General features: G+C 62.4%; 44 protein-coding genes and 1 riboswitch. Of the genes, 19 read left to right on the top strand and 25 right to left on the bottom strand.

Translation table 11 applies throughout. From position 1 onward, the window contains the following. Positions 1-662: apolipoprotein N-acyltransferase (lnt, locus tag VCB98_RS09760; protein WP_346052108.1), on the top strand; the 662-nt coding region annotated here is incomplete at its 5' end. Here the strand turns inward: lnt and VCB98_RS09755 are convergent. The 4 genes from VCB98_RS09755 to VCB98_RS09740 form a co-directional block, all read right to left on the bottom strand. Beyond that, on the bottom strand, positions 608-1,117 hold the full coding sequence (locus VCB98_RS09755; RefSeq protein ID WP_346052106.1) for an LPS-assembly lipoprotein LptE: 510 nt from the start codon (positions 1,115-1,117) through the stop codon (positions 608-610). The genes lnt and VCB98_RS09755 overlap by 55 nt on opposite strands. Positions 1,118-1,298: 181 nt before the next feature. Further along, entirely contained in the window at positions 1,299-3,890 is a 2,592-nt protein-coding gene (gene leuS, locus VCB98_RS09750) for a leucine--tRNA ligase (protein ID WP_346052104.1), read from the bottom strand. 207 nt (positions 3,891-4,097) lie between these two features. Further along, entirely contained in the window at positions 4,098-5,288 is a 1,191-nt protein-coding gene (locus VCB98_RS09745; RefSeq protein WP_346052102.1) for a DesA family fatty acid desaturase, read from the bottom strand. Between the two features lie 88 nt (positions 5,289-5,376). After that, positions 5,377-7,404, bottom strand: a complete 2,028-nt coding sequence (locus tag VCB98_RS09740) for a hydantoinase/oxoprolinase family protein (protein WP_346052100.1) — start codon at positions 7,402-7,404, stop codon at positions 5,377-5,379. A gap of 60 nt (positions 7,405-7,464) precedes the next feature. On the opposite strand from VCB98_RS09740, the gene VCB98_RS09735 reads away from it, so the two are divergent. Genes VCB98_RS09735 through VCB98_RS09725 form a run of 3 tightly spaced genes read left to right on the top strand, consistent with a single transcriptional unit; the run spans position 7,465 to position 10,468 of the window. Further along, a complete protein-coding gene (locus tag VCB98_RS09735) occupies positions 7,465-8,403 on the top strand; it encodes an ABC transporter ATP-binding protein (RefSeq protein WP_346052096.1) in 939 nt (312 codons plus the stop codon). Next, positions 8,400-9,152, top strand: coding sequence for an ABC transporter permease (locus VCB98_RS09730; protein ID WP_346052094.1), 753 nt, complete (start codon positions 8,400-8,402; stop codon positions 9,150-9,152). Before VCB98_RS09735 ends, VCB98_RS09730 begins: the two co-directional genes overlap by 4 nt. Next, positions 9,149-10,468 carry a GldG family protein gene (locus tag VCB98_RS09725; RefSeq protein ID WP_346052092.1) on the top strand — a complete coding sequence of 440 codons (1,320 nt, stop codon included), beginning with the start codon at positions 9,149-9,151 and terminating at the stop codon, positions 10,466-10,468. The genes VCB98_RS09730 and VCB98_RS09725 overlap by 4 nt, the downstream gene beginning before the upstream one ends. Positions 10,469-10,475: 7 nt before the next feature. Here the strand turns inward: VCB98_RS09725 and mutM are convergent, their stop codons facing one another. The 3 genes from mutM to VCB98_RS09710 are packed head-to-tail and all read right to left on the bottom strand — an operon-like array spanning position 10,476 to position 12,749. Then, positions 10,476-11,291, bottom strand: coding sequence for a bifunctional DNA-formamidopyrimidine glycosylase/DNA-(apurinic or apyrimidinic site) lyase (mutM, locus tag VCB98_RS09720; protein WP_346052090.1), 816 nt, complete (start codon positions 11,289-11,291; stop codon positions 10,476-10,478). Positions 11,292-11,297: 6 nt separating this feature from the next. Continuing rightward, entirely contained in the window at positions 11,298-12,140 is an 843-nt protein-coding gene (locus tag VCB98_RS09715; protein ID WP_346052088.1) for a DUF4340 domain-containing protein, read from the bottom strand. Between the two features lie 30 nt (positions 12,141-12,170). After that, positions 12,171-12,749: an SRPBCC family protein gene (locus VCB98_RS09710; RefSeq protein WP_346052086.1), complete on the bottom strand. Its 579-nt coding sequence runs from the start codon at positions 12,747-12,749 to the stop codon at positions 12,171-12,173. 108 nt (positions 12,750-12,857) lie between these two features. On the opposite strand from VCB98_RS09710, the gene VCB98_RS09705 reads away from it, so the two are divergent. Continuing rightward, positions 12,858-14,744 (top strand): M1 family metallopeptidase, encoded by a 1,887-nt coding sequence (locus VCB98_RS09705; RefSeq protein WP_346052084.1) that lies wholly within the window; start codon positions 12,858-12,860, stop codon positions 14,742-14,744. A 253-nt stretch (positions 14,745-14,997) separates the two neighbouring features. Here the strand turns inward: VCB98_RS09705 and VCB98_RS09700 are convergent, their stop codons facing one another. The 3 genes from VCB98_RS09700 to VCB98_RS09690 all read right to left on the bottom strand — a co-directional run bounded on the left by VCB98_RS09700 (position 14,998) and on the right by VCB98_RS09690 (position 18,949). After that, positions 14,998-16,575, bottom strand: coding sequence for a putative bifunctional diguanylate cyclase/phosphodiesterase (locus VCB98_RS09700; RefSeq protein ID WP_346052082.1), 1,578 nt, complete (start codon positions 16,573-16,575; stop codon positions 14,998-15,000). Between the two features lie 205 nt (positions 16,576-16,780). Further along, on the bottom strand, positions 16,781-17,449 hold the full coding sequence (locus VCB98_RS09695; RefSeq protein ID WP_346052110.1) for a VWA domain-containing protein: 669 nt from the start codon (positions 17,447-17,449) through the stop codon (positions 16,781-16,783). 3 nt (positions 17,450-17,452) lie between these two features. Beyond that, positions 17,453-18,949: a hypothetical protein gene (locus tag VCB98_RS09690; RefSeq protein WP_346052080.1), complete on the bottom strand. Its 1,497-nt coding sequence runs from the start codon at positions 18,947-18,949 to the stop codon at positions 17,453-17,455. Between the two features lie 225 nt (positions 18,950-19,174). Between VCB98_RS09690 and VCB98_RS09685 the strand changes: the two genes are divergently transcribed. The 3 genes from VCB98_RS09685 to VCB98_RS09675 are packed head-to-tail and all read left to right on the top strand — an operon-like array spanning position 19,175 to position 21,928. Continuing rightward, positions 19,175-19,981: a response regulator transcription factor gene (locus tag VCB98_RS09685; protein ID WP_346052078.1), complete on the top strand. Its 807-nt coding sequence runs from the start codon at positions 19,175-19,177 to the stop codon at positions 19,979-19,981. Further along, positions 19,978-21,684 (top strand): ATP-binding protein, encoded by a 1,707-nt coding sequence (locus VCB98_RS09680; RefSeq protein ID WP_346052076.1) that lies wholly within the window; start codon positions 19,978-19,980, stop codon positions 21,682-21,684. Before VCB98_RS09685 ends, VCB98_RS09680 begins: the two co-directional genes overlap by 4 nt. 16 nt (positions 21,685-21,700) lie before the next feature. After that, complete coding sequence (locus VCB98_RS09675; RefSeq protein ID WP_346052074.1) at positions 21,701-21,928, top strand: hypothetical protein; 228 nt, start codon at positions 21,701-21,703, stop codon at positions 21,926-21,928. Positions 21,929-22,010: 82 nt separating this feature from the next. On the opposite strand, the gene VCB98_RS09670 is transcribed toward VCB98_RS09675, so the two are convergent. Beyond that, positions 22,011-22,361 (bottom strand): SdpI family protein, encoded by a 351-nt coding sequence (locus VCB98_RS09670; RefSeq protein ID WP_346052072.1) that lies wholly within the window; start codon positions 22,359-22,361, stop codon positions 22,011-22,013. Positions 22,362-22,493: 132 nt separating this feature from the next. Here VCB98_RS09670 and VCB98_RS09665 point away from each other — a divergent pair, with 132 nt between their 5' ends. The 3 genes from VCB98_RS09665 to VCB98_RS09655 all read left to right on the top strand — a co-directional run bounded on the left by VCB98_RS09665 (position 22,494) and on the right by VCB98_RS09655 (position 27,340). After that, positions 22,494-23,099, top strand: coding sequence for a TetR/AcrR family transcriptional regulator (locus VCB98_RS09665; protein WP_346052070.1), 606 nt, complete (start codon positions 22,494-22,496; stop codon positions 23,097-23,099). Positions 23,100-23,210: 111 nt separating this feature from the next. After that, positions 23,211-24,311, top strand: a complete 1,101-nt coding sequence (locus VCB98_RS09660) for an efflux RND transporter periplasmic adaptor subunit (protein ID WP_346052068.1) — start codon at positions 23,211-23,213, stop codon at positions 24,309-24,311. Then, complete coding sequence (locus tag VCB98_RS09655; RefSeq protein ID WP_346052066.1) at positions 24,308-27,340, top strand: efflux RND transporter permease subunit; 3,033 nt, start codon at positions 24,308-24,310, stop codon at positions 27,338-27,340. The genes VCB98_RS09660 and VCB98_RS09655 overlap by 4 nt, the downstream gene beginning before the upstream one ends. Here VCB98_RS09655 and VCB98_RS09650 read toward each other — a convergent pair whose 3' ends face one another. Further along, positions 27,341-27,976 carry a class I SAM-dependent methyltransferase gene (locus VCB98_RS09650; protein WP_346052064.1) on the bottom strand — a complete coding sequence of 212 codons (636 nt, stop codon included), beginning with the start codon at positions 27,974-27,976 and terminating at the stop codon, positions 27,341-27,343. It abuts the gene before it with no gap. A gap of 125 nt (positions 27,977-28,101) precedes the next feature. Here VCB98_RS09650 and VCB98_RS09645 point away from each other — a divergent pair, with 125 nt between their 5' ends. Beyond that, positions 28,102-28,947 carry an alpha/beta hydrolase gene (locus VCB98_RS09645; RefSeq protein WP_346052062.1) on the top strand — a complete coding sequence of 282 codons (846 nt, stop codon included), beginning with the start codon at positions 28,102-28,104 and terminating at the stop codon, positions 28,945-28,947. 11 nt (positions 28,948-28,958) lie between these two features. On the opposite strand, the gene VCB98_RS09640 is transcribed toward VCB98_RS09645, so the two are convergent. Beyond that, positions 28,959-29,855, bottom strand: a complete 897-nt coding sequence (locus VCB98_RS09640) for a LysR substrate-binding domain-containing protein (RefSeq protein WP_346052060.1) — start codon at positions 29,853-29,855, stop codon at positions 28,959-28,961. A 113-nt stretch (positions 29,856-29,968) separates the two neighbouring features. Between VCB98_RS09640 and VCB98_RS09635 the strand changes: the two genes are divergently transcribed. After that, the gene (locus tag VCB98_RS09635) at positions 29,969-30,652 is read left to right on the top strand and encodes an FMN-dependent NADH-azoreductase (protein WP_346052058.1); all 684 of its coding nucleotides are present in this window, start codon (positions 29,969-29,971) and stop codon (positions 30,650-30,652) included. Between the two features lie 13 nt (positions 30,653-30,665). Here VCB98_RS09635 and VCB98_RS09630 read toward each other — a convergent pair whose 3' ends face one another. From VCB98_RS09630 to metX, 3 genes are read right to left on the bottom strand one after another with little or no spacing between them, the layout of a single operon-like run. Then, complete coding sequence (locus tag VCB98_RS09630; RefSeq protein ID WP_346052056.1) at positions 30,666-31,757, bottom strand: homoserine dehydrogenase family protein; 1,092 nt, start codon at positions 31,755-31,757, stop codon at positions 30,666-30,668. Continuing rightward, positions 31,754-32,950: a cystathionine gamma-synthase gene (gene metB, locus VCB98_RS09625; RefSeq protein ID WP_346052054.1), complete on the bottom strand. Its 1,197-nt coding sequence runs from the start codon at positions 32,948-32,950 to the stop codon at positions 31,754-31,756. Before metB ends, VCB98_RS09630 begins: the two co-directional genes overlap by 4 nt. Next, positions 32,937-33,929 carry a homoserine O-succinyltransferase MetX gene (metX, locus tag VCB98_RS09620; RefSeq protein WP_346052052.1) on the bottom strand — a complete coding sequence of 331 codons (993 nt, stop codon included), beginning with the start codon at positions 33,927-33,929 and terminating at the stop codon, positions 32,937-32,939. The genes metB and metX overlap by 14 nt, the downstream gene beginning before the upstream one ends. A 93-nt stretch (positions 33,930-34,022) precedes the next feature. Continuing rightward, positions 34,023-34,137: riboswitch (SAM riboswitch) on the bottom strand. Positions 34,138-34,933: 796 nt separating this feature from the next. Here metX and VCB98_RS09615 point away from each other — a divergent pair. Further along, positions 34,934-35,944, top strand: coding sequence for a LysR substrate-binding domain-containing protein (locus VCB98_RS09615; RefSeq protein ID WP_346052050.1), 1,011 nt, complete (start codon positions 34,934-34,936; stop codon positions 35,942-35,944). Positions 35,945-36,130: 186 nt separating this feature from the next. Here the strand turns inward: VCB98_RS09615 and VCB98_RS09610 are convergent, their stop codons facing one another. The 6 genes from VCB98_RS09610 to VCB98_RS09585 all read right to left on the bottom strand — a co-directional run bounded on the left by VCB98_RS09610 (position 36,131) and on the right by VCB98_RS09585 (position 44,854). Then, a complete protein-coding gene (locus VCB98_RS09610) occupies positions 36,131-38,443 on the bottom strand; it encodes a PQQ-binding-like beta-propeller repeat protein (protein ID WP_346052048.1) in 2,313 nt (770 codons plus the stop codon). A 377-nt stretch (positions 38,444-38,820) separates the two neighbouring features. After that, complete coding sequence (locus VCB98_RS09605; protein ID WP_346052046.1) at positions 38,821-39,447, bottom strand: hypothetical protein; 627 nt, start codon at positions 39,445-39,447, stop codon at positions 38,821-38,823. A 190-nt stretch (positions 39,448-39,637) separates the two neighbouring features. Further along, positions 39,638-40,273: a S8/S53 family peptidase gene (locus VCB98_RS09600; protein WP_346052044.1), complete on the bottom strand. Its 636-nt coding sequence runs from the start codon at positions 40,271-40,273 to the stop codon at positions 39,638-39,640. Positions 40,274-40,639: 366 nt separating this feature from the next. Continuing rightward, positions 40,640-41,356 carry a phosphoadenylyl-sulfate reductase gene (locus VCB98_RS09595; RefSeq protein WP_346052043.1) on the bottom strand — a complete coding sequence of 239 codons (717 nt, stop codon included), beginning with the start codon at positions 41,354-41,356 and terminating at the stop codon, positions 40,640-40,642. Further along, on the bottom strand, positions 41,328-43,043 hold the full coding sequence (gene cysI, locus VCB98_RS09590) for an assimilatory sulfite reductase (NADPH) hemoprotein subunit (protein WP_346052041.1): 1,716 nt from the start codon (positions 43,041-43,043) through the stop codon (positions 41,328-41,330). The genes VCB98_RS09595 and cysI overlap by 29 nt, the downstream gene beginning before the upstream one ends. A gap of 2 nt (positions 43,044-43,045) precedes the next feature. Beyond that, positions 43,046-44,854 carry an assimilatory sulfite reductase (NADPH) flavoprotein subunit gene (locus VCB98_RS09585; RefSeq protein ID WP_346052039.1) on the bottom strand — a complete coding sequence of 603 codons (1,809 nt, stop codon included), beginning with the start codon at positions 44,852-44,854 and terminating at the stop codon, positions 43,046-43,048. Between the two features lie 418 nt (positions 44,855-45,272). Here VCB98_RS09585 and cysG point away from each other — a divergent pair, with 418 nt between their 5' ends. Next, positions 45,273-46,700, top strand: a complete 1,428-nt coding sequence (gene cysG, locus VCB98_RS09580) for a siroheme synthase CysG (protein WP_346052037.1) — start codon at positions 45,273-45,275, stop codon at positions 46,698-46,700. Positions 46,701-47,057: 357 nt separating this feature from the next. After that, the gene (gene cysK, locus VCB98_RS09575) at positions 47,058-48,032 is read left to right on the top strand and encodes a cysteine synthase A (RefSeq protein WP_346052035.1); all 975 of its coding nucleotides are present in this window, start codon (positions 47,058-47,060) and stop codon (positions 48,030-48,032) included. Between the two features lie 117 nt (positions 48,033-48,149). Here cysK and VCB98_RS09570 read toward each other — a convergent pair whose 3' ends face one another. Both VCB98_RS09570 and VCB98_RS09565 read right to left on the bottom strand, forming a co-directional pair. Next, the gene (locus VCB98_RS09570; protein WP_346052033.1) at positions 48,150-48,719 is read right to left on the bottom strand and encodes a hypothetical protein; all 570 of its coding nucleotides are present in this window, start codon (positions 48,717-48,719) and stop codon (positions 48,150-48,152) included. 86 nt (positions 48,720-48,805) lie between these two features. Next, positions 48,806-50,260, bottom strand: coding sequence for a S8 family serine peptidase (locus VCB98_RS09565; protein ID WP_346052031.1), 1,455 nt, complete (start codon positions 50,258-50,260; stop codon positions 48,806-48,808). Between the two features lie 210 nt (positions 50,261-50,470). Between VCB98_RS09565 and VCB98_RS09560 the strand changes: the two genes are divergently transcribed. The 3 genes from VCB98_RS09560 (at position 50,471) to VCB98_RS09550 (ending at position 52,518) form a co-directional block, all read left to right on the top strand. After that, positions 50,471-51,256 carry a hypothetical protein gene (locus tag VCB98_RS09560; protein ID WP_346052030.1) on the top strand — a complete coding sequence of 262 codons (786 nt, stop codon included), beginning with the start codon at positions 50,471-50,473 and terminating at the stop codon, positions 51,254-51,256. A gap of 414 nt (positions 51,257-51,670) precedes the next feature. Then, positions 51,671-51,973 carry a chorismate mutase gene (locus VCB98_RS09555; RefSeq protein ID WP_346052028.1) on the top strand — a complete coding sequence of 101 codons (303 nt, stop codon included), beginning with the start codon at positions 51,671-51,673 and terminating at the stop codon, positions 51,971-51,973. Next, the gene (locus VCB98_RS09550) at positions 51,970-52,518 is read left to right on the top strand and encodes a prephenate dehydratase domain-containing protein (RefSeq protein WP_346052026.1); all 549 of its coding nucleotides are present in this window, start codon (positions 51,970-51,972) and stop codon (positions 52,516-52,518) included. Before VCB98_RS09555 ends, VCB98_RS09550 begins: the two co-directional genes overlap by 4 nt. A 69-nt stretch (positions 52,519-52,587) precedes the next feature. On the opposite strand, the gene VCB98_RS09545 is transcribed toward VCB98_RS09550, so the two are convergent. After that, the gene (locus VCB98_RS09545) at positions 52,588-53,919 is read right to left on the bottom strand and encodes a dicarboxylate/amino acid:cation symporter (protein ID WP_346052024.1); all 1,332 of its coding nucleotides are present in this window, start codon (positions 53,917-53,919) and stop codon (positions 52,588-52,590) included. Positions 53,920-54,005: the final 86 nt, after the last annotated feature.

Here is a 54,005-nt window from a genome sequence, read left to right as displayed (position 1 = left end):
TGGTGCCCTTCGGGGAATTCTTCCCGGTGCCGGATTTCGTGCGCAACTGGATGCGGATGATGAACCTGCCCTACTCGGATTTCGAGCGAGGCGGTCTGGACCAGGAGCCCCTGACCATCGGCGGCCATCCGGTGGGGGCCTCCATCTGCTATGAAGATGTCTTTCCCCGGGTCATTCGACCACCGCTGCCGGAGGCCACCCTGCTGGTCAATGTCAGTAACGATGCCTGGTTTGGTGAGTCCATCGCCCCCCATCAGCATCTTGAGATCGCCCGCATGCGTAGTCTCGAAAGCGGCCGCGAGATGCTCCGGGCCACCAACACCGGTGTTTCGGCCATCATTGATCACCAGGGCCGGGTGCGGGAGCGCCTGCCCCAGTTCGAGACCGATGCCCTGGTGGGGGAATTCCAGCACCGGGAAGGGGCAACACCGTTTGTGCTGACCGGCAACTGGATCAATGTGCCGGTGTTCTTGCTGTTGATTGGCTTGGGGGTTTGGCTTGGGAGGGTTAGGGGTAAGGGGCAATCCTTCTGCTGTAGGAGCGGATTCATCCGCGATAGGGGCTCGGTCAAAGCCTTGATCGCGGATGAATCCGCCCCTACGACTGCCTACTCCCGCGCATCCGCGCGGGCCAGCGCTTCGATGCGCAGGACCACGGACTGAACGATTTCCTCTTCCAGGGAGCGGGCGACGCGGCGGGTTTCCTGGGAGATGCCAAGGGGGTCTTCGGCGTCGGTGCTGATGTCGCGGTTGAGGACCATGCGCTGGCGTTCCACCAGGGTGTTGCCGTCCCGATCTCGGACGTCGAACTCGATGTGGTAAATGACCCGCAGTTCTTCGGGGCGGCCACGGAGGTTGACCGAGAGCACTTCCCGGCTCGAACCCGACTCCAGGACCCGCAGGATGGCGGTGGCCTCCTCCCGGTCCCAGCTGACTCTTGAATCACCACTGTCGAGCAGGCGGCGGAGCTCCCGCGCCAGGGGGCCGTGGGGATCACCGCTGTCGATATAGATGACCGCCATCTCTTCCGGCAACTGAGGCGCACCGCGCAACTGCCAGCCACAGGCGGTGAGGGCCAGGCTCAGAGCCAGGAGGCAGATTGTCAGGGTCTTTTGCACGGTGTCAGTCTCGTTCGAAAGATGTAGCAGCCCGGGTTGCATACCGCCGTAGGAGCGGATTCATCCGCGATCATGGCTTCGGCCGCCCCCTATCGCGGATGAATCCACTCCTACGGTGGGGCCACACCCTCTTGGGTTATTTCTCTCTGCGCTCTTGGCGCCCTCTGCGCGAGGCCGCTCTTCACACGACAATATTCACCAGCTTGCCGGGCACGACGATGACCTTGCGCAGGTCTTTGCCCTCGGTATGGCGCTGGACGTTGTCGTCGGCCAGGGCCATGTCCTGGATGGCCTGCTTGTCGGCATCGGCAGGGACCTGGATGCGGGCGCGGAGTTTGCCGTTGACCTGCACGGCGATCTCGAGCTCGTCTTTCTCGAGTGCGTCCGGATCGTGCTTGGGCCAGGCCGCGTCCACCACCATGCCCTCGTGGCCCAGGTCTTCCCAGAGCTGCTGAGTGATATGGGGGACGATGGGCGAGAGAACCAGCACGGCCGATTCCAGGGCCTCGTGCACCACGGCGCGGCCCTGCTCCGATCCGTCCTTGAAGCGGGCCACGGCGTTCATCAGTTCCATCACCGCGGCGATGGCGGTGTTGAAGGTATAGCGGCGCCCGATGTCATCGTCCGCCTTGGCCAGCATTTCATGGGTCTGGCGGCGAAGGTCTTTCTGGGCCCCATTGAGGGCCGAAACATCCAACGTGGGGGCCGGTCCGGCAGCCACATGTTCCTGCACGGAGCGCCAGAAACGTTTCAGAAAGCGTTGCGCGCCTTCCACCCCGGCATCGGACCATTCCAGGCTCTGTTCGGGCGGCGCGGCAAACATGGAAAACAGACGGGCGGTATCGGCACCGTACTGATCCACCATGGCCTGGGGATCCACACCGTTGTTCTTTGACTTGGACATCTTCTCGACGCCGCCGATTTCCACCGGCTGACCGTCCTGCTTGAGTCGCGCAGCAGTCACCCGACCCTTGTCGTCGCGCTCCACTTCCACATCGGCGGGATTGAACCACTGCTTGCGGCCGCCCTCGCCTTGCCGATAGAAGGTCTCGGCCACCACCATGCCCTGGGTGAGGAGATTGGCGAAGGGCTCATTGCCCTCCACCAGGCCCATGTCGCGCATGGCCTTGTGGAAGAAGCGGGCGTAGAGCAGGTGCATGACGGCGTGTTCCACGCCGCCGATGTACTGGTCCACCGGCAGCCAGTACTTGGCGCGCTCGTCCAGCATGCTGCTGTCGGCATCCGGGCTGGCGAAGCGGGCGTAGTACCAGGAGGACTCGAAGAAGGTATCGAAGGTGTCGGTTTCACGCTCGGCCTTGCCACCACACTGGGGACAGGTGGTTTCATGGAACTCGGGCATTTTCTTGAGCGGCGAGCCGGAGCCGTCAAATTCCACCTCTTCCGGCAGCACCACCGGCAGGTCCTTTTCCGGGACCGGCACCGCGCCGCAGTCGGAGCAGTTGATCACCGGGATGGGCGCGCCCCAATAACGCTGACGGGAGATGCCCCAGTCACGCAGGCGGTAATTGACTTGGCGGCGACCCAGGCCCTTGGCCTCCAGCCAGTCGGCGATTTTGTCGAAAGCCTGTTCGGAAGTGAGACCGTCATAGTCGCCGGAATTGACCAGCACGCCGTAGTCGGTGAAGGCCTCGGCCTGGATATCGATCTGCTCACCACTGCTGGGGGCAATGACCTGGCGGATGGGCAGATCATACTTCTGGGCGAACAGGTGATCACGCTCGTCATGGCCGGGCACGGCCATGAGGGCGCCGGTGCCGTAACCCATGAGCACGAAGTTGGCCGCGAACACGGGGATCTCGTCACCGGTGACCGGATGAAGGGCCTTGATGCCCAGATCCATGCCCCGCTTCTCCATGGTTTCCATGGCGGCCTCGGAGACCTGGGCCTTGCGGCACTCCTCAATGAAGTCGGCCAGTCCGGGGTTGTTTTGGGCCGCGGCCTGGGCCATGGGATGCTCGGCAGCCACCGCCATATAGGTGGCCCCCATCAGGGTGTCGGGGCGCGTAGTGTATACAGTGAGCTGCTCGTCACTGTCCTTGATCTGAAAGCTCAGCTCGACGCCCTCGGAACGGCCGATCCAGTTGCGCTGCATGGTGCGCACCGCTTCCGGCCAGCCGTCGCCCAGGGTCTCGTCCAGATCCTTGAGAAGCTCGTCGGCATAGGCGGTGGTCTTCACGAACCACTGGGGAATCTCGCGACGCTCCACCGGCGCGCCGGAGCGCCAGCCCTTGCCATCCACCACCTGTTCATTGGCGAGCACGGTCTGATCCACCGGGTCCCAGTTGACCACGGCGTTCTTTTTATAGACCAGGCCCTTTTCCAAAAGCCTGGTGAAGAACCACTGTTCCCAGCGATAGTAGTCGGGATCGCAGGTGGCGAACTCCCGTGACCAATCGAAACCGAAACCCAGGGTCTTGAACTGCTCGCGCATGGCGGTGATGTTCTTCCGCGTCCAACGCGCGGGGGGCACCTGACGTTCAATCGCCGCGTTCTCCGCCGGCAGGCCGAAGGCATCCCAGCCCATGGGCTGAAGCACATTCTTGCCGCGCATGCGCTGGGAGCGGCTGATCACATCCCCGATGGTGTAGTTGCGAACGTGGCCCATGTGCAGGCGGCCGCTGGGATAGGGGAACATGCACAGGCAATAGAACTTGTCCTTGCTGCTGTCCTCCACGACCTCGAAGGTCTTTTCCGTTTCCCAGCGCTGCTGGACCCGGGCTTCAATCTCCTTGGGGGAATAGTCTCGGCTCATTGCTCGGTCTTTTTCTGGTGGTCTTGGACTTGAGATCGGGGCAAGAGGGGGATTTTAACAGCTTGGCGGCGGGATTGCGGGGGTGGTCGGCGCAGCACGCGGGCGGCAGAAAAATGCCGTAGGAGCGGATTCATCCGCGATCCGGGCTTCGATGAGCCATTGATCGCGGATGAATCCGCTCCCACGGCGGGGTGAGGAGGATCCTTCTCAGCTCGCCTGGGGTAGCTGGTAGCTGCGCAGACGGCGGGCGAAGTCCTGGAGGTAGCGGATGCCGGATTGCTCGGCTTCGATACACCACTCCCTGAAGCGGGCCAGAAGCTGGTCGTTCTGGGCGGTGGTCTCCCAGATCTCACGCAGACGCTCACGGTAGCTGTACACCGTCTCCAGCTCGTCGTGTTCCTTGAGCAGATTGATCAGGTGGCGACGCTCGCGGGTATCAAGCAGTTCGGGGTCACGGACCAGCAGCTTGCGGGCCCGGCGCATGAAACGCCGGCCACGGTCGTTGAGCGACTCGCGCAGCATGGGGATGGTGACCATGCTGCTGTAATGTCGCAGCACATGCAGGCGGTTCTGGATCACGGCCCGCACGGTTTCCAGGTCCATGTGATGAGGCTCCACCACCTTCTCGCCCAGAATGGGCTTGGGGGCAACCCGGCGGATCTTCGCCAGGCCCACGGCACTCAGGGCCTTGAGCCAGACCCAGCCGATGTCGAACTCCCAGGGGCGCAGATTGAACTTGGCGGAGCTGGGGAAGGCATGGTGGTTGTTGTGCAGTTCTTCGCCACCCAGGAACAGTCCCACCGGCGACACGTTGGTGGCCGCATCCCGGCATTCGAAATTGCGGTAGCCCCAGTAATGACCAATACCGTTGACCACACCGGCGGCCAGCAGGGGGATGGTCATCATCTGAATGGCCCAGATGGTCAGCCCCAGGGCCCCGAAGATGGCGATATTGATGACCAGCAGGGAGGCCACGCCAAGATAGGAGAAGCGGTTATAGACATTGCGCTCGATCCAGTCGTCGACGGTCCCGCGGCCGTATTTCTGGACCGTTTCCGCCTGTTCGGCTTCCTGCTGATAGAGCTCGGCGCCCTGGAAGAACACCTTGCGCAGCCCCAGGACCTGGGGGCTGTGGGGGTCGTCCTCGGTCTCGCAGCGAGCATGGTGCTTGCGATGCACCGCGACCCATTCCTTGGTGACGATGCCAGTGGTCAGCCACAGCCAGAAACGAAATACATGCCGCACGGCCGGGTGCAGATCCACTCCCCGGTGAGTCTGATCACGGTGGAGAAAGAGGGTCACGGCCATGACGGTGAGGTGGGTCGCCAGCAGGGCGTAGAGAACATAGGCCCAGCCGGGCAGGCCCAGCAGACCGTTGGAAAGCAGATCAAGGAACATTACGAGCAACGACTCCCAAAAAAATCATTCATCAATTGACCATTGTACGCGACCGCGCCCCCTGGGCCAGGCCGCTGGTCAGCAAACCCTAGACCTTCCGCGCCAGTCGAATGTTACCGATCTCATCCAGCCAGGCGGACCAACCGGGGGCCACCCAGGTGGTTCCCACCGGGTCGATGATGCGCAGGGGACCGGACTGGGCCGGCGAGCGCGGCAACTGCTTTCGCTCCAGGGTGACAATACTGGGACCGTCCTCACCCCGCCCCGGTTCCTCCCCGGCGACCGATTCCGTTGCCGCCAGTTGCAGGCCGGGTGCCGGACCGGTGGCGGACAGGCGCAGGCTAACCAATTCCACCGGCATATCCAGGGCATGACCATAGGCCGCCCGATGGGCCTGGTGAAAGTCCTCCGGGCCAAGACCCTCTTCGCCCCAGTCCAGGGTCAGGGCGTGGGACTGGCCCTGGTAGCGAAGATCGGCCCGGCGCTGGAAATCAATTTCCGAGGCGGCCACGCCGTCCTGCTCCAGCGCCGCACGGGCCTGGGCTTCCAGCTCGCCATAGACATCCCGCATGGCTTCGGGGGCCAGTCGGTCCAGGCGCTCAAGAATGGAGCGGGACAGCTCTCGTGCTGGGGCGGTGACCGTCATGCCCAGGGCCGAGAGGACCCCGGCATGGACCGGCACCAGGGCCCGGTCCATGCCCAGACGCTCGGCCAGGGCACAGACATGGAGGCCGCCGGCACCGCCGAAGGAAACCAGCACGAAATCCCGGGGATCGCGGCCCCGCTCGATGCTTATCACCCGCAGGGCCCCCGCCATGGCCTCTTCCACCACGGTGAGCACGCCCTGGGCGGCCGCCTCCAGGTCCTTGCCCAGAGCCTCGGCCAATGGCTGAAAGGCCCGACGGGCGGCATCGTGATCCAGGGAGAGACCGCCACCGAAGCCGGTCGCCGGGATCCGCCCCAGCAGCAGATTGGCATCGGTCACCGTGGGTGCCGTACCGCCACGCCCGTAGCAGGCCGGACCCGGGTCGGCACCGGCGGAGGCCGGCCCCACCCGCAGCACCCCGCCCTCGTCGAGGCGGGCAATGGAGCCGCCACCGGCCCCGATGGTGTGCAGATCGACCATGGGGACCGGGACCGGCAGATGCCCGTCCCCGGCGGTGATCTGACCGCTGTCCGTGAGCCGAATGTGGCCGTCGATCATGCTGACATCACTGGAGGTCCCGCCCATGTCGAAACTCATCAGACGCTGTTCACCGATACGCCGTCCAAGTTCCTCGGCGCCCCGCAGGCCGCCGGCCGGGCCGGACAGCAAGAGATGGACGGCGCGGGCGGCGGCGGCTGACGCGTCCATCAAGCCGCCCCCGCTTTGCATGATCTGCAGGCGGGCGCCGGGCAGCCCCTCGGCCAGGCGGGCAATATAGTCCGCGACCCGTGGCCCCACATAGGCATTGAGCCAGGTGGCCATGCCGCGCTCGTATTCCTTGTACTCGGGAAGCACCTCGGAGGACAGGGAGATGAAGAGATCCCCGGGCAGGGCCTCGCGGATGCGCTGTTCGTGCTCCTCATTGCGAAAGGAAAAGAGCAGATTGACGGCCACCGCTTCCACATCCTGCTCGCGCAGCCATTCCCTGAGCGCGCCCAGATCCGACTCGCCCAGTGGGGACAGCTCGCGACCCTCGGCATCCACCCTTGCCGAGACGCCAAAACGGGGCAGGCCCTGCAGCGGCCCCCGATTTACCGGCGGGGTCAGGTCATAAAGCCGGGGCCGATTCTGCCGGCCGATCAGCAGTACATCCTCCAGGCCGGCGTTGGCCACATAGGCCGTGCGCGCGCCCTTGCCTTCCAGCACCGCGTTGGTGGCCACGGTGGAACCATGGGCAATGCGAAGCCCGGCCGGGTCCAGGCCCATCTCCCGAATCCCCTGAAGAATGGCCTCCTCGGGGGCATGGGGCGTGGACAGGACCTTGTGTACACGGACCTCGTCGCCGTCGAGAAGGACGAAATCGGTGAAGGTACCGCCAGTGTCGATGCCGAGAATCATGCCGGGGAGTTTAATGGGGTAAGAAGGTAAGGGGTAAGGGGTGAGGAGAAAGTACATTGAATTGGCAGGCATGGGCGCCTCTGCTATACACTCGCCCGAGCCTTTCTTCTTGCGCGCTGACGACGAGGTGCCATGAGCAGCGACTTGCTGGTGGAATGTCGGGGGCTGGGTCGTGATTACGGCCAGCACAAGGCGGTGGACAATGTCGACTTCTCCCTGGAACGGGGGCAGGTGCTGGCCTTTCTGGGGCCCAATGGCGCCGGCAAGTCCACCACCATGAACATGCTGACCGGCTGCCTGGCCCCCAGCCGGGGCGAGGTAGGAATCTGCGGCATTGATCTGCTGGAGCAGCCGGCCGCGGCCAAGGCGCGACTGGGCTATCTGCCCGAGCATCCGCCCCTCTACCCCGAGCTGACGGTGGACGAGTACCTGCGTTTTACCGCCCGCCTGCGAGGCCTGCCCCGCAAACAACTGGGTGGCGCCGTGGCCCGGGCCAAGCAACGCTGCGGCCTCACTCGCGAGGCCGGCCAGCTGATCGGGCGCCTGTCACGCGGCTACCAGCAACGGGTGGGCATTGCCCAGGCGATCATCCACGAACCCGACCTGGTGATCCTGGATGAACCCACGGTGGGCCTGGACCCCAACCAGGTCCGGGAAATCCGGGAGCTGGTAGGCGAGCTGGCGAGCGATCACGGCATCATTCTGTCCACCCATATACTTCCCGAAGTCACCGCCACCTGCAGTCATGTACAGATCATGGTGGGCGGTCGTCTGGTCCATGCCGGCAGCCTGGCGGAACTGGAGCACCGTCCGGTCACCGGCCTGCGCGTGGGCTTCGTGCATGCAGTGGATCCCCAGGCCCTGTGGGAGCTGCCGGGTGTGGAGAGCGTGGAAAAGCGTGGTGACAATGAAGTCTTCATTCGCCACAAGGGGCGCGAGGATCTGGCCCCGGCCTGTGCGGAGCTGGCCATCAAGCGTCAGTGGGGACTGCGCTTCCTGGAGCCGGAGCGAACCAGTCTGGAGCAGCTTTTCGTCAATCTGACCAGCGGGGAACAGGAGGCGGCCGCATGACACTGACCATTGCCGCCCGGGAATTGCGCAGTCTGTTCCTGTCACCGCTGGCCTGGATCGTGCTGGCAGTGACCACCTTCATTCACGCCTGGATCTTTCTGGTCCAGGTCGATCTGTGGACCGATCAGTTGCAGCCGGCCTTTGCCGGCCAGGCGGAGGCGCCCGGCGTCACCGACATGATCGCCACGCCCCTGTTCGGCAGCGCGGCCATGATCCTGCTGATGGTGGTGCCCTTGCTGACCATGCGTCTGATCAGCGAGGAGAAACGCAGCGGCAGCCTGCGCCTGTTGCAGTCCTCGCCGGTGGGCAGCCGCCATGTCGTGCTTGGCAAGTTTCTGGCAGTGGGTGCCCTGCTCGCCATCATGGTGACCCTGGTGGCCCTGATGCCATTGAGTCTGTCGGTGGGCACGCAACTGGACCTGGGCAAGTGGGCGGCCGGCGCCCTGGGTCTGCTTTTGATGACCGGTGCCTTTGCCTCGGCGGGCCTGTATTTCTCCAGCCTCACCCGCCAGCCGGTGGTGGCCGCCATTGCCAGCTTCGGTCTGCTCATTCTGCTGTGGATGATCGACTGGGCCGCGGATGCCGAGGCCGGTGCCGGTGTGGTGGAGTATCTGTCTGTCATCGGCCATTTCCAGAACATGGCCCGGGGCCAGGTTGCCACGTCCGAACTGGCCTACTACGGCCTGTTCATGCTCACCTTCCTGGGCCTTGCCATTCATCGACTGGATAGTGAGCGTTTGCGGCCATGAAGATCGATCGGCGAACCCGTTGGAGCAATCGAGTCCAGCAGTGGACAACCGTGGTGCTGTTGCTGGCGGTGGTGATCGGCCTGGCGCTGTTGAGCCATCGCTATTCCACCAGCTTCGATTGGACCCATGGCGCCCGCGGCAGTCTCTCCGAGCCCAGCCGGGAACTGCTCCAGACCCTGGAAGAGCCGCTGCGTTTCACGGTTTTCCTGGGCGAGGACACCGCCCTGCGGGATCGGGTGCGCACAGTGGTGGATCGTTATCGTCGGGCCGAGGACAGCATTGAGCTGCGTTTTGTGGATCCGGACCGGGAGCCGGCGATCAGCCGCGAATACGGGGTGACCCAGCCGGGACAGGTCTTTGTGGAAGTGGGCGACCAGCGCGAGGAAGTGGACCGCTTCACCGAGGCCGGCATTACCAATGCCATTGCCCGTGCGGCCCGAGCCAGTGAGCGTTATCTGGTCTTTACCCGCGGCCATGGCGAAGCCGACCCCCTGGGTGAGGGCGGCAGCGACCTGGGACAACTGGGCAATCATCTCAAGGAACGGGGCCTGAGTGTGCAGCGGGTCAACATTGCCCGCGACGGCATCCCCGACAATACCGCGGTTCTGGTGATTGCCGGCAGCCAGGGCAACTGGATGGACGGGGAGATCGATCACCTGCGGGATTATCTTGACCAGGGCGGCAATCTGGTCTGGCTGGTGGACCCCCACGGCAGCCCGCCCATGGCCCTGGCCGATCATCTGGGACTGGGGCTGGCCGAAGGGCTGGTCAAGGATCCCTCGGGCCGGGTACTGGGCATCGAAGACCCCGGCATGATTCTGGTCTTTCAGTATGAAGACAACCCGATCACCGGCGAGATTGATGCGGTGACCCTGATTCCCCACGCCACCATGGTGGATGCCTCCGGCATGGACGATTGGGAGCGCCAGTCCATGCTGCGCAGCAGCGGGGAATCCTGGCTGGAGACCCTGGATGGCGACCGCCTTAGCAGTGGCCCCATGCACCTGGGGCAGTTGCTGACACGGGAGCTGGAAACGGAGGGGGCCACCCTTGAGCAGCGAGTGGCGGTACTGGGCAGCCAGGCCGCGCTCAGCAATGCCTACATCGGCAACGGCGCCAACCTGGAACTGGGCCTGCGTCTATTCAACTGGGCGAGTGCGGACCCGGTCAGCCTCAACGTCCCCGTCCGCAGCGCCCCCGATCGGACCCTGGAACTCAGCTCCACCGCCTACACCGTCATCGGCGGTTTCTTCCTGCTCCTGCTCCCCGGCCTGTTGCTGCTTGCCGGTGGCCTGATCTGGTGGCGGCGGGGCTAGTAAGGCACTAGCGCTGACAGCGCGGGCAGAAATAGGTGGCCCGCTGAGCGATGACCGCCCGGCGGATGGCTGCGGCGCATTGCGGACAGGGTTCCCCGGCCCGGTCGTAGACATTGAGCGACTGGCTGAAGTAGCCAGGCATTCCGTCCGAATCCCGAAAATCCCGCAAGGTGGTCCCGCCCTGTTCGATGGCGGCGGCCAGGACCTGCTTGATGCGCGCTGCCAGTTGCCGATAACGGGCAAGGGCAATTCGACCGGCCGGCCGCCGGGGATGGATGCCGGCCAGGAAAAGGGCCTCGGAGGCATAGATATTGCCGACCCCCACCACCGTGGCCGAATCCATGATGAAGCTTTTCACCGGCGCCCGGCGGCCCCGGGACCGGGCATAAAGCCGCTCGGCGCTGAAATCCTCCGACAGGGGCTCGGGGCCGAGCGCAGCCAGGCGGGGATGTTCGGCGAGGGGGGCCTCGGTCCAGAGCAGGAAACCGAAGCGACGGGGGTCGTTGAAACGCAGGCAGTGGCCGTTCTCCAGGACCAGATCCACGTGGTCATGTTTTTCCGGGGCGCGGCCATCGGTGATGATACGCAGGCTGCCGGACATACCCAGATGCCAAAGCAGGCAGCCCCGGTCGGTTTCCACCAGCAGGTACTTGGCCCGACGGTTCACGGCCGTTACCCGCGCGCCCCCCAGACGCCGATCCAGACCGGGATCCACCGGCCAGCGCAGGCGGCTTTCACGCAGCACCAGACCCCGGATGATCTGCTCGCTGAGAAAGGGGGCGACGCCCCGCCGGGTGGTTTCGACCTCGGGTAGCTCGGGCATGGTTACTCAGTCGTCGTTGCCGGGCGGCAGAAGGGCGTCGGCCTCGCGAGCCGGGAATCGGTAGCGCAGGCCGGTGTCGGGGCTGGCCAGGACCAGACCCTCCTCGTCTTCCAATACAAGGAAACGTCGCTCACGACCGTCCACCAGGCGAACCGCCACAGCCGCTCCGTCTGCCTCGCCATCAAAGCCACTCAGCTTCCGGGCCCGGGCCGCCTGCCAGTTCTCGATCAGGCGTTCATTGTCCTCGGCCTGATAGGCCTCGGGCATGGGCTCGAGCCGCCAGCGCCCCTCGTCATCCCGGGTCAGTTCGTGTCCTGAAAAGGTAATGGCCTCGACGGCAGCGCCCGCGGGCAGCAGGCGATGGTCGAGAAACTCCCGGCCAGGCCGGTCAAACTGGAAGTAGACGATCTCATCCACCAGGACGATGTCATCATTGCCGCGCTGCACATAGCGGCGGCGATTGACCGGCTCGCCATCGCCCACGGCCAGACGCTCACCATCCACCTGAATCACCAGCACCGGTTCATCCAGGCCGAATTGTGCCGGCTCCACTTCTTCCAGGGGGTAACGGGCATGCACCGGGGCTCGCAGCAGGGGCAGTAACTGCCCCACCCGCTCCCGATCCGCCGGACCGCTTTCCGGTTCCTCCAGCCACCAGCCCTCATCGCGTCGTGCCATGCGCCAGCGCAGCTCGCCCTCGGCCTCGACAGAAACCTGGGACACCGCCGAGGGGTCCCGATCCAGCAAGGGGGCCTGGCCGGCCTGTTCCCGGCCCGCCAGCCAGAACAGCAGGCCGATCACCACAAGCCCGCCCACCAGGGCAATGTTCAACCGCGTTCTCGTCTGCATGGCAGGAACCTCTGAATACGCCCTGTCCGATCACTCATCCGGAAACGGTGAGCGCTGGGTCTCCACATAGACCTTGAGATAGGTCAGACCGCTCAACAGGTCCGACCCCAGGCGGTCTTCGAACATGATCGCCTGATAGCGACGCAGGGGGTTGAGGCCCACATCGCGGGTCACCCGCCAGGTCACGCGGTAGCGACCCCGTTCCGGCTCGATCTCAAACCGGCCGCGGGCCTCCACATGTGTTCCGAGTTGCAGACGATGAATGATAAAGGCACCCCGTTCGGTCCGATCGATTTCCAGCCGGCCCTCCGACTGCCGACCCTGTCCGCCCTCCCAGACGAACACCGCGCCCTCGCCTTGCTCGGCCCCTTCCTGGCGGGTATTGAAGGTCGGATCCCGCTGTAACCAGGGCAGCCAGCGGGAATAGCGTTTGGGCTGGGTAAGCGTCTGGTAGATCACCAGTTCCGGGGCCTGCATGGCCAATGAGCGCTTGACCGTCTGCTCGGCGGGCAGGAGCATGCCGATGCCCAGTACCAGCACGATCAGGCCGCTGACGACAGCCACGGTAAGCCAGCGCTTTTTTGCCTTGTTGTCCGCTTCCTGGTTCATGTGCCCTGCCTGTGTGGAGAATTTAGCATGAAGGATTGTACGCCAGACTGTAAACTTTCCCATCAGCCAATGGCACGTCCATCGAATCACCACGGGAGAGTGATTGCCATGTACCGTTTGAGCAGTATCTTCATCATCATTGCCCTGTTCGCCCTCACCGCCTGCGCGCCGGACCGGAGCGAACACCCCGAAGCGGTGGAAGATCCCCACTCCTTCGCCAATCCGGCCGAGGTGCGGGTGCGCCATGTCCACATGGACCTGGACGTGGATTTCGAGCGCCGGGTCCTGGACGGCTGGGCCCGACTGGATCTGGACTGGATGGATCGGCGCAGCCGCCGGGTGGTCCTGGATACCCGAGACCTGGAGATTCACCAGGTGGAGTATCGACAGGGGGATGAATGGCGTGAGGTGGATTTCGAGCTGGGCGAGGCCCATCGCCACAACGGCCGCCCGCTGGAAATCATTCTGCCCGCCCAGCTTGAGCAGATTCGCGTGCACTACACCACCAGCCCGGATGCGTCCGGCCTGCAATGGCTGACCCCGGAGCAGACCGCCGGCGGTGAACATCCCTTCCTGTTCAGTCAGGGCCAGCCCACCCACGCCCGCAGCTACGTGCCCCTTCAGGATGCCCCCCAGGTACGGATCACCTACAGTGCCGAGCTGCGTCCGCCGGAGGGCCTGTTCGCGGTCATGAGTGCCGAGAATGATCCCCATGCGGAACGGGACGGGGTCTTCCAGTTCAACATGCCGGAGGCAGTTCCGCCCTACCTCATCGCCCTGGCGGTGGGGGATCTGCATTTCGAGGAGATCAGCGACCGGGTGGGCGTCTATTCCGAGCCCCGTTACCTGGACGCAGCGGTTGAAGAATTCGCCGTCACCCAGCGCATGCTGGAGGAAGCCGAGGCCCGCTTCGGTGACTATGACTGGGGCCGTTACGACCTTCTGGTGCTGCCGCCCAGCTTTCCCTATGGCGGCATGGAAAACCCGCGGGTGTCCTTCGTCACCCCCACCATCATCGCCGGCGATGAAAGCCTGGTGTCCCTCATCTCCCATGAGCTGGTCCACTCCTGGGCTGGCAATCTGGTCAACAACGCCGCCTGGCGTGACCTGTGGCTGAATGAGGGCGTAACCGTCTACATGGAATACCGCAACATGGAAGACGTCTATGACCGGGAGCGGGCCGACATGCAGTCGGTGATCGGCTACCAGGGTTTGCAGTCGGCACTGGCAAGCCTGCCCCCGGAACGCCAGATACTGGCCATTGACCTCACCGGTCAGTCAGCGGATGAAGTCTTCAGCCTGATTCCCTATCAGAAGGGCCGGCTGTTCATCACCGAGATCGAGGAACGGTTTGGCCGCGAGAAGACCGACGACTTCCTGCGTGGCTATTTCCAGCGTTTCGCCTTCCAGGCCATCACCACCGAGCAGTTCCGCGACCATCTGCTGGAGAACCTGATCAAGGGTAATGAAGACATCATGTCGGTGGAACGGGTGGATGAGTGGATCTACGAGCCCGGCATGCCGGAGGGCTATCCGGAACCCCGCTCGAAAGCCTTTGAGCGGGTCGATGCCATGAAGGCCAAATGGCTGGACGACGAGATCGGCATCAGCGACCTCCGTAACGATGACTGGCATGCCCTGCAGTGGGTGTACTTCCTCAACAACCTGCCAGAGGAACTCTCCCGGGCCCGCATGGATGCCCTGGACGAGGCCTTCGACCTCACCCATTCGCCCAACTATGAAATCGCCGCCGCCTGGCTGGAGATCGCCATTCGCAATGACTATGGCCCGGCCATGGAACGGGTGCGCGAATTCCTGCTGGAAGTGGGCCGCATGAAGTTCCTGCGCCCCCTCTACAGCGCCCTGGTGGAAGCCGACCGGGAAAAAGCCGAGGCCATCTACGAAGAAGCCCGCCCCGGCTACCACCCCCTCGGCCGCGCCACCGTGGAAGCCCTGCTCTATCCCGAGGGAGAGAGCGACGACGAAGCCTACTGAACCGACTGGCTTCTAATGACGAAAACGGGGCCGGCTTCTGCCGGCCCCGTTTCTTTGAGAGACATATCTAGCTGAACAGTGCGATTGCGCTCACCGCCATTGCATTGATATGAGATCATGACGGGACTGAATTGATCAGAGGTTCCTTAGTAAATCGAAAAAATTCAACCATGAAGTAATGAGCCTGCCACCTGCTTACCTCAGGTGGCAGGCTCTTTTCTTTTACCTGGGAGCTACCGCTGGAAAAAAGCCCTCAATGAGAAGTCTTGGAAGCCTCACCATAGACAGGATACTCATGTTTCTTGACCAACAGCTCGCCAAAGTCGTCGGCGGGCATCGGGCGATCAAATAGATAGCCTTGAACACCCCGAAAGCCGAGCTGCTTGAGCCGCCTGGCCTCTTCGGGGGTCTCGACCCCTTCGGCAACCGTTCTCTTGCCGAGCCGACTGGTCATGTCGCGCATGGTCTGGACGAGAAGATCGTTTTCCACATCATCGGGTATACCACGGACAAAGGCACGATCTATCTTGATGTAGTCAAAGGGGAAGCGTTTGAGGTAGGCGAGACTGGAGTAACCGGTGCCAAAATCATCCATGGCCATGTCATGACCATGAGTCTTGAGTTCTCGAAGGCGAGAAATTATTACCTCCGGATCCCGCATGGCCATGCTTTCGGTCATTTCAAGAATCAAGCTGCCTGCCTGGCCGTTCGCTCGGTCCATCAACTGGGCACTGTAATCCAGGAAATCCGGGGTCTCCAGCTGAATCCGGGATACATTCACACCGATTTGGAGGCCATCACTGTCTGGCCATTGATGCAGGCCCCGGATCGCTTCTTCCAAGACCCAGGCCCCCACATCATGAATGCCCCCATTGTGCTCCAGCATGGGAATGAAGTGCCCTGGAGAGACGAGGCCCAATCGAGGGTGCTCCCAGCGAATCAGGGCCTCCGCACCAAGGATGGCGCCCGTATCCAGGTCAACCACCGGCTGCATGAACAGGCGAAACTGCTTCTTCTCCAGGGCATGGTTAAGGGCATTCTCGATATTGAACAGTTGCCGCGCCTTCTCATCCGCCCGCTTGAAGAACACGATATCATTTCCAGGCTCAGCCGCCGAGACGGCCTTGTCCGCGGCCAGCACCAGCTCATCGACGGTTTGACCATCCCGGGGATAACAGGCGATGCCGGCGCAAACTCCGATCTGAACTGTCTCACCCGCCAATCTATATGGCCGATTCACCCGGCTCAGAATATCGCGCACAAGCTCTTCGGCAGCCTCGGGGGTGCAAGGCGGTGCCACCATGATCAGGAACTCATCCGATCCGGGACGGACCAGGGTGAGATCCGCCCGGCCCAGTCGCTGCAGGCGCCGTGCGATGCCCATGAGGATGGCATTGCCGGCACCTACCCCAAACGCATCATTGACACGATTGAGGCGGTCCACATCGAGCATGATGAAGGCGGCAGGCTCCCCCATGCACTCAGCGCGCGCCAATACGGCCGGCCCCAGATCACGGATGGCGGCCCGACCGGCCAGACCCGTCAATTCATCACGGGTGGCATTCACCGCCGCCCGATAGCCTCTCAACAAACCACGGGTGGCGCGGTGTACCAGGATGAACAGCAGGCTGGCTGTGACCAGCACGAAAAACCAGCCCTTCAGCGTCTGCGCCCAGGCCATGGTCGCTGAATCATCAATGATTCTTGCGAGCGCCTGATCGGAGAAGGCTATCCACAAGCCCGCCAGGAACGCATACAGGGTGGCAACTTGCAGCGCGCGCTTTGAGGGCGTGTCGCGGCGCAACCAGTGACCGGCTCTTGGCATACTCATGTCCTCCCATCCATTGGGTGTTCCCCCCATCCCTGGCAATGGAACCTGCCCTATCCCCTGGGCAGCTTATCCCGAAGTATAGTAGACATTACGCAAATTTCTGCCAATTGGCGGAGTTTTCCTAGCTGACTACTGCCGCATGAAACGAAACACCGCCGGGATGGAAACATCCCGGCGGTGTTGGGTGTGGGCAACGGAATGCCCACTAGCGCAGGACGGCCAGCTCCTGCAGGCGGGAGAGGTCGTTGGCGACACGCCAGGTGCCGCCGCTGTCCTCCACCCGGGCCTCCCACTGGGCCAGACGACGCTGATAGGCGCGGGGGTCGAAGTTATCGGTAGCGCGGCGGGTGACGTTGACCGCGACCACTTCCACCCCCTCCAGACCCAGGGGCATGTCCCGGTCCATGCCGGGCATGAGGTCCTCCTCCAGGTCCGAAACCATGAAGAGGGTCTTGCGTCCCGCCCCGCTTTCCCGGAGGAAATCACTTGCCAAAAGGACGCCGCCGGTGATGTCGCTGTGGGCGCTGGGCACGCTGAAACGCTCCATGAAGGCATCCAGTTCCGAACGCACGATGCGTTTTTGCTGGGTGGCCACGCTGGGACGGTGATCAAACTTCGTCCGGGCGATGTAGTTGCGCTCGGTGAAGCTGGAGTTGTCGATAAAGGCAATGGCGATGGAATCACCACTGGTCAACTGTCCCAGCACATAGTTGGTCAGATCCCTCGCCCGCTCCATCTCGGCGGCATAGTCACCATGGATGTCGATGAGAATGAAGACCGCCTGATTTCGGTTCTGTGCCTCGCCGCAGCCCGCCAGAGACAGAGCGGCGACCAGGGTTACAGCCATCGTCATTGATTGCAGGATTCGTTTCATCACTCATACCTCCCGCGGCTTGAGTCCAGGCTCGGTCTGGGCGCCCTTGCTCTTGCGACCGCCCTTGCCTGAATCCCGTTGTTGACGGCGGGCGCTGACCTGCTCCTTGACGCCATTGCTGCCCTGACGAATCAGGCGCTCGATACCCAGCGGCACCATCACGAACAGGTCATAAAGACTCACCATGACCTTGCTGGCGTGATTGGCGACACTGCCCACCGTGCGCACCACCAGGCGCAGCAGGCGCAACAAACCCAGGGCCACCAGACCCAGCACCGTGCGCATGGAGTTCATGAAGGCCTCCAGGGGGATGGCCACGAAGGCCAATGCGAATGGCAGGAAGAAGCCCAGCATCAACTGCGCCACCGAGGGAATCCAGCGAAACTGGGCCTCGGCCACCTCGGCCCCGGCCAGGGTCTGGGTCAGGGCTTCCCGGTCCTGGGCCAGCAGATCGCGCATATAGGCCAGTGAGGATTCGATGGCCGCGAAGATGAACAGGAGCGTGAAGGCGGCAATGGCCATGCGCTTGCGCATGCGATCATCCATGCGCCCGATCATGGGGAACAGGCGGGTGACCCTCAGCGATTCCAGCAGAAAGATCCCCATGGAAATCTCCAGCAGAATGATCACCAACGCGGCAATATCCGAGACCCGCACCGCGCCCACGTAGCTGGCGCCGCCCACCATCTCCGACATGGGCAGAGCAATCAGGTGAAAATTGATCAGGCCCCCAAAGGCGGCAATGATCAGCACGATGGTGGCGATGAAGAACTGGGTCAGGGACGAGGAAGCCAGGGCATGCACGGCCCGGTTCTCACCCTTGCGGATGCTCTCGTAGTTGGCCATGTGGCGATCAATGGCCCTGGACTGCTCTTCCAGGCTGGCCACCGACTTTTCCACTTTCGCCATGCTGGCATTGAGCTTGCGAAGTTCCGGCTGCATGGCATGCAGGATCCGGTGACGCTCGGCCACATTCTTCTGGTGGGCCTTGAGGGTTTCTCGGTGGGAGTTGGCCACCGTGGACCGGATGTTCTCCAGCACCTTGGCCACTGAAGGATCCGCCGTCTTGGGCAGGGCCTCAATGGTCTGGGTCACCTCGGCCCAGGCCGGCGGCAGGGGCGCCTCGGCGGTGGAGGCATGGTAATCGGCCTCCACTTTCTGCAATACATCGGAGAGCTTGCGGTGCAGATTGGGGTATTCCCCCAGGTCCCGCTCCACCACGGCATTGACCCGGGCGAACTCCCGTTCAATGGCCTTTTCGGTCTCTTCCCGGCCCTGGGCCAACAAGACATCCCGGTTGCGCTCGGATACCCGCTCCTCCAGCTGACGAATACTCTTCGCCGCCAGGCGCATGGCGCCATTCACTGCGCGCCCGGTATTGCGCAGCAGTTGATGGGCATGGGGCCGCCCGAAATACAGCAGCACCATGGCAATCACCAGCCAGACCCCCACCGACACTGCCGGCGAGTCTGACCAGACATACAAGATATCGGTCAACATAGTCGTCACCCCGTCTTTCCGGTTTCACACACGGCGGCTCCCGGTGGAACCGCTTCACCGACAGTCTCGGGGGCACTGGTGAAAAATCTGTGAACGGGTCCGTGTTAGCCCGGATTTCTCACCAGCCTCCTGCTGGCGGACCCCGATATGCCCGCGTCCTCGCCACGGAGCCTGCTGAGAAGTCCGTGCTAGACTCGAAGGCACCCTGATAACCCCGGATTGGTCATGGCGAGAATCTTCTGGGTGGAAGACAGGACCCACTGGGTGGACAAGTTCGGTCCGGTACTGGAGGCCGAGTCTTTTGACGAGGCGCCGACCGAGCTTGAAGTGTTCAAGTTCGCTGAGGCCGCCTGCCAGCACATCAAACGGGCTGATGACGCGGCACGGCCAGACGTGGCCCTGATCGACGCCCACATGAACGGCAATGACGCGGCCGGTTTTTCCGTCTCCCGGGCCCTGCAGCGCAAGTGGCCGGATGTGCCCCTGATCTTTCTTTCCGAGCACGCCGGCACCGGCATCGAACAAGAAGCCTTCGAAGGCACCGGGGCCCGGGATTTCATCGCCAAGCACCAACGCAATGTGGAATCGGTCCTGGTCTGGCGGATTCGCGCCGTGCTGAGGGAGGCGGGCATGCGACAGACCGTGCCCCGCCAGGCGGGCGAGCGCCTGGAAAGCGGGGATCTGGCCATCGATACGGTGAGCTGGGAAGTCTACTGGCGGGGCATCAAGCTCATGAACCCGACCAACCCCAAGCGCCCGCTTGCGCCCATGCCCAGAAAGATTTTGCGCTTTCTGGTCGAGGCTTCGCCCCGGCCCCTGCCCACGGCCGTGATGGCGGACAAGCTGGATGTGGACAGCGAGCGTTTTTCCTATGCCAGCTACCGCCAACATATCCGCACCCTGCGTCTGGCCTTCGACCAGGCCATGGGGGGCCAAGGTGCGTTTCTCGATATCTGCAAGGCGGGCGAAGGGATCGTGACCTTCGGTGATAAAGGGGCCTACTGCTGGAAAAAGGTCAGCCGCGCATCATGAGTGAGCACAAGCCACAGCCGGCTCGGCCCCATCCGGACACCCGCGCACCGCGGGTGCGTATCCGCTGGGCCCGCTTTCCCTGGCCCAGCGCCCTGGGGGCGCTGTTCACCGTGGCCTACTTCCTTTTCTATGCCAGCCCCGAACTGGTCGCCGGCTACGCCCTGCCCACGGACTGGTTTGGCGAGACCATGGCCCTGACCGTGGCGGGGATCTTTGCGCTGCTTCTGGTCTTTGATCTTCGCCGCTTTCAGCACCGCTTCGCCCTGCAGAAACAGGACGTGGCACGGCTCAACGAGCAACTGGATACCGCCTGGCAACGAATCCGGGAACTTCAGCTCAAGGCACACACCTATTCCGGTCACGCCGACAAGCTCAAGCTTTTCATCAGTGACAAGCTGCTCGAATACATCGAGTACGACGAGAAATTCCTGCATTTCAAAAGCATCGCCCGGGAAGTACGTCACAATGGGGTGATCAGTTTCGACAAGGTCCAAACCGCCCTTCAGCAGGCGGCCGAACAGGCCCGTCGGCAACAGGGGGAGACCAACACGGCCGGCAAGCAAGACACTGCAGGCCCGCAAGACCCGGCCGCCGACTACCAGGCCGCCCTGGATGCCATGCGTTATCTCTGGGACCTGCTCGATCTGTCCACCGCCGATAATCTTGCCCTGCATATCGGCAATCTCCTGTGCGAGTGCGAGGAACACTATTACCAGCAGGAACTGGACGCCGAGGCCGCCGACGTCCTGCCCTTTGAACCCACCTATGACCCACGCCTGGCCGCCTGGCGGGCAATGAGCCTGGTCCGGCCCGATCCACCCCCGCGACCCGAGGGCAACGAAGTCTATCGACTGGAGGACGGCGACTGGTACGTAGCGCTGGAGCCCGTCGGAGTGCTGTTGGGCAATGAGAACCATCTGGTGCTGTTGCTGGACAATCTTTTGAAAAACGCCCAGTACTTTTCCCGGAAACGACGGGGCAAGTCCGGCGCTCCGACGATCGCCTTTCAGCTCGAGGAGATTGACGACCAGGCCGTGTTCCGTGTCTATAACCGTGGCCCGCAGATCAGCGAAGACGACCACGCCCGGCTGTTCCAGCTTGGCTATTCCACCCGCCGCAGCCGCGAGCATCACGGTCGGGGCCTGGGCCTTTATTTCGTCAATGAGATCGTCAAGGGCTATGAGGGCCGTATCGAGGTCAACAACATCCATACCCCGGAGACCGAGTACGAACTGCGCCTTCACCTTGATAATGACGAGGTGCTGACGAAAGCGGTCACTGTTGAATGCAGCGAGGGTGGCCGGCCTCGTTGTTTGCCGCAGTCCGAATCAGAACAAGGAACGGAGGCGGAGACCGAGTCGGCTCCGAAGCAGCAATGGACCCTGCCGGCACCGATCCAGCGCATTGAGATCGCCGGCAGCCGGGACGGGGAAACCCAAGTGCTGGAAGGCTTCGAAAACCGGGGCAAGCAGACCCGCCAGGATCCACAACACCCCGACCGCCCCCACTGGTGGATCACTTACCAGGCCAAGCGCAAGCAGCCCACCCTCAGCTTCGAGCCCCTGGACCTCACCGGCGTCGAGTTCCGCATCCAGCTACCCACCGCCTACCACCGGCTGGAAAGCAGCCAGGCGGAAGTAGATGAGAACCTGGATGCGGAGATGGAACAGCTGGGTGAGCGCTTCAGTCGTCCCCTGGACTGAAGGAAGCTCCACTTGCATGCTCTATCAGCCGTCAGTCAGCGAACTGATCAGTAGCCTCGGCATGCTGTTCGATGCCATCCGCAAACGCCCGGCCAGCACAAGCATGGAAATAACGGCGGGGCAAGCCAACGAGCCTGGATTCGAGATGAACAAGGGCAAGGCAAGCTTCCTGCGGCTGATGAATACTGGCCTGTCCATAGCGGGCTTGCTGGTGATCGCCTATGGCATCTGGCCAATGGAATGACTCCAGGGCAACATTCCATTGCCCTGCACTCGGCACGTTCCAGACGCTGACACTTGCCCTGCCCGCGCGCCAGCAATCACCCTCAGGTGCGGTCCCTGTCTTCCTGCAGACGATTCAGATACCGAAATGAGCGAACAACGGCCACCAACAAGGTCACCGTGAGCAGGACAAGCCCGGCGAGCAGAATCACCGGCTCCGGAAGCCCATCGGCCAAGAGAAACAAGGCGAGCACACCCAGCAACTGGGCGATGGCGGCATACAGCATCTGCCAGCCGGCATAACGGTTCGCCGGATACCAGAGCGCCTCACTCGCCAGCGTTGCAGGGGTGCGAAAGCCATAGAGGCCGTTGGGCGGCACCCAGCCTCGAATCATGGGCAGCGACAGGGCCCCGATCAGGAGAGCACAGCCGAGCAGTACGATAATCGGAATCATGTCTGCTTCCTGTCCTGTTCCAAGGGTTGCGTAGGAGATTAATTCAGCGGTACGGCGTTCGCCAGCACCGGGGCACAGTCACACCCCCTCCCGCCAATTGACCGGTCGGCCAGTTAATGGCAGACTGCGCCCATGAATGAAGCGGTTCAGACAAGAGATCCGGAGCTGACGCGGGAGACGATCCTGGCGGCGGCCACGTCCCTGTTCGTCCGGGACGGGGTCTCGGCGGTGTCCACGAGTGCCATTGCCAAGGCCGCGGGGGTGACCAAGAGCCTGATTCACCACCATTTTGGCAGCAAGGCTGCGCTCTGGGAGGCGGTCAAGGAAACCGCCTTTACCCAGTATTTTCAGGAACAGATGACGATGCTGGAAGCGGCGGATACGCCGGACCCGACCCTGCTGAAGGACTCGGTTGAGGCCTATTTCCGCTTTCTCAAAGACCATCCCGAAGTGGTCAGGTTGTTTGCCTGGACCCATCTGGAGGGAGATGCCGAGTGCTCGGAGATGGATCAGGCCCTGGTGGGGCTGGGGGCCGAACGCATCCGCCAGGCCCAGGACGCCGGTTTCTTCCGCGCCGATGTGAATCCGACCCATGTGGTGGCGACATTCGTCATGACCTGCAGCCAATGGTTCGAGGCCAAATGCCATCACGGGCATTGGCCGGGCATGGGCTCGGACGAGGATTTTCTCGAGGACTTTCTGAAGCTGTTTCTGGAGGGGCTACTGCCCCGACAGTGAAAGGATACGGCGAGCGGTGGTTCGCGTTTTTTTGGGAGCGAACATTGACCGGTCGACCAGTTAATCACCGTGTCAAACAAGAGCGGGCCGAACCCGCTGGGGAGGTTTGCCATGTCGAATTGGGGGGGGGTTCGCTTGGGTGGCAGCGGCTTGCTGCTGATGCTGGGCGCCTGGCTGGTCGCCTGCGACGCTTCCGTCGACTCGGCAGCGGAAGCGACAACAGATAGCGCCCCGACGGTGCGAGTGGCCCAGATCCGTGAGGCACCGGGCCTGGAGTGGCAGCGCTTCCCCGGCGTGCTGCGGTCCGTGGACCGGGCCAGCCCGGCCTTTCTGCACCCGGGCAGCCTGGCCTCGCGCCGGGTGGCGGAAGGCGACCGGGTGACCCGGGGCGAGGTCCTGGCCAGCCTGCACAACCCGGCGCTGGCGCCAGCGGCGGCCGCGGCCCGGGGCCGGGTCGAGGAAGTGGCCGCCGAAATCGCTCAGTTGGAGCGGGATTTGTCGCGGGCTCGGGCGCTACTGGAGCGGGAACTGATTTCCGAGGAGCGGGTGGACCAGCTTGAATCCCGTCTGGCCGCGGCGCGGGAAGCGCGGGGCCAGGCCGAGGCGGCCCTCGCCGAGGCCCAGGCCCAGGAAGCCGAGCTGCAATTGCGCGCGCCCTTCGACGGGCGGGTGGTGGCGGTGTTGGCCGAACCGGGAGATTTCCTGGCAGCCGGTCAGCCGGTCATGCGCCTGGCCGGTGTGGACGGTCTGGAGGTGGAGATTCGACTGCCCGCCGCCCTGCTGGACTGGCTGGAGCGGGACGAGGCGGTGCGCCTGAGTCGGCCGCTGCAGGGCGGCGAGTTTGAAGGCCGTCTGCGCCGCATCGGCGATGGCAGCCAGGATATGACCACCGCCGTGGTCGCGACGGATGAGCCGAGTCTGGCAGCCGGTCAGGTGGTGCAGGTTCATCTTGGCCGCCGCCCGGCTGGTGACCTGGAACTGCCCCTGCCGGCCATGGTGGATCCCGGCGGCCATGCCCCCTATGTCTGGCGACTGGTCGAAGATGGCGAGCAGTTGTCGGTGGAACCGGTCCGGATCCGCCCCGGGCGGCTGCGCGGTGACTGGATTGGCATCGACCCCGCCGACGCGGCCGGCCTGGCGGTTGGCGACAGGGTCGTGGTGGCCGGTCAGAACCGCCTGGTGGAAGGCGGCACGGTCAGGGTGCTGCAGTGAGTGGCCTCAAGGAAAACGCCCGCCGGGGGCTGTTGGCCCTGCTGGGCCAGCGCCGGCTGATCATGACCCTGGTGGTGATGCTGGCGGTGCTGGGCTTGCTCGCCTGGAATGAAATGAATCGCCAGGAAGACCCCTTCTTTCCCTATCGCTATGGCGACATTCAGATTCCCTGGCCGGGCGCCGATCCGGAGCAGGTGGAACGGCTGATTCTCAACCCCCTCGAGGAGGAGCTGGCCCAGGTCCCGGACCTGGGGGAGATCATCGGCACCGCCCGGCTGGGCTTTGCCCATGTGATGATCGGCATGCAGGAGCATGTCTATGACACCGACGCGGTCTGGGACCGGATCCGGGTGGCGGTGGCCCGGGCTGAGCGGGAGTTTCCAGACGGTGCCCAGCCGGCGCGGGTGGATGACCGGCAGATGGATGCCCACGGCATCGTCCTGGCGGTGACCGGCAGCGATGATCTGATCGAGCTGCGCCAGGCCGCGAAGCGGCTCAAGCGGGATCTTTATCGAATCAAGGACATCTCGCGCGTGGAGCTGATCGGCGATCCCGGCCAGAACATCGTGGTCACCTGGGATGATGCGGTGGCCGAACAGACCGGCCTGGACGCCGCTGCCCTCGGGCAGCAGATCGCGGCCCGCAATCAGACTCTGCCCGCCGGCAGCCTGCGGGTGGCCGGACGGTCGGTGGTGCTGGATCCGGAAAGCGAATTCACGTCCCTCGAGAGCCTGCGGGCCACCCCGGTAGTCACGGCTGCGGGTGATCGCGTCCCTCTGGGTGAACTGGCTGATGTGCGCCTGGCACCGGAATCCCCCCTGCGCGAGAAAATCGGCCTGAACGGCCGCCCTGCCGTGGCGCTGGGCATCGTCATTCCCGACAACCGTCTCAATGCGGTGGCCTTTGGCCACAGCGTGCGTGAGCACATTGACGGGCTGCGCGCCGACTACGCGCCGCTGACAATCGAGGAACTCTTCTATCAGCCCTCTTGGGTGGAGCGTCGGCTTTCGGAACTGGGCTTTTCCCTACTGCTCGGCATTGGGGTGGTGGCGGCCATTCTGTTTCTGGTCATGGGCCTCCGCTTGGGGCTCACCGTCAGCCTGCTGGTGCCCCTGGTGACCTTCTCGGCCCTGGCGGTCTATGCCATGGGCGGCGGGGTGCTGCACCAGATCGCGGTGGCGGGGATGGTCATTGCCCTGGGCATGCTGGTGGACAATGCCATTGTCATGTCCGAAAACATCCAGTGGCATCTGGACCAGCGACGACCATTGACCGAGGCCGTTACCCGCGCGGTGACCGAACTGGCCGGGCCGTTGATGGCGGCCACGGGCACTACTCTCGCGGCCTTCACGCCCCTGCTGCTCTCGGCGGGCGACACCGCGGATTTCACCCGTGCGATTCCGGTGATGGTGATGCTCACGCTCGCCATCAGTTTCATCTATGCGGTGCTGGTCACGCCGGTGTTCGCCTCCGCCATCCTGCGGCCACGCCGGGTGGCGCGGCGGGACTGGAGCTTTGCGATCGGTGAGCGCCTGGGCCGCACGGCGGTCGGCCGGCCCGTGCTGGTTCTGGGGGTGGCGGCGGTCATGGTGGGGGTGGCCGGGAGCTTCTTCGGGGCCCTGGACAGGACCTTTTTCCCGGATACCGACCGCAATCAGCTGGTGGTGGACCTGCGCTTTCCGGAAGGCACCCACCTTTCCCACACCGACCACGCCGCCGCCACCCTGGCGGCCGGCATCCAACAGCAGCCGGGGGTGGAATCGGTCTACCGCTTTTCCGGTTTCAGCGGCCCACGCTTTTACTACAACCTGATCAGCCTCAGCAGCCAGCCTCATCTGGCCCGGCTGGTGGTCCAGACCGACCGGGTGGAGCGCCTGCCCGAGTTAATGGAATGGGTCCGGGCCACCACCCGCGAAACCCTGCCGGACGCCCAGGTGGTGGCCCGGCGCCTGGGCCAGGGCCCGCCCATTGATGCACCGGTGGAGATCAGGGTCTTCGGCGAGGACCGGGACGCGCTCACCGCGGCGGCCGACATGATTCTGGACGTGGTCCGCGACGATCCCGGCAGCCGCGACGCCCGCCATCGTCTTGGCGAGGGGCTGGCCAGCCTGCACGTGTCGGTGGACGATGCCCGGGCAGCCGAATTCGGCCTCGACCGCAGCGATGTCACCCGGGCCCTGGCGGCGGCCAGCCGGGGCCTGGAAGTCAGCACCTGGCGGGCCGAACGCGAGGCCATGCCCCTGCGCATCCGCTCACCGGAGGGCGAGGCCTTTCCCCTGGGCGGGCTGGAGGGCCTGCGGGTGGGAGCCGAGGGCGTGCCCCTGGGCGAGATCGCCCGCATCGAGACCCGCTGGCAGCCGGCCATCATTATGCACTGGGACCTGCAACGCATGACCCAGGTGCTGTCGGAGGTAAAGGAAGGCCAGACCTATGTCCATGTGCTGGACCGGGTGGTGCCGAAGCTGGAGGCGCTGGACTGGCCCGAGGGGACTTACTTTACCGTTGGCGGTGCCCACGAAGGGGCGGCCGACGCCAATACCGAACTGTTCCGCACCCTGCCCATCGGTGGCTTGCTGCTGGTGATCTTTCTGCTTCTGCAGTTCAATTCCTTCCGCATGATGGGCATGGTGCTGACCACCGTGCCGCTGGCGGTGGTGGGTGTGATTCCCGGGCTATGGCTGGCCGGCCAGCCTTTCAGTTTCACCGCCATGCTGGGGGTGGTGGCCCTGGTGGGCATCGTGGTCAACAATGCCATCGTGTTGCTGGACCGGATCAATCGCAACCGATCGGAAGGCCAGGACCTGGATACAGCCATCACCGAGGCGGTGGGACGCCGCACCCGACCCATCCTTCTCACCACCGCAACCACGGTGGCGGGGCTGTTTCCCCTGACCTTCACCCAATCCACCCTATGGCCACCCCTGGCCTGGGCCATCATCTCGGGCCTCCTGGCCTCGACCCTGCTGACCCTGGTGGTGGTACCGGCGATTTATCGAATGGCCTTTGCAAAACAAGCGGGGCAGCAGTGACTACCGCGGCGCCCGGGCGGTGGCGCTCATCAAGCCCCAGAAGGGGGAGATTCGATAGCGTTCAATGGCGATGGTCTCGAAGCCGGCAGTGTTGAGCATGGCTTTGAGTTCCCGGGCGGTCCAGGTTCGGAAATGGGCGGGGTCGCGCCAGCGGAGCCAGCGATCCAAGGCGCGCATGCTCAGATAATCCCGGCACCAGTCAGTAATCAGCAGACGGGCGCCGGGGCGAAGGACCCGCCGCATTTCGGCCAGGGCCCGCGCGGGATCCGGGATGTAGTGAAAGGCACTGGTGGAGACCAGGACATCAAAAGTGGCATTGGCAAAGGGGAGTTGCTCGGCCGGGGCACGAGCCAGGGAAACCTCATCATCCAGGCGGCGGTGAGCCACATCTAGCATGCCCGTCGAAAGGTCGGTGCCAGTCAGTTCCCATTCGGGATGGGATTGGCGCAAGCGGGCCAGCAGCCGACCGGTACCGCAGCCCACATCCAGCAGCTGCCCCGCGGGCTCCAGCGCAAGCCGCCTCTCGGTGGCGGCGATGCTGGCCTCGATATAGGAAGACCAGCGCTCCTCATAGATCGGCGCCAGTCGATCGTATTCGCGGGCGGCGGTTTGATGGGCCTTTTCAGGCATGTCCATGATGACTCCTGCTGTCACAATTGCAGTTTCAGTATCCACCGGAACAAGTCCGGCCAGTCTACAGCGATCGGTCTCAGTCGATATACTGGCGTCTTGCGAGACATGGTTCGAAGAAAGGGGAGGTCATGCAGACTGGAATGTTACCTCGCATAATGGCGGTTTTACTGGCTGTTTGCGGGCTAGGGGCCTGTACCACCATCGTCGTGAACGAATCCACCATGATCCCCAGCTTCGGGCGCGGGCAACTGCTGGGCCAGCTCCCGAATGGGCATGAACTGGTCGAACATGAATTCGAGCGCAGCGATGGCGAACGGGCTTACGGCCTCGCCGTGACCGCCGACGCGGATCTGCCCAGCATTCTGGTCTATGGCGGCAACATGCAATCGGCCGATGGCTCCATTCACCGGGTAGTGGATAATCTGCGCCATCTCGATGCCAATCTTTTCTTCTTCGACCGCCGTGGCCAGGGCCGCAGCACCGGCAGTCCCGGCGTGGAGCAGGGAATGGATGATGCGGTCGAAGTCCTCGATTACGTGCGTGAACAGGTCGCTGGCCCCATCATCCTGCACGGCTTCTCCCTCGGCGGCTTTGAAGCCGCCCACGTCGCCGGCCATCGGGCGGTGGATGCCATGGTCCTTGAGGCCACGGCCACTAATGTGGACGACTTCGCCCGCCAAGCCGTGCCCTGGTTTGCCAAGCCCTTCATCCGGATCCAGGTGGCTGATGAACTGCGCGGCTTCGACAATCGCGACATCCTCGCCGAATACGACGGCCCCCTCCTGCTGATAGCTGGGGGGAACGACCGCCAGACCTCACCGCGCATGATGAAAGACCTCTACGAGGCCAGCCCCTCGGCGCAGAAGCAGTTGGTCTTGGTGAAAAACGCCCATCACAACAATGTCATGCGCCGGGAGCAGGCCCGAGAATCTTACGCGCGTTTCCTGCGCGAGTCTGGGCTGGTCCAGGATTAAGATCGCCGTTCTCATAGGGCATTGAACAACTGCTCGATGAAGGCTTCGATCTCACCTCGTCGGCTATTGTCTGCCGTATGGATGACGTAAAAGGCCAAGCCCGAAATGGCATGATCCACCGCCGGCACCAGCATCCCGGCCTGCAGCTCCCGGGCCACCAATTGATCACTTAGAAGCGCCACGCCCTGCCCCATGACAGCCGCTTCGATAGCGTGGGTTTCCTCGCTGAAATGGATGCCGTCGTCCGACAGTGGCAGGGCGACGTCAGGACGTAGCTGTCGAGCGGAATCCAGCCATCGCGACCAGTCCGGGACTGCCACCCCCTTTTGCTTCCACTGGAAATGTATCAGGGGATACTCCAACAGCACCCGCGCCTGCGCGGTGCCGGCCAGCAAACGGGGATGGCAAAATGGCTGGTAGTGATCCTCAAACAGGTGATGGCATGCGAAATCATCAGGCGGCGAGCGGGTATATCGGATCGCCAGGTCCGCTTCTCCCGAATGCAAATCCGCAACTGTCTCGGAAGCCAGCACCGCCACCCGCCCACCATTCAAGGCCTTGTTGATCTCCCCCAGCCGTGGAATCAGCCAGCGACTGGCAAATGCCGGCGTCGTGGTGATGACCAGTGGTTGTCTGGTGCTCGCGGCACGAACGGCCGCGACCCCGGCGCCAATCTGATCCAGGCCGTCGCGAAGGGCGGGGAAGAGTTTCTGACCCGCCGCAGTCAAACGGATTGGCCGGGGATGACGAATGAACAGTGGCTGCTTGAGCAGCTCTTCCAGGTGCCGGATATGGTGGCTGATGGCGGTTGCCGACACATGGAGCTCGTCGGCGGCAGCCTGAAAACTGCCACGCCGAGCCGCCGCCTCGAAGGCGCGCAGGGCATTGAGGGGCGGGAGGTCTCTCATGGCTGGCCACCAGGATGAGTCTTTCTCATCTATCAGGCAAATTATTTCCGTTTTAAAAGGGCCTTTGCGACTTCTATCCTTATATTACCTCAAGTTAAGACCAGGAGAGCGCAATGTCCAGCACCATCTTGCTCATCACGGCCAGCGCCCGCGGCGAGGGCTCCATTTCAAGAAAAATGGCGGAACACTTCCAACAGGCGTGGCGTTCAAAGGCGCCGACAACCACAGTCATTACGCGGGACATAGGCAGCCATCCGCCCCCCTTTATCAGCGAGGCCTGGATTGGGGCCGCCTTCACACCAGCCGAACAGCGCGACCAACATCAGCGCAAACTGCTGGCATCTTCCGACGAGATGATCGATGAGGTCGACCGGGCCGATCTCATCGTGATTGCCTCGCCGATGTACAACTACGGCATGCCGGCGGCTCTCAAGGCCTGGTTTGATCAGGTAATTCGGGTCAACAAGACCTTCTCCTTCGATCTTGGGCGTGGGGACTGGCCGCTTGAGCCCATCTTCAGGGGCAAGCGCCTGGTGCTGCTCAGTTCCAAGGGCGAATTCGGGTTTCAGCCCGGCGGAAGCCGCCACCACATGAACCACCTGGACACCCATATCGCCACGGTGGCCCATTACCTTGGCGTCAATGACAAACATTTTGTCAGCATCGAATACCAGGAATTCGGGGATGAACGCCATGAGCGTTCCAAACAGTCAGCCCACCAGCAGATCGACGATCTGGTGCAATCATTGACCAAGCTCTCCCGGGATCAAGCTACCTACGAGTCAGCCCCTGCGTAGGCTGCCCGGGGACTCACGTCACCCTGAACTGCTGGATATCCGCCAGGACCTGGGTGGCGGTCACGCGGGCGCCGGCGCCCGGACCGCGGATGATTATGGGGGTATCATCATAGCTGTCGGTGCGGATCTGGAAGATGTTGTCGGTGGGGCCGATGGCGACGAAGGGGTGGTCCGCCGGCAGACAGCGGATGCCCACTTGCGCCCTGCCCTCACCATCCACCGTCGCCACATAGCGGGGTACGCCCTGTTGCTTGCGGGCCGGGTGGGCCTGCCAGTAGGCATCCAGTTCCGGTCCGGCGCGATCGAGGAAATCGGCCAGGGGCCAGTCGGCCAGGGTCTCCGGATAAAGGCTTTCCACCGCCACCTGTTTCGGATCGATGGAATGGCCGGCAGCGCGGGCGGTGATGATGAGTTTGCGGGCCACGTCCAGGCCGGAAAGGTCCAGGCGGGGATCGGGCTCGGTGAGGCCCTGTTGCTGGGCTTCGCTCAGGGCCTCGCTGAAGGGCCGGCCGGTGGCCAGGGCCTGGGTGAGATAGCTCAGGGTGCCGGAGAACAGACCGGAGACTGAAAGAATACGCTCGCCACTGGCACGCAGGCGCTGGATGGTTTCCAGCAGGGGCAGGCCGGCACCGACGGTGGTCGCATGGCGGTAGGCTGACACTTCACTGGCCGCGCGCAGGCGCTGATAGGCCTCCTCCCCGGCGGCCACCGCCCACTTATTGGCAGTCACCACCTCGAGACCGGCCCGCAGCCATTGCGCGTGACGCGCGGCGACTTCCGGGCTGGCGGTGAGATCCACGATGACGCCGCGAGCCGCGTGGTGACGCAGGTGGTAAACCAGCCGATCCAGGCAGGTGGGTCGGCCCGCCGCTTCTAGGCGCTCGTCCAGGCCGTCGAATGCCAAGCCCTGCTCATCCAAAAGCATCTGCCGGGAATTGGCCAAGGCCAAGAGGCGCAGGCGGCCGGGCTGGCGATCGGTCAGGATATTCAACAGTTCACCACCCACGTTGCCGGTGCCGATGATGGCCACCGGAATGCTGCTCTCGGCCTGGGCGTTCACCTCCGCCCGGCGCAGGGCATTGCCTTCAATGATCAACTCGCTCATGTCCCGACTCCTTCCAGGCCGGCGGCCTGGCGCGTGAGCAGACCGGACAGGGCCTGGTCGAGATCGGCAATGAGGTCCCGAGTGGATTCAATCCCCACCGACAGGCGCAGCAGGCCATCACCGATGCCCGCCCGACGGCGGGCATCGGGGTGCATGGCGGCATGGGTCATGGTGGCCGGATGGGCGATCAGGCTTTCCACCCCGCCCAGGGACTCGGCCAGGGTGATACATCGCAGACCGGACAGGAAACGACGCACGGCGGCCTCGCCCCCTTCCAGTTCGAAACTGAGCATGGCCCCGAAACCGGACTGCTGACGACGGGCGATGGCATGCCCCGGATGACTGGTCAGGCCGGGATAGTAGATCTTGCTAACGGCCGGATGGTCGGCGAGAAACTCACAAACCCGGGCGGTGTTTTCCTGGTGCAGGGCCAGGCGGGCATGCAGGGTGCGCAGCCCGCGCAGGGTCAGCCAGGCATCGAAGGCAGCAGCGGTCACCCCGAGACAATTGGCCCACCAGGCAATCTCCTCACCCGCTTGCGGATCGGCGCTGATAATGGCACCGCCGATGACATCGCTGTGCCCGTTGATGTACTTGGTGGTGGAATGCACGACGATGTCCGCGCCCAGTGACAGGGGCTGCTGCAGGGCCGGGGACAAGAAGGTATTGTCCACCACCACCCGGGCCTCCACCTCCCGGGCCCGTTCACAGACCTGGGCGATATCGGTGATGCGCAGCAGGGGATTGCTGGGTGATTCCAGCCAAACCAGCTTGGGCCGCCGGGCCAGGGCCTCACGCGCCGCCGCCGGGTCGTTGAAATCAACGAAGCTGAGCTGAAAGCGACCCTGGCGGGCCCAGGCATCCAGGAGACGAAAGGTACCGCCGTAGCAATCATGGGTGGCCAGGATCAGATCATCCGGCCCGGCCAGCTGCAGCACCGTGGTGATCGCCGCCATGCCGGTGGCGGTCACCGTCGCCGCCGCGCCCCCTTCCAGATCGCGCAGGGCATCGGCGAGCCGGTCGCGGGTGGGATTGCCCGAGCGGCTGTAATCATGAGCACGGGCCTCACCGTAGTCAGCGAAGCTGAAGGTGCTGCTCATGTGGATGGGCGGTATCACCGATCCGTATTGCGTGTCGCAATCCACCCCGGTGCGTGCGGCAATGGTCTGGGCATGCTGATCAGGCAGTGGCATGGGTCTTCTCCTTGAAGCAGGCGTTAAGAATCTTGCTGATGCGAAGGTGTTCGGTCAGGAAGGCGTCATGGCCATAGCGGCTCTGGATCACATCCAGTGCCACCGGGCCGGCCAGGCCCTCGGCCAATGCCCTGATCTGGGTTAGGGGCACGAGCTGATCACTGTCGACCCCGACCACCGTTGCCGGCACCCGAATCCGGCTCGGGTCCACTTGATGCAGATCCAGGGCTTCGGATAAGCCGAGAAACTGATCCGCTTCATAGCGCCGGGCGAACTGATGCCCAACATGGCCAAGATAGGATTCCAGGCTTTGCAGACGATCCACCGCGTCGGTTTCATTGAAACGCTCGGCGAACAACTCGGGGGTGCGATAAGTGCTCATGGCCAGGCCACGGGCCAGTGCAAGTCCCGTGCGTGGCAGCCCCGCCACCTCGGCCAGACGCACAATCTCTCTTTGCAGATGGCGGGCCGCGGTCGCAGCGGGATGGCTGTAGTGGGCGCCACTGATCAGCAGCAGCCTGTCGATGAAGAGTCGATCCCGCTCCGCCAGGGCCAGGCCCACCATGGCCCCGAAGGAGGCACCAATCACCCCATGCAAACGTTGAATGCCGAGATGATCGGCAAGCGCTTCGATGGCTTGGGCCTGATCTTGGGTCAGCAAGGGCGATTGGCGCTGCTGCTCACTGTCAGCCCAGTCCACACTCAGAAGGCGAAACCGCGTCGGGTCCAGTGACCGTCCGATACCGACCTGCCGGGACCACCAGCTTTCCAACTTCCGACCGCTATTGATGCCGCCAAGCACCAGCAGGACCGGCAATCCCGGTCTGCCCAGCAAACGCCAGGGCAGTCGCACCGTCATGCCATGGCCACCGGCATCTACCGTGGTCTCAAGCTCTCCTGACTGGCAGGGGGGAATCGCGGTTTCTTCCAGAAACTCACGATCGAAGGGTGTGCTGAGTGTTGCTGCAAGGGCTGCCACCTTATTCTCCTCCGCTTTGCTTGAACAGAAAGCCTGCGGGGAGCCGATGGCGAAGGACGTGATCTCGGACGGGTAACCGAAGCAGCACGGCTTCGCTCATCTCTCGGTGAGCCTGAATGGCTCCCCGCAGGAATTGGCACCTGGGTGGATGGCTCCACTGGTTGCCCCGGCGTCGTCGGGCCTGTCCCTCAACCGGTCTTGATGAGCATTTGCGGAAAAGCTTAGGGGTGAATTTGAGCTAGTACAAAGAATTAGTTGTTATTTGGGCATCGCGCCAAGGGCGCGGAGAAAACCGGCCTCGCGCAAAGACGCTAAGACGCAAAGGTAAAGAAGGGTTGTTTTGCCTGTGCCTGCCAGTAGCCGTAGGAGCGGCTTTAGCCGCGATGATGGCTTCGATTTACCCCCTATCGCGGCTAAAGCCGCTCCTACGGCAGGGTGGAACATTAATGCCTATACGACTGGCAACCATCGCTCAGGAATTGTCGGATCAAGACTGCCCCTCTCCACCATAATCCATCTTTCCTTTGCGTCTTGGCGCCTTTGCGCGAGGCCGGTTTTCTGTGCGCCCTTGGCGCCCTCTGCGCGAGGCCCAAACAGTTTTATTCCCTCAAGGAATAACCATATATCGGATTGGTCCGTGCAAAGCTTGACTCGGGAGCGGCTTGGGGTCATTGTTTGCTCTCGATAGCGCCGATTTGACACCAGCTTGCGGGCGCTCAACAAATTCAGCTAAAGCGGTAGGCAGACCCGCCTCCGCTGGATTTCGGCCCTCCTCAGCGGTGGCCCTTCCCGCAAGCTCGTGCCCGGCGCCGGTTTTTCCGGAGGCTCGCATGCGCACGTCAGCTACGTTGTTCAGAATCTGCTCTTCCCTGCCCGGCCAAGCGGCCCTGGATTGCCGTGCCCGGCGAATGTGTTGTCGATGTCGATGGCTAGCAACAGCGAATTGATCCGACAGCGACACATTCAAGCACTCGGGAACGCGAACTCGAGGCAAGGGGAAGACAATGAAACTGCAACAGATCCGCTATCTTCTGGGCGTGGTGGACAACAACTTCAACATCACCACTGCCGCCGAAAACCTCTATACTTCCCAGCCGGGCATCAGCAAGCAGATCCGTCTGCTGGAAGACGAGCTGGGGGTGCAGCTCTTTGTCCGGCGCGGCAAGCGCATCGAGTCCCTCACCCAGGCCGGGGAGCGGGCGGTGGTGCATGGCCGGCGCATCATGCAGGAGGTGGAGAATATCCGGAACCTGGCCCGGGAACTCAAGGGTGAATCGCGGGGCAGTCTGCGACTGGGCACCACCCACACCCAGGCCCGCCATGTGCTGCCGCCGGTGATCCAGGGCTTTCGCAAGCTGCACCCGGAAGTGATCTTCGACATTCACCAGGGCACCTCGGAACAGATTGCCGGGATGCTGTCATCGGGGGACGTGGATTTTGTGATGGTCACCAGCAGCCGGGAGCGCTTCCCCGACCTGGTCCAGTTGCCCGTGTATCAATGGGACCGGGTCCTGCTGGTGCCCCGGGATCATCCCCTGGCCCGGTATCCGAAAGCGCCCGAGCTGGAGCAACTGGCCCGGCATCCCCTGGTGACTTATGTCTTCAGCGACCGGCCGGAATCCTCCCTGATGCAGGCTTTCAATGCCCAAAACTTGCGGCCCAACATTGCTTTCACTGCCCGGGACGCGGATGTAATCAAGACCTATGTGCGCATGGGTCTGGGCGTGGGCGTGCTGGCCTCCATGGCGGTGGAGGAAGGCAGTGATGATGACCTGGTTGCCCTGGATGCCCGTCATCTCCTGCCGCGCCTGACCACCTGGGTCGGCTTTCGCCGCGACAGCCTGCTACGCCAGTTCCAGCTCGACTTCCTCAGCCGCCTGGCCCCGCATCTCACCCCCGAACGCGTGGAAGCGGCCCGGGAAGCGGAGAACCAGGCCGAGGTGGATGCGCTGTTTGCTGAGGTCAGGATCCCGTTGCATGACAATCCACCAAGGCCGCAGTTGGCCGGCTGCTGAGGTTTTTGAACCTCGCGCAGAGAGCGCCAAGGGCGCGGAGAGAGATTGGTTTTCTCGCAGAGGCGCGGAGACGCTGAGGGTTGTATTGCTGGGTGCCTTTCAGTTGTGGGAGCGGCGTCCGCCGCGATTGGTGCCAAGACAAGGCATCAATCGCGGCGGATAAGTAGTTTGCCCTCGTTCAACGCCTTAGCGAGCAACATCGCCACTTTCTAGATCCAGAACCGCAAACCCAAGCCTTGGACGGTGTCGGTCATCCGAGGATCCCGTGACTTCCTGAAAGCTCCCGCTGATGAACAGCTTCCCATCTATGGGGGATAGAAGCGTTGCAACAAGGTCCGTCTCGGGCTGCCAGTCTGAGATCAGCGTCTTCGAATCAAGATCAAACGCCGCCAATCGTCTGCGCGGAGTGTCTCCTGACTGTTGAAAGGCTCCCGATACAATTAGCCGCGAACCATCAAAAGCAATGCTCGAAACTGCGTCGCTGACGCCTATTTCTCCCATTTCCAATAAGCTGTTCTCCTCAAGGTCTATAATGGCCAGTCTTTCTCGCTCGACCTCGTTAATTGATCGAAATTGCCCGCCGATCAGTAAAGAATCCCCAAACAACCCAAGCACGCTAACGTTGGAAGCGGCATTGAATTCAAAACTCTTGTCCAACTCACCGGAAACCCGGTGAAGCGCAGCCAATCGCAATTTATCTTCTTCATTCACCTCTCTGAACCGCCCTCCTATATATAAGCGATCCCCCTTCTTGGCGATAGCACTGACTTGACTTGAAACATTCGGGGCCCATCCAGAAACCAGTGCGCCGTTATATCGGTTCACAGCCGCAATGTTGTGCCGCGCTTCTCCATCAACTTCTGATAGACGCCCCCCAAAATATAATCTCTCATCATCAACCGCCAAGGCTCTTACAGTGCGCCCGACAATCTCTGGTGGGTCCCAGCTGGGAGACTTTTCTCCCGTCTCTGCATTTAAAGCTGTCAGATAACCCCAGTCCGGCTCGCCGGCTTCAAATGGGAAATCGCCCGAGGCATACAATGTTCCCTCGTCCAGGAGCAGCCGGGACAAGTGAGTGGGTTGATCAGCCCGCCAGTCCTCCAATACCTGGCCGGTCTCCCGGTCAAGGGCCGCCAGATAGCGGCGGTCATGGCCTGTGATTTCCTGCAACCGCCCGCCGAAAAAACCCACATCACCGGAAAATGCCATCGTGCCTGCGGTAAAGTGACCGCTGGCGCCCGGATTCCAGTCGGCATTCAATTCGCCGTCCGTCAGATCAAAGGCGGCAAGCAGTTCACGCTCCACCCCGCCGGCTTGACGAAAGTTCCCTGCGGCGTACAACCACCCCCCATGTACCCCAACGCCCCAGACGGCGCCATCGGCTGAAGTCTCCCAACCTGCCACGACCGCCCCCGTGTTTCGATCAACTGCGGCAAGATTATCTCTGGTCAAACCGCCAACGGACTCAAAGTCACCCCCCAGGTACAATCGCTCTCCGTCCGCGGACACAGCCATCACCAGCCCGTCGACCGCGGGATTGTGGTCCCACAGCCGCTCTCCGGTCTCCGGGTTTAGCGCCATCACGCCATTGGCGGCTTCCCCGCCAAGGGTTTCAAAATAGCCGCCGACATACACAACACCGTCGGCAACATGCACGGTAACCACCACGTTGTCGGGTGTCTCCCCCCAATCCGGAATGAGCTCGCCAGTCTGCGCATCCAGTGCCGCCAGGGCCACGCCCGAATCGCCACCCACGGATGCAAAACTTCCTCCCACATAAACCCGCTCCCCGTCCGTGGCCAGGGTCCAGACCGTGCCTTCCGAGCCGGGGTTCCAGTCCGGATCCACCGCTCCGTCGACAGCGCTCACCAGCGCGAGTCCCTCGCGCTCAAAACTGTCGCCGTCGCGGGAAAGATTGCCAAAAAGCCCGGAGACGAAGACCCGGTCTTCATGCACCGCAATGCCGGTCACCGCCTCGTCCGTGTTGGCACGCCAGCCACGATCAACACGGCCTTGCGCGTCAATTCGTGCCAGGTTTCGCCGGGGCACGCCACCGACGGATTCAAAACGCCCACCTATGTAAAACCCTCCCTCGCCGTCAGCGGCCACCGCGAATACTGAAGGCCCATCGATATAAGGCACGGCACCAGCCAGTCGGCCGGAGTCCATATGTACTGCGGCACCCGGGCCGGTCAACGGACCCAGGCGGGAAAAATCACCGCCCAGATAGATCCGATCCGCATCGACGGCGGCATCAAAGACCCTGCCGGTCACCCTGTCATACTTGGTCGCCGCCAAGGGGACTGGCCTGGCACCGGCCGGATAGGACAGTGTGGCGTCCGACTCAATCACGAAAAACCAGCCGGTATCCGGATCAAAGCCATCATCCGCTCTCAGGACGAGCGAGCCACCGGTTTCATCCGGCATCATGCCACCATCATCGCAGAGGGTGTAGTTGAGCCAATCGCAATCCGAATCGGAGGAATAGAGCAGATTCACCGGCTCCACTGACTCCCAGGAAAGATACATCGCGCCTGCCCGGGAGTGGCTGCTCAGAGCTGGACGTTCGACGCAGCTCACCATGACCGAGTCGACGTCTTCTGACGCCATCACACCGGTCGCGTCGTCCACCTGGCAGAATCGTCCGGCCGGCTGATTTTCCACGGAAACTTCCCAGGATTGCCCCGGCAGCAGACGTGTCGAGAATGCGAATTCCCCGTCCGCCTCAATGCCCAAGACTTCGTCATCATTGAGTGCGAGATGGACAGAATCACCGGCCAGACCCTGCACCTGACCGCCGACCGAAAAGCCGAATTCGCCATCACTGCACGCACTCAAGGCCGGCAATAAAGCGCTATAGAGGAGTATCCGCCGTATCATTGCATTGACCCTCCGCCGCAGGACGTACCCGGTACCGGCCAGAATTCATAGTCACTGCACGGTGACGCGCCATTGCAGGCCCGGAAACGAAGCTGAGAGCTGGTATCCGCCTGGGGAGAGTAGTTCGTTACTCCCTCCGTCCCTTCATGCAACTGGACCCAGTTACTGCCATCATAACTGAAGTCCGCGGTATATCGGTCCGCTTCGGGATCGCCGCTTGCATCCCATTGGAAGATGAACTGTGGGCTGCCTGCCCAACAGCCCAGAAAGTCCACCTCGATGTCGTGCACATGCAAATCAACCACCGGGGGTGGAGTCCCGCCCAGGCAGGCGCTTGGCTTCCCATAATCTGACGGCCCCGGCAGCCCGTCGCCTTCGGGTTGATTGGACCTCACATAAGCATCAGTTGCCGAACCACTGCCATACAAATAGCTCGCATCGTCGGGAAATGGCTGACACTCATGCAGCCCTTCCGGGTTAATGAATCCTCGTTCAGTTATCTGAGGATTGCCATTATTTGCTCGATACAAGCCTTCGAGGACGCGCCCATGTGTATCGATAGGGCGGTTCCCGGGAAGAAGAAATCCGCGATCCAATGAACGATACAATAAATTTGCAGCCATGGCTGATATCCGTGGGGCCGCCCAGGAGCTACCTCCCGGATTATCACCATTCAAGGTTGGAACATCATCCGCGACAAGGTTCAGGCGGTCGCCTCGATCAGCCTGTGGGTCGAGGCAATGGGTTCCACCCGCGCCCCAGGTATGCGCCGCTGAGATGACATTCCCGGGACGGGCCTGGTCGGCAATACGGTCATCGTGACCGATGATTGCCGGCGGCGTTGATGTAGGCAACCCCCGAACAAACCAGAGATTGAATGAGAACATGTTCAGAGTCGGGATCGTTGGACGGGTCAAGATCCGGGCAACCACCTGGACCAAGGGTTACATTTCCTCCGCTCCTGTTGACCACCCCGATCCCGAACTGAGAGCGATTCTCTTCGATCCACCTTAACGCCGCCGAACGATCCCTCTCGTAATACTGATCGTCCCGCGCCGCTGTGCTGACATGGACAATACGCGACGCTTCGGTGCGGTCGGCAATAATCGAGGAAACCTGTTGCCCATGATCATGAACACCGACTCCTGGCAAGGGAGGATCCGTGGGTGCCTGCATCACGCAGTTTCTGACATCCCCCTTGTCATAGGATCCGTTTATCTCCCAGTCGCAATGCACCCGCGCCATGGTCTTGCAGTTCTGATCGGCCGGGTAATAACTACTGCAATTCCCCCAGGTATCAGCAAAAACCTGACGAAAATCAGGGTCGTTGGAATCCAGGACGATTCCCCTGGCTTCGATCACGGCAACATTCCAGCCGTCAATTTCGCTGCAGCTACTGTAGCCGTAAGCTACTGATGCCCCCCCAAAATCAGGCTTGAAGAAAGGCAAACGGCAGTTCTGAACCATTGATATGACATGGGGACACCCTCCCTGGCTGATAAATTGAGGACTTTCCTGCTGACAGAAAAAAGCCCATCTTCAATAATCAAGATTAGACAGGTAGGGTGGTTTTTCAAGTATTTTCGAGAGCGGTTTCATCAAGAAGATATTTTTACACAGTATCAGTGCCAAATTAGTGCCAAGGTTTGGGATCCGGCATCTGTCAGGGCGGGAATCCCCCTCCCACATGACAATCATCCTCCCCAAATAATGAATCTTCTCTGCGTCTCCGCGCCTCTGCGCGAGATAAAGCACGTGTCTTTTTGAATTCCTCTGCGCCCTTTGCGCCCTCTGCGCGAGGCCGCTTTTGAATTTTTAAACCGACTCATGCAAACCACACTCGCGCTTGAGCCCAAAGAAGCGCGTGGCTTCCTTGCTGCCTGCTTCCTGCAATGAACGGGTCGTGTGCCAATCGCCGATGCTCACATAGCCCTGTTCCCAGAGGGGGTGGTAAGGCAGTTCATGGCGGTTGAGATAGGCGTGCACGTCCCTGTCCGTCCAGTCCAGGATGGGGTGAAACTTGATGCGGCCGTTGCGGTACTGGGCGAGCGGCAGCTTCTCCCGGCTGCTGGCCTGGTCGCGACGGATGCCGGAGAACCAGGTGCCGGCACTCAACTCGCGCAAGGCCCGCTGCATGGGCTCGACCTTGTTCTCCTGGTTGTAGGCCTCGATCCCATCCCTGCCCTGCTCCCAGCGCTTGCCGTGACGCGCTTCCTGCCAGGCGGCGCTGAATCGGGGACGGTAGACATGCAGATTCAGATCCAGGCGCTGGGTGAGCCTGTCCACGAAACGGTAGGTTTCCGGAAAGTGATAGCCGGTGTCGATGAAGATCACCGGGATGTCGGGGCGCTGGCGAGTCACCAGGTGGAGCATGACCGCCGACTGGGCGCCGAAGCTTGAGGCCAATACCTGCCGATGAGGCAGATGGGCCAGGGCCCATGCCACCCGTGCCTCGGCACTGGCCGTCTCCAGATTGTGATTGGCCTGATGCACGAGGGAATACTCAGGTACCAGTGGCGTAATCTTGCTCATGTTCCCTCACCTCCTTGCCGGTGGTGACTGCTGACACAATGCCGATGCGAATCAGAAAATCCCCGAAACCTTCGTTCTCCTCGCTCTCCCGGGCGTAACGCGCGAACAGCATGTCGAGCGTGTTGAGGATGGCGTCCTCATCGGCGTTCTCCCGGTAGATGCGATTGAGGCGGTCGCCGTTGCAGGACGCGCCGAGATGCAGGTTGTAACGGCCTGGCGCCTTGCCGATGAGGCCGATCTCGGCCAGGTAGGGGCGGGCGCAGCCGTTGGGGCAGCCGGTCATGCGAACAGTGATCGGCCGCTGGCCGATGCCGTGCTTGTCCTGCAGGGCCTCGACCTTGTCCAGCAGATCCGGCAGGTAACGCTCCGCTTCGGCCATGGCCAGGGGGCAAGTGGGAAAGGCGACGCAGGCCATGGCCCGCAATCGTGTGGCGGAGACCTTTTCGTGCCGGACCAGGCCGTGCTTTTCCAGCAGCAGGTCGATGTCCAGCTTCTGCTGGACATCAGCACCGGCAATGATGAGGTTCTGGTTGGCCGTGACCCGGAAATGGATATCCGGGTGCTGTTGGGCAAGCTGCCGCAAGCCTTCCATGGCCTCGCCCTTGAGGCGGCCGTTTTCCACGAACAGGGTCAGATGCCAGTGCCCGTCTTCGGCCTCCACCCAACCGTAACGATCGCCGTTGTGATGAAACTGGAAGGGCCGGGTGGGGGCGAGCGCAAAGCGCTGGCGCCAATCCAGCTCCCGCCGGAACCAATCCAGGCCGTGATCCTCGATGGTGTACTTCAGGCGTGAACGCTTGCGGTTCACGCGATTACCGTAGTCGCGCTGGATGCTGATGATGGCTTCGGCCACGGTCACCGCCTGTTCGGGCCGGCAGAAACCGATCACATCCCCAAGACGCGGATGGGTATCGGCCACGTCATGGCTCATGCCCAGGCCACCGCCGACACTGACATTGAAGCCGGCCAGACGGCCCTTCTCGGCAATGGCAATGAAGCCGATGTCATGGGCAAAGACATCCACGTCGTTAACCGGCGGGACCGCCACCGCGATCTTGAACTTGCGTGGCAGATAAGTTGGCCCGTAAAGGGGCTCGTTCTCCCTTTCGCTACCACTGTCCCGGCCCTGCAGCCATATCTCCTGATAAGCCTGGCTTTCGGGCAGCAATTCATTGCTCAGGCGCTCAGCGATGGCCTGGACTTCGGCATGCAATGCGCTTTCCAGGGGATTGGCACTGCACATGACATTGCGGTTCACATCCCCGCAGGCGGCGATGCTGTCGAGAAAGACTTCATCCAGACCACGCACCAGGGGGCGCAGGTCTTCCTTGTAAATGCCATGGAACTGCACCGCCTGGCGGGTGGTGAGGCGGATGGTGCCATTGGCGTAATCCCGGGCGAGGGCATCCAGCTTCAGCCACTGGGCGGGCGTCAACACCCCGCCGGGAATCCGCACCCGCAGCATGTAGGAATACAGCGGCTCGAGTCTGGCCTTGCGGCGTTCGGCCCGCACATCCCGGTCATCCTGCTGATAGATGCCATGGAACTTGATGACCTTGGTATCGCTCTCGGCAATACCTCCCGTGACCTGGTCCTCCAGGCCAATATGGAGGGAGCCGCGCAGGGCCCGGCTTTCGGCCTTGATGGATTCCACTTCGTCGAGCAGCGCTTCACGCTTGTCAGTCATGATCAGTAAACGTCCTTCTGGTAGCGACCTTCACGGCGCAGTTGCTTGAGATAATCGCCGGCGGCGTCCTCGCTCAGGCCGCCCTGCGCCACCAGCACATCGCGAATCGCGGCCTCCACATCCGGGGCCATGCGATTGGCGTCGCCGCAGACATAGATATGGGCGCCGGCTTCCAGCCACTGATGGAACTCGGCGGCCTGCTGGCGGATGCGGTGCTGGACATAGACCTTCTCCGCCTGGTCGCGGGAGAAGGCCAGGGAGAGCTTGTCCAGGGCGCCTGACTTGAGATGGCGCTGCCATTCCAGTTGATAGAGAAAGTCGGTACGCCGATGCTGTTCGCCGAAGAACAGCCAGTTGGAACCGTCATGGCCCAATGCACGACGCTCGGTCACAAAGGCGCGGAAGGGGGCCACACCGGTGCCGGGGCCGATCATGATCACCGGTGCCTGGCCGTCCTCGGGCAGACGGAAGCGGGGGTTTTCCTCCACGAACAGCCTGACCCGATCACCGGCCTCGATGCGGCGGTTGAGATACCAGGAGGCGGTACCTACCCGAAGGCCCTGCTCGGTTTCACCCCCCACGGTGGCCACGGTGAGGTGAATTTCATCCGGGGTGTCGGCGGGGCTGGAGGCAATGGAATACATCCTTGGGGTCAGGCCCCGGAGCAGGCTTACCAGGCGCCGGCCATCCAGCTCGGTCGGCCAGGCCCGCAGTACATCGATCACCTGGTGATCCTTGATCCAGTCACGTAACTGTGTGGCATCGGCCAGCACGGCTTTAAGAGCATCAGCTTGTGCCAGCTCGGCATACTGTTCCAGGAAGGGACGGGACAACTGGGTGAGTTCGCGGTGCCGACCAAGCCAGTCCCGCAGTGACCGGGTCTGGCCCTCATACTCGATAGCTTGCGAGCCGTCCAGCCCCGTGGCGGCCAATACTTCTTCCACCAGGGCCGGGTCGTTGTCGGCCCAGATACCCACCGAGTCACCGGCCTGGTACTGAATGCCGCTGTCTTCGATGGACAACTCGATGTGATGCACGGACTTACCGGACGGGGCCACCGTCAGGGGATGGCTAGCCAGGACCTCCGCTTCGAAGGGCTCCTCCCGGGTCCAGCGGCTGGGAGCTTTGGCCTCGCCCACCAATTGCAGGTGGCTGGGCGCGGCCTCGGCCGGCTCACCGCCGGCCAGTTCACTGAAGCGTTCCAGGGCCTGTTCCCGCCACTGGCGGGCGGCGTTCTCGAAATCCACATCGGCATCGACTCGATCCAGCACGCGCTTCGCGCCGAGCTTTTCCAGGGCGGCGTCGAAGTCACGGCCGGTCTGGCAGAAATGCTCATAGGAGGAGTCGCCCAGGGCAAAAACGGCGTACTGCAGATCACTCAGCTTAGGCGCCTTGTCCGAGAGCAAGAACTCGTGAAAGTCCTCGGCATCCTCGGGCGGGTCGCCCTCGCCATGGGTGCTGACCACCAGGGTGAGCAACTCCTGCTTGCGGATCTGCTGGGGGCGGACATCGGCCAGGCTGGCCAGCTTCACCGACAGGCCCTTGCCACGGGCATCCTCCGCCAGGGCCTCGGCCACCCGGCGGGCATTGCCGGTTTCCGAGCCGTACCAGATGTTGAGCACCCGACTCGCCCCCGATGCGGCGGCGGCACGGGCCTGCGGGACGGGTACCTCCGCGCCCGGCGCCGCACCGGCAGCCGCCAGGCCGGCCAGATAACCGGAGGCCCAGATCTTCTCCCGCTCATCAAGCTCCCGGGCCAGGGCGTCCAGCTTGCCCTGCAGTTGTGGTGTGTTGGCAGGCACCGCAGCCATGGTTCTCTCCCTCGCTTGAGTACGGGGAACAGACTAGGCAGGCAGTCACATCACTGGAAGGAATGTTTGTTCATACCGATATGACGGAAAGGCAGAAAGGGGGTGGGGCTGGCTTTAGCAATTTACTGATGGCTCTGGTGGCGGGTTTGGGCGTGATGGTTTTTTCACAGAGGGCACAGAGAATCCGCAGAGGGGCACAGAGCTTCCTTAAGCTTGTACTGTTTGCTGAGGGCCAACGACAATAAACCTCCGTGGCCCTCTGCGTGTTCTCTGCGTCCTCTGTGTCCCCAATTCAACGCCCAAGTCCAGCACCAGGCATATTCCCTTTGGTGATTAGCAAGTCAGTAATGGATATTTCCCTGGAATTGATGACGGGCCTAGTCTCACTGGAAAGCGTGAGACACAGAGGAATGCCGTCATGGAGTATCTGCCTATATTCGTGGCCGCCGAAAACCGCCGGGTCCTGGTGGTGGGTGGTGGCCAGGTGGCCAGCCGCAAGATCGGCCTGTTGATTCGCAGCGGGGCCGAGATTCATGTGGTGGCCCCCGAGCTTTGCGAGGCCCTGCGGGCCCTGGCCGAGGAAGGCAGCATCCATTGGCGGGCGCGGGCCTTTCGCGATGAAGACCTGGATGATGCCTGGCTGGTGTATGTGGCCACCGATGATCCCTTCCTGCAGCGGCGGGTCAGCCGCGAGGCCGCGGCCCGGCGGGTACTGGTCAACACCGTGGATGATCGGGACCTGTGCAGCTTCATCATGCCGGCCATTGTCGATCGCTCGCCGGTGATGGTGGCCATCAGCACCGGCGGGACATCGCCCGTGCTGGCTCGGCGTATTCGCGATGGCGTGGAGCGCCTGTTGCCCCAGGCCACCGCGCGTCTGGCCCGCTTCGTCGGCCGGGTGCGGGATCGCATCAGCGAAAGCATCAGTGATTTTGCTCAACGCCGCCATTTTCATGAATGGCTGGTGGACGGGCCGGTGGGTGATGCGTTGCGGGCCGGTCGGGAAGGCGAGGCCCTGTCCCGTTTCGAGCAGGCCTTGAGTGATGGTGAACTGATCAGCGAAGGGATGGTGTATGTGGTGGGTGCCGGCCCCGGTGATCCGGAACTGCTCACCCTCAAGGCCTTGCAGACCCTTCAGAAAGCCGATGTGATCGTCCATGACGGGCTGGTGGATCCAAGAGTGCTGGAGCTGGCGCGCCGGGATGCGGATTTCATTGATGTGACCAAACGTGCCGGATATCACCGCCTGCCACAGGAGCGGATCAACCAACTGCTGGCTGAGTTGGCCGAAGCCGGCAAGGTGGCGGTCCGCTTGAAGGGGGGCGATCCCTTTGTCTTTGGTCGGGGCGGCGAGGAGATCACCCATCTGCGTGAGCGCGGCATTCGCTATGAAGTGGTGCCCGGTATTACCGCCGCGGTGGGTTGCGCGGCCTATGCCGGCCTGCCCCTCACCCACCGCGATCATGCCCACTCGGTCTGGCTGGTCACCGCCCACTGCCGTGACTCGGTGGATGAGCTGGACTGGAATGACCTGGCCCATTCCCGCCAGACCCTGGCCTTCTACATGGCCGTGAAACAGGTCGGCCGGGTACAGCAACAGCTCATGGCCCATGGCCGCGACCCCGATACCCCGGTGGCCTTTGTCGAACACGGCTGCCGCCCGGAACAGCGGGTCATCGTCGGTCGCCTTGGCCGAATGGCGGAACTGGCCCGGGAACACGAGCTGCAGTCACCGTCCCTGATCTATGTGGGCGAAGTGGCCGCACTTGCGGCGGAGCTTGGCTGGTACGGACAGGTGCCGCTTGTGGATACCGACAGCGAGGCACTGCGGCGGGTGGCGGTTTGATTTGCCTCGCGCAAAGGCGCTAAGGCGCAAAGAAAGATTATTTTTCTCGCGCAGAGACGCGGAGACGCAGAGAAAACAATGTTTATGTTGTTTGCTGCCTATCAATGGCCGTAGGAGCGGCTTTAGCCGCGATGAGACTTCGGTATGCCCCTGATCGCGGCTAAAGCCGCTCCTACGGCGGGATGGAGCAACCATGTCTATCCAGTTGGCAACCATTGCACCGGATTAGTCGGGGCAGGAATACACATCCCACAACAAAACCTTCCTTTCTCTGCGTCTCCGCGTCTCTGCGCGAGATAGCTTTTCCTTTGCGTCTTTGCGTCTTTGCGCGAGGCCAACCAAGTAAGGAGTTAGACCATGATCTACGATTCAATACTCGACACCATCGGCAATACCCCCATCGTGAAACTCAAGCGCCTGGCGCCGGAGGGGATTGATTTCTATGTGAAGGTGGAAGCCTTCAATCCCATGGCCTCGGTCAAGGACCGACTGGCGATTGCCATTATCGAGGACGCCGAACGCCGGGGAGTGTTGAAGCGGGGTCAGACCGTGGTGGAGGCGACGTCGGGCAATACCGGTATTGCTCTCGCCATGGTCTGTGCCGCCAAGGGCTATCCCTTTGTGGCCACCATGGTGGAGACCTTCTCGGTGGAACGGCGCAAGCTGATGCGGGCCCTGGGGGCCAAGGTAATCCTCACCCCCAAGGAAGAGAAAGGCACGGGCATGGTGCGCAAGGCGGAGGAACTGGCCGAACAACATGGCTGGTTCCTGGCCCGGCAGTTCGAGAACGAGGCCAACCCGGCCTATCACCGCAACACCACCGGCCCGGAGATCCTGCGGGCCTTTGCCGGCCGCCGCCTGGACTACTTCGTCTCCGGCTGGGGGACCGGCGGTACCATCACCGGTGCCGGTGAAGTCCTCAAGGCTGCGCGCCCTGATATCAGGATCATCGCCACCGAACCGGCAGGCGCCTCGCTCATGGGCGGCAAGGACTGGGCGCCACACAAGATCCAGGGCTGGACCCCGGATTTCCTGCCCAAGGTGCTCAATACCGAGATCGCCGATGAACTACTGCCGGTGACCGACGAGGAGGCCATCCGGACCGCACTGGATCTGGCCTCCCAGGAAGGCATCTTCGTCGGCATCTCGGCGGGCGGCACGGTGGCCGCGGCCCTCAAGGCCGTGGAAAACGCCCCGCGCAGCACTGCCGTTTTAGCCATGTTGCCGGACACCGGCGAGCGCTATCTCTCCACGCCCCTGTTCGACGACATCCACGACGGCTCCGACGACGAATGGCTGGTGGGCCTGACCCAGGCGCCACGGGTGGCCTAGTGGGCCACTAGCCAAAAAACACATGGACACACCGCTCCCACGGAACCCCGTATGCCGTGGGAGCGGGCTAAAACGCCATGGCCCGCTGTTCCGCAAGCGGCCGACCGGGGCTATCTCTCAAAACGCCCAGCGAACCCCGAGGGAAATGAAATTCTGATCATCTTCCAGACCCTGGTAGTGCGACACACCACCGGAAAAGGACAGGCTTCCCTCAAGGCGCCATTCAAGTCCCACGGCAGTCATGTTGTCATCGGCATCAATGCGATCAAAGTCGAGCCGCTTGAATTGGGCTGTCGCCAGCAGCCTGTCCGAAAATTCATGCTCAATGCGCAGGAACACCGTTGGAAAATCATCCTCCAGGGTGAAGGAAACGGGATTAAGCGTGAATGGATCAGTGGTATCAAAGTCCAGTTCCCAGAACTCATAACCAACACCCGCGATAAGACGATTTCGGTGGTGCTCGATCAGTTCGAAATCCGCAGACAACTCATAACGGCGAATATCATCACCCGCGTCGATCTCCAGCCTGGCGGTGGACCATTCACTCCAGGCCCAGCCCACCCCGGCCCGGGCACCACTGCCAAAGTCGTCATAATCCGCGATACCGCCATGAATCGACCATTGCGCCTGCGCACTGCTCGCACACAGGAGCAACCCGAGCAGCATGCCTGTCATTTGTCCACGCATGAGGGCTCCCTTCTGCCTTGAAACAATCAGAAAAGCGGGAGGCCGCCATGCGGCCTCCCGCCTTGGACCATGTCCGTCATGAACGATCAGAGCGGGCTTGGCCCGCCACCGGTACAATCCGGCGCGAACCCGGAGTCACCGATCAGATTGCTCAAACCATCACCATTCAAACCACGCGCCTTGATTTCCCAATAATTCTCCGAGTTGACCGAGAAGTTGAAACCCGGCGTGGTACTGTCGTGGATCTGATTATAAGAGCCGCCCATCCCTTCTCTTTTGTAGCCTTCCCAGCTTTCCACCGGGGTAGAACCGTTTTCGGACAAGGTCACGGCGTAACTGGCCAGACCATTATGACAACCAGTAAAATCTATGGTCATGGATGGTGTTTCCGGTGCACTGCCGGCGCTGTCATCCAAAGTATAAAGAAGCCGGTCCGGCGTTCCGTTCAGATTGGACAAAACGCCCTGCGTCGCTCGCTGGCTGATCGCGTCCTTGATGGTGACAGGATCAGGACCTATTCCCTCGTCCTGTACCAAGGCGGCCGCACCGGCGACCAAGGGAGCAGCGAAGGAAGTGCCGTTAACGCTCGAGAAAAACTCGGAATCCCCCGAAGCACTGGCCGCCTCGATACTCTCGCCCGGGGCGACGATATCAACGCATGTGCCGAAATTACTGAAACTGCTCAGCGCGTCCTGATCATTGGATGATGCCACCGTGTAGGCCTTGTGAGCCGAGGCAGGCGACTGATTACACGCATCTGTCGCACTATTCCCTGCTGAGGTAACTACAACTGCCCCTTGGTCGGCAATATGGTCGGTTGCGTCATTGATGGTAACGCTATGTGGAAAACCGAGACTGATGTTCACGATATCGCCCGGGTCAACCTGGTCGGCGACCCAGTTGGCGGCCTCCACGTAGTCGGACGGCGAGACAGAACCAAAGCAATCCGCCACCTTCACATTGACAATCTCGGTTTCCTTCGCGGTGCCTTTTGTCCAGCCACTCGACATGGATGAGACGCCGGTCCCATGGTCGGCACAGTCCTGCCCGCTGCCACCAAACGCATCGTATTGGAGTTGCGAAACCCTGTTGTCAAAAGGGTCCTGAAACTCGTCATGACTGGCTCGAACACCGGAATCGATTATAAAGATCCGCCGGTCCGTGCCAGACCAGTTGTAAATATATTCGCCGTCGAGCGGCAGCGTGCGCTGACTCACACGGTCAAGGTGCCATGGGGCATTAGCCTGGACCGCATGAAGGCGGCCGATGCCGGCCTCCTCGACGTACAAAACGTCCTCTCGCTCCGCGATGGCGCGTGCCTTTTCCCTGGACATTATCTCGGCAGACGCCACAGGGGTACCGCCGACAAGATGGGCCCGCGCATCGAGGCCGACGTTTCGAGCGAAGTTTTCTACATGCTCGCGGTATGTTTTCCCGCCTGGCCCCTCGCCGGCAGGCACTGCTTCCTCACGGAGTCGAATGAAATAACCCGCTGAGTCATCGGCATGCGGGAGGAACTGCACATTCTGCCCCCCCCCCATGGGCCTCTCCAGGCAGACCAAAAGCCACGCCGAGCGAAATGAGGAGTGTTGAGGTGAGTGCGGTGAAGTGTCCCTTGTACATTGCACGACCTCCTGTGCTTTCCTATCCTTTACTTACCAATATGGGATTCGAGGCCCGATTGGGCCTCGCAAAGGTAAAAATAGCAAAGATATCCCGGAATTCCAGGCTGAGCCATGGAGGGATCCGGCATGAATATGTCAAATTCAATACTTCTTCCCCGCTTGATTCCTGTTGCCCTCCTCGGGCTTTTTCTAACCTCACTGCCAGGATGCCTGTCCGAGGAATCGGGCCCCCTTGAGGAGGGTCCGCCCCGGTGGCTGTTCTCCTTCGACAGTGGCGACGACGGATGGCAGCCGGTTGCAGCCCGTTTTAGCGAAGCTGACCGTGAGAGGCGAAACTTCGGGTTCCGGCAGGTCACGGCCCAGGAAGGCACCGCTGATTGCTGCAAGGCCCTGCAGCTGGAGGTGGTCTCCAACGGGCGCCTTGTCATCGGCATGTTCTACCCCCTGGAAGGGCTTGACCCGAACCTGCTGTATCAGGGCCGAATCCGTTTCGAGGTCTTCAGCGACGTACCGGCGGAATGCGGGGGCATACCACGACCGCCGGGCCGAGATACCAATTTCCTGGTAGGCTTTAGCGATGAACAGCTCAAGCCATTTCTGACGACATTTGACTTCTTCCAGGATTGGTGGTCTCTAAATATTGATCATGGCATACCGGGTGAGTCCGGTGAAGATGCCTGGATAGTCGGCGATTTCGCCATCGACAAACCTTGCGAGCAGCCTTATCGCACGCCGGGCTTTTACTGGGAACGCAAACGGATGTATAACGAGGAGCCCTTCAGCTTCTACACGGATGAAGATGGCACAGCCTGGGCTTACATTCTGATTGAACCAGAAGCAGAAGTATTCCCATTCCGCTTCCCCTTTGACTGGGTGGAAATCGAAATTGCCGAATACGGCGAGCTCGACTGAGTCTTGAATGGAATGTGCGGCTATGGCGGCCCGGAATCAGAAGGAACACGGGCCGCTGATAACCGAGTGGTGGATTCAAGGTCCGAAGGAGAAGCCACGGCCAGGCCGCCTTATGCCTGATTGATCTTAACCGGCCTTGAATTCCGCGTTTTCATCGCGAATAATCAGGAATAGGTCTCCCGGAGAAATGACTGCTCGTATCATGCTGCACAACGCCACCTTTTATTCTGGCTTTTCCTTTCGCTTCTTCTACGGAAGAGGCGGCCGGTGGCGGTGTGCAAACCCATGATGTGAACTGAAAGACAAATTGCACGCCAGCCAAAGCCGGCCGCGACAGAATCGCGGCCGGCTTTTTTTGTGCCCGGGCATTGTAAGGCGTGCATGGCCATTCAGGCATGACGGAGGTAAGGCGCGATGAACGAGGAAATCAAGGCACTGCGGCAGGTGGTGGATATCATGGACCACGCCCTGCTGGATCTGATCAACCGGCGCATCCGGCTCACCGGCCAGATCGGCGAGATGAAGGCCAGCGCCGGCCTGCCCTGCCGAGACCGGCAACGGGAGGAAAATCTGTACCTGCGCATCTCGCTGGCCAATGACGGGCCCATGAGCGACGAGGCCGCCCGCCATCTCTTCGAGATTCTCACCGCTGAATCCCGCCGGATACAAAATCAGATTCTTAACAAAAGCTGGGACCGAAAAGGAGCGACGGGATGAAGACGGTCATCATCCAGGGCGGCCCGGCTTCTTATAGTGCCCAGGCGGCAAAGGTGTTGCTGGCCGGGGAACTGCGATTCATTCACGCCCGGTCATTTGAGGCGGCCATTGAGCATTACCTGGCCCAAGCCGGTAGTCGCCTGCTGTTCCCCTGGTGGAATTCCACCATCGGCCCCATCGGGCCGGTCCAGCGTCTTTACCGACAACACGAGCTGCGAATGCAGAACAGCCTGAGTTTCCCCATCCACCACTGCCTGATCGGATGGAAGCCCCGGACACCCCGTACCCGCGGCACCGTCCTCTCTCACCCGGCTGCCCTGTCCCAATGCCAGGCATTCCTGCGCCGCAATCCCTGGCTCAAGGCCCAAGCCAGTCATGACACCGCGGACAGTGTCGCTCTGCTGCGCGAGACCCGACCGGTGGCCACCCTGGCCATCGCCTCGGCCCATGCCGCGGCCCACTACGGCATGCCTGTGCTTGAAAGGAACATTCAGGATTCGCCCACCAACCGCACCCGTTTTATTCTGACAACGGCCGCACCCTGACGTCGCTCAAGCCCTGAGGGGGGCCTCCCTTCGATGCCACCCGGCCTTGCCGACCCAGCGCTGAGCGGCTCAGTGATCTCCCCCTTCCGGACGGTCCAGCACGCTGGCAGCCACCAGGTCGCCGGTGACATTCACCGTGGTGCGGCACATGTCGAGGATGCGGTCCACGCCGATGATCAGGGCAATGCCGGCGGCGGGGATGCCCACGCTGCCCAACAGCATGGACAGGATGACAATGCCGATGCCGGGGGTGCCGGGCGAGCCGATGGAGGCACCCACGGCAAGGAAGACCACCAACAGCAGGCCGGCGATGCCGATATCCACGCCGAAGACCTGGGCGAGAAAGAGGGTCGCCACCATCTGGTAGAGGGCGGTGCCGGCCATGTTGATGGTGGTGCCCAGGGGGATGACGAAACGGGTGGTGGAAGCGGAGACGCCCAGTCTGGCCTCGGCGGTCTGCATGGTGAGCGGCATGACCGCCGCCGAGCTCGAGGTGGAGAAGGCCAGCAACTGGGCATCACGGATAGCAGAGAGGAACTTGCCCACGGGGCGGCCGGTACGCAGGCGATAGATGATGAGATACATGATCAAGACCAGGATCAGGCCGATGATGACGGTGACCACGTACAGGCCCATGCCGAGCAAGGCTTCTATCCCAAGTCGAGTGGTGATCTGGGCGAGCAGGCCGAAGACGGCAAAGGGCACCAGCAGCATGGCCCATCGCACCACCACCATGGTGATTTCCTGAATGGAGGCCAGCAGGCTGAGCAGGGGTTGCTGCTGTGCCCGGGGCAGGCTGACCAGGGCCACCCCGATGAGGATGGCGAAGACCACCACCTGCATCATGTTCTGCTCCAGACCGGCCTTCAGCGGGTTGGCGGGGATCATTTCACTCAGACGGGCGGGCAGGTCCTGAATGGCCAGGCCCGGGGCCGGCACGGCCTCGGCGGCTTCCACTGCGGGCTTGAGCTCGGCCTGGATGCTGGCCGCATCCAGATACAGCCCCGGCTGAATGGTGAGCGCCACCACCATGCCGATCAGCACCGCGGCCAATGTGGTGACGACAAAAAAGAGGCCGGCCCGGATGCCGGTGCTGCGCAGGGAAGCCATGCTGTCGGAAGAGGCCATGCCGAGGATGATAGAGGCCACCACCAGGGGGATGACGATCATCTGGATCAAGGCCAGGAAGACGTAGCCCGGCAGGGCCAGCCAGTTGGTAATCAGGGCGGCCAGGCCCGGCTCCACCAGTCCGGCATCCGGCCCCAGCAGCAGCCCGGCAGCGATACCCAGGAACATGGCCAGCATGACCTTGGCCCACAGGTGACTGCGCAACAGGCCCTTGAGCTTGCCGGCGAGGCGATGGACGGGGCTGGGTGAGATACCGCCGATGGTGTAAGCCATGCCATTTCTCCCTAGTGGGCGACGCGGATAGTTCGGTGACGCCTCTGCTTCGGTTTCGATCAGCGGCGTGCCTTTCGATGCCGGTA

The sequence above is a fragment of the Natronospira elongata genome, assembly GCF_034931365.1.
Lineage (GTDB): Bacteria > Pseudomonadota > Gammaproteobacteria > Natronospirales > Natronospiraceae > Natronospira > Natronospira elongata.
The sequence above is the reverse complement of the archived record's forward strand: the minus strand, read 5'-3'. Positions and strand labels throughout refer to the sequence as shown.

Excerpts from the sequence above, each read along its gene's own strand:
- VCB98_RS09585 (WP_346052039.1), bottom strand. The coding sequence starts at position 44,854 with ATGGCTGCGGTGCCTGCCAACACACCACAACTGCAGGGCAAGCTGGAC.
- VCB98_RS09660 (WP_346052068.1), top strand. The coding sequence starts at position 23,211 with ATGTCGAATTGGGGGGGGGTTCGCTTGGGTGGCAGCGGCTTGCTGCTG.
- VCB98_RS09745 (WP_346052102.1), bottom strand. The coding sequence starts at position 5,288 with ATGTTCCTTGATCTGCTTTCCAACGGTCTGCTGGGCCTGCCCGGCTGG.
- VCB98_RS09705 (WP_346052084.1), top strand. The coding sequence starts at position 12,858 with ATGTACCGTTTGAGCAGTATCTTCATCATCATTGCCCTGTTCGCCCTC.
- VCB98_RS09700 (WP_346052082.1), bottom strand. The coding sequence starts at position 16,575 with ATGAGTATGCCAAGAGCCGGTCACTGGTTGCGCCGCGACACGCCCTCA.
- cysK (WP_346052035.1), top strand. The coding sequence starts at position 47,058 with ATGATCTACGATTCAATACTCGACACCATCGGCAATACCCCCATCGTG.
- VCB98_RS09635 (WP_346052058.1), top strand. The coding sequence starts at position 29,969 with ATGTCCAGCACCATCTTGCTCATCACGGCCAGCGCCCGCGGCGAGGGC.
- VCB98_RS09680 (WP_346052076.1), top strand. The coding sequence starts at position 19,978 with ATGAGTGAGCACAAGCCACAGCCGGCTCGGCCCCATCCGGACACCCGC.
- VCB98_RS09695 (WP_346052110.1), bottom strand. The coding sequence starts at position 17,449 with ATGAAACGAATCCTGCAATCAATGACGATGGCTGTAACCCTGGTCGCC.
- VCB98_RS09560 (WP_346052030.1), top strand. The coding sequence starts at position 50,471 with ATGAATATGTCAAATTCAATACTTCTTCCCCGCTTGATTCCTGTTGCC.
- VCB98_RS09595 (WP_346052043.1), bottom strand. The coding sequence starts at position 41,356 with ATGAGCAAGATTACGCCACTGGTACCTGAGTATTCCCTCGTGCATCAG.
- VCB98_RS09645 (WP_346052062.1), top strand. The coding sequence starts at position 28,102 with ATGCAGACTGGAATGTTACCTCGCATAATGGCGGTTTTACTGGCTGTT.
- VCB98_RS09550 (WP_346052026.1), top strand. The coding sequence starts at position 51,970 with ATGAAGACGGTCATCATCCAGGGCGGCCCGGCTTCTTATAGTGCCCAG.
- leuS (WP_346052104.1), bottom strand. The coding sequence starts at position 3,890 with ATGAGCCGAGACTATTCCCCCAAGGAGATTGAAGCCCGGGTCCAGCAG.
- VCB98_RS09690 (WP_346052080.1), bottom strand. The coding sequence starts at position 18,949 with ATGTTGACCGATATCTTGTATGTCTGGTCAGACTCGCCGGCAGTGTCG.
- VCB98_RS09570 (WP_346052033.1), bottom strand. The coding sequence starts at position 48,719 with ATGCGTGGACAAATGACAGGCATGCTGCTCGGGTTGCTCCTGTGTGCG.
- VCB98_RS09630 (WP_346052056.1), bottom strand. The coding sequence starts at position 31,757 with ATGAGCGAGTTGATCATTGAAGGCAATGCCCTGCGCCGGGCGGAGGTG.
- metB (WP_346052054.1), bottom strand. The coding sequence starts at position 32,950 with ATGCCACTGCCTGATCAGCATGCCCAGACCATTGCCGCACGCACCGGG.
- VCB98_RS09605 (WP_346052046.1), bottom strand. The coding sequence starts at position 39,447 with ATGGCTGCAAATTTATTGTATCGTTCATTGGATCGCGGATTTCTTCTT.
- VCB98_RS09675 (WP_346052074.1), top strand. The coding sequence starts at position 21,701 with ATGCTCTATCAGCCGTCAGTCAGCGAACTGATCAGTAGCCTCGGCATG.
- VCB98_RS09685 (WP_346052078.1), top strand. The coding sequence starts at position 19,175 with ATGGCGAGAATCTTCTGGGTGGAAGACAGGACCCACTGGGTGGACAAG.
- VCB98_RS09665 (WP_346052070.1), top strand. The coding sequence starts at position 22,494 with ATGAATGAAGCGGTTCAGACAAGAGATCCGGAGCTGACGCGGGAGACG.
- VCB98_RS09740 (WP_346052100.1), bottom strand. The coding sequence starts at position 7,404 with ATGCCTGCCAATTCAATGTACTTTCTCCTCACCCCTTACCCCTTACCT.
- VCB98_RS09725 (WP_346052092.1), top strand. The coding sequence starts at position 9,149 with ATGAAGATCGATCGGCGAACCCGTTGGAGCAATCGAGTCCAGCAGTGG.
- VCB98_RS09615 (WP_346052050.1), top strand. The coding sequence starts at position 34,934 with ATGAAACTGCAACAGATCCGCTATCTTCTGGGCGTGGTGGACAACAAC.
- VCB98_RS09555 (WP_346052028.1), top strand. The coding sequence starts at position 51,671 with ATGAACGAGGAAATCAAGGCACTGCGGCAGGTGGTGGATATCATGGAC.
- VCB98_RS09670 (WP_346052072.1), bottom strand. The coding sequence starts at position 22,361 with ATGATTCCGATTATCGTACTGCTCGGCTGTGCTCTCCTGATCGGGGCC.
- VCB98_RS09730 (WP_346052094.1), top strand. The coding sequence starts at position 8,400 with ATGACACTGACCATTGCCGCCCGGGAATTGCGCAGTCTGTTCCTGTCA.
- mutM (WP_346052090.1), bottom strand. The coding sequence starts at position 11,291 with ATGCCCGAGCTACCCGAGGTCGAAACCACCCGGCGGGGCGTCGCCCCC.
- VCB98_RS09650 (WP_346052064.1), bottom strand. The coding sequence starts at position 27,976 with ATGGACATGCCTGAAAAGGCCCATCAAACCGCCGCCCGCGAATACGAT.
- VCB98_RS09640 (WP_346052060.1), bottom strand. The coding sequence starts at position 29,855 with ATGAGAGACCTCCCGCCCCTCAATGCCCTGCGCGCCTTCGAGGCGGCG.
- VCB98_RS09565 (WP_346052031.1), bottom strand. The coding sequence starts at position 50,260 with ATGGGGGGGGGGCAGAATGTGCAGTTCCTCCCGCATGCCGATGACTCA.
- cysG (WP_346052037.1), top strand. The coding sequence starts at position 45,273 with ATGGAGTATCTGCCTATATTCGTGGCCGCCGAAAACCGCCGGGTCCTG.
- VCB98_RS09545 (WP_346052024.1), bottom strand. The coding sequence starts at position 53,919 with ATGGCTTACACCATCGGCGGTATCTCACCCAGCCCCGTCCATCGCCTC.
- VCB98_RS09710 (WP_346052086.1), bottom strand. The coding sequence starts at position 12,749 with ATGAACCAGGAAGCGGACAACAAGGCAAAAAAGCGCTGGCTTACCGTG.
- VCB98_RS09735 (WP_346052096.1), top strand. The coding sequence starts at position 7,465 with ATGAGCAGCGACTTGCTGGTGGAATGTCGGGGGCTGGGTCGTGATTAC.
- VCB98_RS09715 (WP_346052088.1), bottom strand. The coding sequence starts at position 12,140 with ATGCAGACGAGAACGCGGTTGAACATTGCCCTGGTGGGCGGGCTTGTG.
- cysI (WP_346052041.1), bottom strand. The coding sequence starts at position 43,043 with ATGACTGACAAGCGTGAAGCGCTGCTCGACGAAGTGGAATCCATCAAG.